The organism is Flagellimonas lutimaris, from assembly GCF_051494225.1.
In the GTDB taxonomy this organism is placed as follows: Bacteria; Bacteroidota; Bacteroidia; order Flavobacteriales; family Flavobacteriaceae; genus Flagellimonas; species Flagellimonas lutimaris_A.
This window is the reverse complement of the sequence record NZ_JBNPYE010000010.1, coordinates 57,672-115,342: the sequence shown is the minus strand read 5'-3', so window position 1 is coordinate 115,342 and position 57,671 is coordinate 57,672. Positions and strand designations below refer to the sequence as shown.

Genomic DNA, 57,671 nt, shown 5'->3' with positions numbered 1-57,671 from the left:
GAACGAACCCGAAAAGGCAAAGAGCCATTACGAGAAAATCATTTACAATTATCAGGATAGTTACTATTTCCCCCAAGCCCGCAAGAATTTTAGGAGGCTACGTGGGGATGCGATTAACTAATTTTACCCTCAAAAAAAACAGACGAAGCAAATGCTCATATACAACGTAACCATCAATATAGATGAAAGTGTGCACGACCAATGGTTGGATTGGATGAAGGACAAACACCTGCCCGATATGCTCGCTACAGGAAAATTTTCGCACGCCAAAATGGTAAAGGTTTTGGTGGAAGAGGACATGGGAGGCATCACCTACTCCGTACAATACACTACTCAAAGCAGAGATACTTTGGAAGCTTATTACAAAGAGGACGCCGACCGCTTACGTGCCGATGCACAACAAATGTTTCCTAATAAATTTGTGGCCTTTAGAACCGAGTTGGAGGTCGTTAGTCAACAAATCCCATAAAATTTTGGAATATCTGTTTTCCTACGGAACACTTCAAGACCTTCAGGTGCAGGAATATATTTTTGGTCGCCTGCTCAAAGGAAAAGAAGATGCTGCATTGGGTTTCAAAAAAATGGAGAATGCAGTTTATGGTCGTTACCCTCTGGTTGTCAATACAAACAATGCTGAAGATAAAGTAACGGGAATGGCTTATGAGGTAAATGATGCTGACCTTAAAAAAGCAGATATTTACGAAACCAGTGCTTACAAACGGAAAAAGTTCCCTTTGGAATCTGGGGACGAAGCTTGGATCTATATCGAAAATTCCAACTAACTTGCAAAAAAACCATCCGTGTCCAAAAAGAAAAAGAAGAAGTACTCCAACGGTGCCTCGCACAAAAATAAATATGCGCAAGAAGATAGTGCGGTAAAGGCAAAAAAGCACCTAGGCCAGCATTTCCTCAAAGATGAATCCGTTGCCAAAAAAATAGCTCAGACCCTTTCTTTGGACGGATACTCCAATGTTATAGAAATTGGCCCTGGAATGGGGGTGCTCACCAAACATTTGCTTCAACGGAATCTGGATTTGGTGGCCATGGATTTGGACGAAGAATCCATTGTTTACCTCAACCACAGCTTTCCTTTGGAACATGCTGAAATTTTAAAAAGTAACAATCGACTTAACATCATCGAGGCAGACTTCCTCAAGTTTGACCTGACCCAACTTTATGGTGACGAACAGTTTGCCATAACCGGAAACTTCCCTTACAACATCTCTAGCCAAATTGTTTTTAAAATGTTGGAAATGCGAAAACAGGTTCCCGAATTCTCTGGAATGTTCCAAAAAGAAGTGGCCAAACGCATCTGTGAAGGACCTGGAAGCAAAACTTACGGAATACTTTCTGTTTTTGTTCAGGCCTATTACGATGCTGAATATTTATTTACCGTACCTCCAGGAGTTTTTGACCCGCCACCAAAAGTGGATTCCGGAGTCTTACGCCTCACCCGAAAAAAAGAGCTGAGCCTGCCGTGCGATGAACGTCTTTTCTTTAAAGTGGTAAAAACAGCATTTAACCAAAGACGTAAAACCTTACGTAACAGTCTTAAAGTCTTCAACCTTTCCGATAATCTAAAAGAAGATACTATCTTTGACCAACGCCCTGAACAGCTAAGTGTAGCTGATTTTATAACGTTGACACAGAAGATAGCCAATGACCCCATTTAAACTCACAGACGAACTTTTAGAAGAAATCAGGCAACTGATTGCGGAAAAAAAGAACGCCGAACTTCAGGCCATGATGAAGGAGTTCCACTATGCCGATATTGCGGAGATAGCGGACGAACTTGAGGTGGAAGAGGCCACCTATCTAATTAAGCTTCTGGACAGCGAAAAAACTTCGGACATCCTTGCGGAAATGCACGAAGATATCCGTGAAGCTGTACTTAAAAACCTTACGGCCAAGGAAATTGCAGGAGAGCTATCGGAATTGGATACGGATGATGCCGCAGATATCATCAACGAACTTCCAAAGGAAATTGTTCAGGAAGTTATCTCCGAGATAGAAGACCGTGACCATGCCAAGGACATTGTGGATCTTTTGCGTTATGAGGATGATTCCGCTGGTGGACTAATGGCCAAAGAGCTTGTAAAAGTGAATGAAAATTGGACCGTTACTACCTGTATCAAGGAAATGCGCGCCCAAGCAGAAAATGTAACCCGAGTACACTCCATTTACGTTGTGGATGATGAAGGTAAACTTAAAGGTAGACTTTCCTTAAAAGATTTACTAACCACCTCTTCCAAAACACATATCAAGAATGTTTACATTCCCAAAGTAGATTCGGTAAACGTTAACGAAAAAGGTGAGGAAGTCGCCAAGATCATGTCCAAATATGATTTGGAAGCCATTCCCGTTGTGGACGAGATTGGACGTTTGGTTGGTCGAATTACCATTGACGATATTGTGGATGTTATTCGAGAAGAAGCCGATAAAGATTACCAAATGGCTGCTGGTATCTCACAAGATGTAGAGGTAAGCGATAGTATTTGGATACTTACACGTGCCCGCCTACCTTGGTTGATATTGGGCCTTTTAGGAGGACTTGGGGCTGCCGCAATCATGGGAACTTTTGAGGATATGATATCCAAGCACGCCGTGTTGTTCTTCTTTACCCCCTTGATTGCAGCTATGGCAGGTAATGTTGGAGTACAATCAAGTGCCATTGTGGTACAAGGTCTGGCCAACGATGATTTAAAGGGAAGTGTACGAAACCATCTTCTAAAAGAGATGCTATTGGCACTCTTAAATGGATTTATCCTTGCTATATTACTTTTGACCTTCACTTGGATTTGGAAAGGCGCCTTTGCTACCGCTTTGGCCATATCGCTTTCGTTGATTGTGGTAATCGTTGTAGCAGGGTTCATTGGCACTTTTATTCCTTTGTTTCTCCATAAAAGGAATATTGACCCCGCAATTGCCACGGGTCCGTTTATCACTACAAGCAACGATATTTTTGGTATCCTGATCTATTTTTGGATCGCCAAAGTAATTTTAGGGATTTAAATCCAAAGTATGAAACCCATCAACCTAAAAGAAAAACACGCCGAGTTCACCAAACAATGGCATCCACATCAAATTGCGGTAGTGGACGATATGCAAGTGCTTTTAGCCAAATTGCAAGGAGAATTTGTTTGGCATGCCCACGAGAACGAAGACGAATTGTTCCAAGTAATAAAAGGCACACTATACATGCAATATCGTGATGGAACGGAGGTTGTGAACGAAGGAGAGATTATTGTAGTGCCCAAAGGCGTTGAACATAACCCCATGACCAAAAACGGTGAAGAAGTTCATGTACTTCTGTTCGAAAAAATCAGCACAGCACACACCGGCAATGTCCAACACAAAAAAACACAGACACACTACCCAAAAATCTAGGAGTTGTATATTTGCCCTCATGAAAGTTCTCCACCTAGACACCAATCACCCCTTGCTTATAGAACAATTTGCAGAGCTTGGGTTCGAAAATGATGAAGACTACACATCCAGCAAAGAACAAATAGAGAAAAAAATCCATTTGTACGATGGAATCATTATTCGAAGTAGGTTCACTATTGATCAACAATTTTTGGACAAGGCCACCAATCTTAAATTTATTGGAAGAGTCGGTGCCGGATTGGAAAATATTGATGTTGAGCATGCCAAATTCAAAGAGGTTTTTCTCGCATCGGCCCCGGAAGGCAACCGAAATGCTGTAGGCGAACATTCTTTAGGTATGTTACTTTCCCTAATGAACCAAATGTGCAAGGCCAATCGGCAAGTAAAGAAAGGAAAATGGAAACGTGAGAACAATCGTGGTGTAGAACTGGATGGCAAAACCGTAGGGATTATTGGCTACGGGAATATGGGCAAGGCCTTTGCCAAAAAACTCCGTGGTTTCGATACAGAGGTCATCTGCTACGACATTGTGGGAGGTGTAGGTGATGACAATGCGAGACAGGTTGGGATTATGGAATTTCAACAACGGTCGGATGTCGTCAGTTTGCATGTTCCCGAAACCGAGGAAACCGTTGGAATGATAAATTCAGAGTTTATTGAAGCATTCCATAAACCATTTTGGTTACTGAATACCGCTCGCGGCAAATGCGTGGTGACCAAGGATTTGGTTGAAGGTTTAAAATCAGGAAAAGTTCTAGGGGCAGGGCTGGACGTATTGGAATATGAGAAAAAGTCTTTTGAGAATATGTTCGTACAAAAACCAAAAGCTTTTAAATATCTACGCAAAGCCAAAAATGTACTACTCACTCCACATGTTGCCGGTTGGACGGTGGAAAGCAAGGAAAAGTTGGCCCAGACCATTGTTGACAAAGTCAAGGAGAAATTTTGTTAACTTTATAAACCTTATCTCCCCTACTTTTGGCTCTGGCAATTCAATATTGATTGAACATACATGACCATAGATGCCAAAACACCCAACGAGTATATCGAAAAGCTCCCTGTTGAGCGAAAAGAAGCTGTTGCCAAAATTCGGGATACAATTAAAAACAATTTACCAAAAGGTTTCGAGGAGTGCATCAACTATAAAATGATAGGTTTTGTAGTGCCCCATTCCATGTATCCAAATGGGTATCATTGCGACCCTAAACTTCCACTTCCCTTTATCAATATTGCATCACAGAAAAACTTTGTTGCATTATACCATATGGGAATTTATGCCAATAAAGCTTTGCTCGATTGGTTTGTGGACGAGTACCCCGAACACGTGAGCACAAAACTGGATATGGGCAAAAGCTGTATCCGATTTAAGAACATGAACAAAATACCATATGCATTGATAGCGGAGCTCTGCCAAAAAATGACTCCAAAGCAATGGATTGCGTTGTACGAAAAAAACACTAATAAATCATGAAAAACAGGGTAACAGGACTGGGCGGCTTTTTCTTTAAGAGCAAGGACCCGGACAAAATCAAGGATTGGTACAAAAGCCATTTAGGATTGAACACCGACCAATATGGCTGCACGTTTTGGTGGAAGGACAAGGAGGGCAAGGATTGCTCTACCCAATGGAGTCCTATGGATGAAAAAACCGAATATTTTAAGCCAAGTGAAAAGCAGTTTATGATGAATTTTAGGGTAGAAAACTTGGTAGAACTGCTCGAGGTCCTAAAAAAAGAAGGTGTTACCGTAGTGGGTGAAATGGAAGAATACGAATACGGTAAATTTGGTTGGATCTTGGATCCCGAAGGCAACAAATTGGAACTATGGGAACCAGTTGACAAAGCCTTTCTTTAAGTATTGATTTATTTGCTACATTTAACATACATTAACCAACACATCTACAAACATGTCAGAAGAAGAGAAAAAAGACTTTGGCGATAAAGCAGAAGAAGCTGCCAAAGATTTTAAAGAAGAAGCCAAAAAAACTGCGAAAGAATTTAAGGAGGGTCTTAAAGACGCAGGAGGTGATAATAAAAAAATCCTTGCTGGTATCTTAGCTATTTTACTAGGAGGATTTGGTGTTCACAAATTTATTTTGGGCTATAATAAGGAAGGTATCATCTTACTTGCCGTGACTATTATATTGGGTGCCATAACATGCGGAATTGGTGCTTCGGCAGCATGGATCATTGGTTTGATAGAAGGTATCATCTACCTCACCAAATCTGATGAAGAGTTTTATAACACGTATCAGGTTGGCAAAAAGCCTTGGTTCTAAAAAAAATTAAAAGCCGGATAAATTTAACTGGCTTTTTTTAATTTTAAATTCATCGTAATATTACAATCATTAAACATAAACACCCATGACCGTCAGAAGCATGAAACCATCCGATTGGGAAAACGTTTCCAGAATATATTCAGAAGGAATAGCCACGGGCATTGCCACTTTTGAAACACAACCCCCTGATTACGACCAATGGGATAAAGCGCATACGGGGCACTGTAGGTTGATAGCCGAACAAGATGGTGAAATTATGGGATGGGCAGCACTATCACCTGTGTCCAGCCGTTGCGTATATGGAGGTGTAGGCGAGGTTAGTGTTTATATTTCAAACAAAAGTCGTGGCAAAGGGGTTGGCAAATTACTCATGGAACAATTAATTCGAGAAAGTGAAAAGGCTGGTTATTGGACCATACAATCCGGAATATTCCCAGAGAATACCGCAAGCATTAAACTACATGAAAAAGTAGGTTTCCGTTACATTGGCAAACGGGAACGCGTTGGCAAGATCCATGGTGTTTGGAAGGATAATTTATTGTTCGAAAAACGCAGCGACAAAGTTGGAATAGACTAGTCAATATTAGAGTTACCGTTCCCTTCGGCCACTTTACGCTCCAATTCTGCCTGAAATTCTTCCATAACTGGTTTTACGGTACTTTCCGGAAGGTCTGCAATTCGGATATACATTAACCCATCCACCGAATTGTTGAACAATGGATCTACGTTAAAGGCGACCACCTTGGCATTTTGTTTAATGTATTTTTTGATTAAAACCGGTAGTCTTAAACTTCCGGGTTCCACTTCACCGATTAGCTTATCGAACTTGTTCAGGTCGGCCTGGGTTTCATCAAATACAAACTCCTTGTCGCCATCTTTCAACTTCACCTTGAACTCCTTTTTGGGTCGAATATATTGTGCCACGTAGGGATCCCAGTAATTGGATTTCATGAACTCAATCATCAACGACTTGGAAAAGTTGGAGAACTGATTGCTGATACTCACCCCACCAATCAAGTACTTGTGTTCTGGATGCCTTAAAGTTGTATGCACGATTCCTTTCCAAAGCAAAAACAAAGGCATTGGCTTTTGCTGATATTCTTTTACGATATAGGCACGTCCCATCTCAATAGATTTCTCCATCATACCGTACAATTCGGGCTCAAATCGGAAAAGATCTTGAAGATAAAAGCCATCGATGCCATAATCTTTAAAGATTTGTGAGCCCAATCCCATCCTGTAAGCCCCAACTATGGTTTTATTGTCATTGTCCCACAAGAATAAATGATGGTAGTAGGAATCAAACTTATCCAAGTCAATCGCATTATTGGTGCCCTCTCCTACTTCCCTAAAAGTTACTTCGCGCTGGCGTCCGATTTCGTTTAAACAGAAAGGCATATCCTTGGCCTGCGCTAAAAAAACTTCATAATTTTTACTTTCCAACATCCGGCAATCTTTCTCCCGTAGTTTGTCAATTTCGCCCTCCAACACCTTGGCACTTATGGCTGTAGCTATTTTTTTTGGAGGTTTAGGAATTTTAAGCGAGGTGGGCACTTTGTCTATAAATCGCTCCTTTTCAAAAGCATTGGCCAATAGGTAGGTTTTTTTACGAAGCAATTCTGCAAAATCTTCCAAAGTCTCTTCTTCTTTCTGGGTATTTACCGATATAGGCTGACCAATACGCACTTTTATAGGACGTCTGCTCTGTGATGTTAACTCCGAAGGTAGCTTTGCCGTTCGGAATACATCATCCATCTTGGACAATCGGTAAAACAATCGACTGTTTCGTGCATGAAAATAAATGGGAACCACAGGGACTTCGGCTTTTCTTATCAATTTTATGGCCGCTTCCTCCCAGGGTCGGTCCACCACCAACCTTCCATCGCGGTAAGTGGATACTTCTCCCGCAGGGAAAATACCCAATGGGTGTCCGTCCCTTAAATGTTGAAGTGCACTTTTAAAACCGGCAACACTACTCTTGGCATCCTTATGGTTTTCAAAAGGATTTACTGGCATTATATAGGGCTTCAACGGTTCTATTCTATGGAGTAAAAAGTTTGCGATTATTTTATAATCGGGTCTTTCATTCAGTAATAATTTGAGTAACAACACCCCGTCGATACCACCTAATGGATGATTGCTAATGGTAATGTACGGGCCTGACTTGGGAAGTCGTTTTAAATCCTCTTCTGGAATTTCAAAATCAATTTCGTAATGGTCCAATATGGTATCCAAGAATTCGGGACCGGGAAGGTCTTTGTTCTTATCGTAAAATCTGTTTATGGTGCTAATCCTAGTGGCTACCATTAAAAGCCATCCTACAAAAGTGCCCAAAAAGCCATATTTGTCAAGATGGATGACTTTCGCCACCTCTTTAGCAGAAACCAAGCCCATAGAAAAAGTATTTAGGTACGTGTAAAGATAGAAAATAAAGGTTACTGACCCTTTTACCTAAATAATATATGGAAACCTCTATTTTACAACAAGTTGAACAGTTTCCTTACCTCTTTGCTCTACCAATACGGACTTTCCATTTTGAAGGGATTTAACCGAATCATCATTAAAATGACGAACGGTATAAAGTGAAACATCTTCGTGGCACACTACTTTAAACTTTCGCTTAAGTTCTTCCAATAAAGGTGGAAGTCCTCGAAATTTATTGTCCAAACAAACAGAAAAACTAATCGCAGAATTCTGAATAAGGTCCACCTTTAATCTGTGGTCATGAAACAGCTTGAAGATTTCACTTATGTTATCTTCTACGATAAAAGAAAAGTCAAGGGACGAAAGTTTAAGGAGCACCTGATTCTTTTTCACTATAAAACAGGGAATCTTAGGTTCAATCCCATTTCCTTTACCCACTGTGGTTCCTTTACCTTTTGGATTTACAAACGACTTTACTTTCAAAGGAATTTCCTTCCTCTGCAAGGGCTGCAGTGTTTTAGGGTGAATTACCGAGGCTCCATAAAACGCCAGTTCAATAGCTTCCCGGTACGAGATTTTATCCAACAACTGGGCATGTTCAAAGTTCCTGGGGTCGGCGTTGAGTACTCCGGGAACATCCTTCCAAATGGTTACCGACTCTGCATTTAGGCAGTAAGCTAAAATAGCAGCAGAGTAATCGGAGCCCTCCCTGCCCAATGTGGTGGTAAAATTATTATCGTCGCTACCTAAGAAACCTTGGGTAATATTTAATTTAGATACGTCTACTTTGGCCACTTCCTGTTGGGTGCGTTCCCAATTGACTTGGGCATCCCTATAATTGGTATCTGTTTTGATAAGGGTACGTACATCCAGCCACGTATTGGATATGCCGACTTCGTTTAAATAGGCACTCACAATGGTTGTGGACAACAGTTCACCATAACAGACTACCTGATCGTACACAAATGCGTACTTGGGTGATTTGTTCCAAGCTAAAAAACCTTTTACCTCGTCAAAAAGGGTTTTTACTTTGGTATAAACCGGATGGTTCGGATTTTGGAATAAGTCCGACAATATTTCATTATGATAATCTATTACCTCTTGAATTGAACCAGGTACGGCATCCTTATCATTAAAATAGGATTCCACCACCTTTTCCATGGCGTTGGTAATTTTTCCCATAGCGGAAACCACCACTAAAGTGTCGCTAAAACCAACCTCCTGTAAAACGTTGACTACATTTTTAACTCCATCTGCATCTTTAACAGAGGCTCCACCAAACTTAAATACTCTCATGTATTTTTAAAATCTTAAATTTTGTCGGCCTAGTTGAGGCTTTCCATATAATTTTTTATTCCTTTTTCATCCAATTGGACCACATCCCAATCCCGTAGCACATTGGCTCCTTTCTTCTCATAAAACTCGATGGCGGACTCGTTCCAATCCAATACTTCCCAGCAAATTCGTTTTACCCCCAGACTATTACCATACTTTACTACTTCATCTAACAAGGCCGTGCCCAGACCGCTCCCCCTCATCTTTTCGGAAACAATTAAATCTTCCAAGTGAATGGCAGGTCCTTTCCACGTAGAGTATCTTGGGTACACCAAAGCTATGCCCGCAATTCCATTTTGTGTATCTGCCACAAAACAATGAAACAACTTGTGATCACCGAAACCATGTTCCACTAAATCCTGCTCAGTGACTTCCACAGCATCAGATTCCTTTTCAAAATCAGCCAATTCTTGGATCAAGTTCAAAACCTGTTCCATATCCGTTGGTCGCGCTTCTCTAATTGTATACTTCATAATTGTTACAAATAAAACTCAAAGTTATAAAAATACATAATTAAACCCCTCCGAAAACGTTGTAGTTTCACAAAATGCCCGATATTTGTCGAAAAATAAAACAGTATTTTCCAATGTCTGACAAACAGCGACTTACCATGGGCGAGTTCATCATCGCCAACCAAGAATCATTTCAATACACCTCTGGGGAACTTTCAAGACTACTTAACGGTATTCGTCTAGCGGCAAAAGTAGTGAACCATGAGGTAAATAAAGCAGGTCTGGTCGATATTACTGGAGCCGCAGGTGATACCAATATCCAAGGAGAAGACCAACAGAAACTGGATGTATTGGCCAATGAGAAGTTTATTGAAACACTAAAGAACCGTGAAATTGTTTGTGGCATAGCTTCGGAAGAAGAAGACGATTTTATAACAATAAACAGTTTTGACAAAAAACACCAGAACAAGTACGTGGTTTTGATAGACCCCCTGGATGGCTCATCCAACATTGACGTAAATGTATCCGTGGGAACCATTTTTTCCATCTATAGAAGGGTTACTCCTGTTGGAACCCCGGTTACTTTAGAGGATTTTTTACAGCCAGGAAAAAACCAAATAGCCGCCGGTTACATCATTTATGGAACCTCCACCATGTATGTTTATACTACTGGACATGGCGTAAATGGTTTTACCCTAAATCCTGCTTTGGGAACTTTTTACCTTTCCCATCCAAACATGCAGTTTCCAGAAACGGGACAAATCTACTCCGTAAACGAAGGAAATTATATCCATTTTCCGCAAGGTGTCAAAAATTACATAAAATATTGCCAAATGGAAGAAGGCGACCGCCCCTATACCTCTCGATATATTGGCTCCTTGGTTTCTGATTTTCATCGAAATATGATCAAAGGTGGAATTTACATGTACCCAAAAAGCAGCAAGGCCCAAAACGGGAAGCTTCGTTTATTGTACGAATGCAATCCCATGGCATTTTTAGCCGAGCAGGCCAATGGAAAGGCCAGTGATGGTTATCAGCGCATCATGGATATAGAGCCCACAGAGCTACATGAACGGGTACCCTTTTTCTGTGGAAGCAAAAAAATGGTGGAAAAAGCCGAGGAGTTTATGGCAAATTCCTAGTTACATTCTCGCTTGATCAACTGATGGTAATCTTCAAAAGCAATTTGTCCAGAGAATATAGCGATGGACTTATCGATAATTTCTGATGCTTTTTTAGGATCAAAACCTAAACCAATAGCATACTTTTCGACAATTTTGCGTTCATCATCGTCAATGTAGTGATCGGAAAAAATAATCTGGAAAAATTCGAACAATCTTTTAAATCTTTTCTCGCCACTGTGAGGAGTTTCAATAGGATATTTGTTTTCCTTCTTCATTACTTCTTTGATTTCCTCATCAGTAATGTTGAGCTTAAAAGCGAATTTATCCAAAACCGCTTTTTCTTTCGGATTGATATCCCCATCAACCGAGGCCAAACTAGCCAATGTGGCAAAATGGGCCAGGTTTTTCCTGTGGTCTCCGTGCTCGTATAAATCTAAAATTGGCATATCGAAAATTTTATACTACAAATATAATTCTTATCGCAAAAAGCACGCGTATAGGCATTAAAGAATTTCGTATTTTTCAATTCAAAGTACAACGACACTGCACGATTCAAAACTCCTTCATATTGCAGAAAATTGGTTTCAAGATCAGGGTTGGAAACCATTCCCATTTCAAAAGCAGACTTGGAACGCTTTTTTGGAAGGCAAACACGGTCTTTTGAACGCTCCAACAGGCAGCGGCAAAACCTATGCCCTATGGTTTCCGATTGTGCTCAACTACATCAAAAACCATCCAGATTATAAAACCAAGCACAAAAAAGGACTAAAAGCCATTTGGATTACTCCTCTACGTGCCCTTTCACAAGAAATAAAACAATCTGCAGAACGCATTACCCAAGATTTGGAAACCCAAATGACAGTGGGCATTCGCACAGGGGATACTTCAGCAAAAGAACGGGCAAAAATGCGTACCAATATGCCCGACCTATTGATTACTACGCCGGAGAGTTTACATCTGTTATTATCTTCCAAAGGTTATGAAAAGACCTTCAAGGACTGCTCTGCTATTGTGGTTGATGAGTGGCACGAGCTTTTGGGTACCAAGCGGGGCGTTCAAATGGAACTGGGGCTATCCCGGTTAAAAACCATCTGTAAACAATTACGGATTTGGGGCATATCGGCCACCATTGGCAATTTAGAACAAGCTCGCGAAGTCTTGTTGGGACCCACATCACCAGAATTGGAAAATTCAATATTGGTCAAGGCCAATCTCAACAAAAAAATCACGGTCAAAAGTATTATTCCAAAGGAAATGGAAACCTTTCCTTGGCGTGGGCATTTGGGTTTGCATCTTTTGGACCAAGTGGTGCCGATTATCAACAACAGTAAAACCACTTTGCTCTTTACCAATACCCGAAGCCAATGTGAGATATGGTTTCAGAAAATATTGGAAAAATATCCTGAGTTTGCCGGCGAAATGGCGATGCACCACGGCAGCATCAACAAAGAAACCAGACTTTGGGTGGAGCAGGCTATCCGCAACGAAAGTCTAAAAGCCGTGGTCTGCACATCGAGCCTTGATCTTGGAGTTGATTTTGCCCCAGTAGAAACCGTGGTACAGATTGGCGGACCAAAGGGTGTCGCTCGATTTTTACAACGTGCGGGACGTAGCGGCCACCGACCGGGCAAAGAAAGTGTCATCCATTTCTTGCCCACCCACGCCATTGAGCTGGTGGAAGCATCCGCTATGCAAAAAGCGGTGTTGAACAGTGCTGTGGAAGACCGAATACCATACCTCAACAGCTTTGATGTCCTTATTCAATATTTGACCACTTTGGCAGTTTCAGATGGGTTTTATCCTGATGAAATCTATCCTGAAATAAAACAGACCTTTTGTTATCAGACCTTGACCGAAGAACAGTGGCAATGGCTGTTGAATTTTCTGGTGATGGGTAGCCAAAGCCTAAAAAGCTACGACGAGTATAAAAAGGTGGAAGTTGAAGAAGATGGCAAATTCAAAGTGAACAGTAGGGCGGTTGCTATGCGACACCGGTTTCAAATCGGGACCATTGTGGGGGATGCCACCATTTCGGTGCGCTATCAAAAAGGTGGGTACATTGGTAGTATCGAAGAATATTTTATTTCCAAATTAAGCCCCGGCGATGTTTTCACCTTTGCAGGACGTAATCTGGAATTTATTCGAATAAAAGGGATGGCGGCACACGTTCGAAATTCCAAAAAAAGAACCAACAAAGTGCCCAGCTGGATGGGCGGACGCTTGAGTTTTTCCGCTAAGATGTCCGAACTGTTGCGACAGGAATTGTACACCGCCGAGTTGGAGTTTTCGGAACAGTCAGAAGAAATACAAGCATTGCAGCCGATGTTTGCCAAACAGCGGGAAGAAAGCCTTGTGCCACAGCCGCATCAATTTTTGATTGAAACCTTTAAGACCCGCGATGGCTACCACCATATGTTTTACCCTTTTGAAGGTAGGGCCATTCACGAAGGGATGAGCAGTCTCTTGGCCTATCGCATCAGTTTGTTAATGCCGATAACCTGCTCACTCGCATTTAACGATTATGGTTTTGAGTTGCTATCGGACAGGGAAATCAACATTCAGGAAATTTTGGACAACAACCTTTTTACTCCAGAATATATGCTATCCGACCTTCAAAAAAGTTTGAACTCCAACGAAATGGCGCGCAGAAAGTTCCGTGACATTGCCGTCATCAGCGGAATGGTTTTTACAGGCTATCCCGAGAAAGGAGTCAAAATGAAGCATTTGCAAAGCAGTTCGGAATTGCTGTTTGATGTTTTTCGTGATTTTGAAGATGATAACTTGCTCTATCAGCAAGCTTACACCGAAACTTTTGAGCATCAATTGGAAGAAGGTCGACTGCGATTGGCCTTGGAACGAATCGCGGAACAAGAGATTGTTTGGAAAAAATGTTCACAGCCCACACCCCTATCTTTCCCGATAATTACCGACAGGCTGCGCGAAAAACTTTCCAACGAAAAATTGGCGGACCGTATCCAACGAATGATAAATAAATTGTCCAAATGAAGTTGACCATTCACAATCAAAAATTTCAACTGCACCCATTGGGTGGACTGTTTTGGGAGGAAAAATCACTCTTACTTATTAGTGATGTGCATTTGGGCAAGGTATCTCATTTCAGAAAATTTGGTGCCGCTGTTCCTAGAAAGGCCATTCACAAAAACTTCTTGCTTTTGGATAAAATCGTTTCCGAATTTCAGCCTTTTCAAATCTGCTTTTTGGGCGACCTGTTCCATTCTTCACTTAACAAAGAATGGGAATTGTTTGAGAATTGGGTAGCCAAAACCCCTGCCGAAATCCTGTTGGTGGCAGGTAACCACGATATTATTGCCCCTGAAAAGTTCGAAAAACTTAAGATTTCAATATTTCCAGAGTTGGTCATTGACTCTTTTCTGTTGACCCATTATCCCGAAAATCGTGAGGGTTATTTTACATTTTGTGGACATATTCATCCGTCCATTAAACTCAAAGGTTTTGGCAGGGAGCGTATCAAATTGCCATGCTTTTTTAAGTCCAACAATCAAATGATCCTCCCTGCTTTTGGTCAATTCACAGGCACCCATTCCCTTGACCCCAAAAAGGGCGATGAAGTTTTTGCCATTGTTGAGGATAGTATTATTAAAGTTTAGAACCCACAATGTCCCTTCGACTCCGCTCAGGGACCTGTAGCCAATTGTCATTCCTACGAAAACAGGAATCCACTTAAAAGCTGAAGGATTCCGCATCAGGTTCGCAATGACATACCATTTAATTGCAATAATTCGTGCGATTCGTGTCAAGTTCTTAGCAAATAGATTCTTCGCTTTGCTCAGAATGACATAACAAGGACAGTTATTCCGTGCGGATGCTGAGCGCTGGTCATTGAGCGAAGTCGAAATGAGTCGAAGCATAACACGGAATCGCATCTGAGTAAGACGCTGAAACAAGTTCAGCGTGACGATAAGAAACACAAAAAAAGATTTTCACTAAAAGCTTCTGGGGTATATCTTTGCCGCAAAGTTTTTTGGATTGACCAAAACCCTAATTCCCAAATTATTTGAACAGTCTCCCCAACTCGGGAAACTGAGGGAGATTATTGCTCAACCTCTTGACTCCGCTCGAGGTGACAGTCAAAAAATAAGCATAAAAGGGCTTGTTGGTTCTTCACTTTCTTTTGTGGTTTCCGAAGTATTTAAGTCGGCAGAATCACCGTTTTTATTGATTTTGAACGACAAGGAGGAAGCCGCCTATCACCTTAATGATTTGGAGCAATTGATTGGAGAGAAGGATGTTCTCTTTTATCCAGGCAGTTACCGAAGACCTTATCAAATTGAGGAAACGGACAATGCCAATGTACTGTTACGCGCAGAGGTTTTGAACCGCATCAACTCAAGAAAAAAACCTGCGGTGATTGTCACCTATCCTGATGCCCTTTTTGAAAAAGTAGTAACCCGAAAGGAACTTGACAGGAACACTCAAAAAATAAAATTGGGTGATGAAATCTCGTTGGATTTTTTGAACGAAGTCCTTTTTGAATATCAGTTCAAACGAGTAGATTTTGTGACTGAACCCGGGGAATTTTCAGTTCGAGGCGGTATCGTGGATGTATTTTCCTTTTCGCATGACGAACCTTATCGTATCGAGTTTTTCGGGGATGAAGTGGACAGCATTCGAACTTTTGATGTGGAAACCCAACTTTCCACGGACAGGGTGAAGAAAATTACCATTATTCCCAATGTCGAGAACAAGTTCACAGAGGAGGTACGGGAAAGTTTCCTAAAATATATATCCGCCAACACGGTAGTCTTTGCGAAAAATCCTGCGCTGATCTATGACCGCATTGATTCTTTTTTTGAAAAAGCAGAGGAGAGTTTTGCCAAGTTGAGCGAAGAAATCAAACATGCGAAACCCAAGGAACTCTTTTTGGATTCAACTTTGTTGAAAAACCAATTGCAAGATTATTTATGTTTCGAGATTGGAAATCCATCTGTCACTTCGAGCGAAGTCGAGAAGCAGACAGAAGCATCTCCCTCGACTGCGCTCGGGATGGCAGCTTCCACGGTCCAATTCAACACCAAACCCCAGCCAGCTTTCAACAAAAAGTTTGACTTGCTCATTGAAAATCTCAATGACAATCGGGATGCTGGTTACAGCAATTATATTTTCTGTTCCACCGAGCAACAGGCCAAACGTTTTCACGATATTTTTGATGAAGTGGACGAAACGGTGCACTATCAGACCATCATTTTCCCATTGTACCAAGGTTTTATTGATGATGACCTCAAATTGGTCTGCTATACCGACCATCAAATTTTTGAGCGGTACCACAAGTTCCATTTAAAGAATGGCTATGCGAAAAAGCAGTCCATCACCCTAAAGGAACTCAACAAACTGGAAATTGGGGACTATGTCACCCACATTGACCACGGTATCGGTAAGTTTGGCGGGTTGCAAAAAATTGATGTGGAGGGCAAAAAGCAAGAAGCCATCAAACTGATTTATGGCGACCGTGACATTCTTTACGTGAGCATCCATTCGCTTCATAAAATTTCCAAATACAACGGCAAGGACGGAGCACCTCCCAAAATATTCAAACTAGGTTCCGCTGCTTGGAAAAAACTAAAGCAAAAGACCAAGGCAAGGGTTAAAAAGATTGCTTTCGACCTCATAAAAGTCTACGCCAAACGTCGATTGGAAAAAGGGTTTCAATATGCGCCCGACAGCTATTTACAGTACGAATTGGAAGCATCTTTCTTGTACGAGGACACTCCCGATCAGGAAAAAAGTACCCAAGATGTAAAAAAGGATATGGAAAGTGAACGCCCTATGGACCGATTGATTTGTGGGGATGTTGGCTTTGGAAAAACTGAGGTGGCCGTTCGAGCAGCGTTTAAAGCTGTGGACAATGGCAAACAGGTAGCCATTTTGGTTCCAACTACCATTTTGGCCTTTCAGCATCATAGAACTTTTTCGGAACGATTGAAAGAAATGCCCGTTACGGTGGACTACCTCAACCGTTTTAGAACAGCTAAAGAGAAAAGAGAGACCCTCGAGAATTTAGAAAATGGAAAAGTTGACATCATTATAGGAACGCACCAGTTGGTCAACAAAAATGTGAGATTTAAGGATTTGGGATTGCTCATTGTGGACGAGGAACAGAAATTCGGGGTTTCCGTAAAAGAAAAACTGCGTTCCATCAAAGAAAATGTGGATGTGCTTACACTGACCGCCACACCGATTCCAAGGACGCTACAGTTCAGTTTGATGGCCGCTCGTGACCTTTCCGTGATCAACACGCCACCACCCAACCGCTACCCCATCGAAAGTCATGTGATTCAACTGAACGAAGAAATTATCCGTGATGCGGTATCCTATGAAATCCAACGGGGCGGACAGGTCTTCTTTATCCATAATCGCATTGAGAACATCAAAGAGGTGGCTGGAATGCTGCAACGCTTGGTGCCCGATGCCAAAATTGGGATTGGACACGGACAAATGGAGGGTAAAAAACTGGAAACCTTGATGCTTTCCTTTATGAACGGTGAGTTTGATGTTTTGGTTTCGACCACCATCATTGAAAGTGGTTTGGATGTGACCAACGCCAACACCATTTTCATTCACAACGCCAACAATTTTGGTTTGAGCGACCTTCACCAGATGCGCGGACGTGTTGGCCGAAGCAACAAAAAGGCATTCTGCTATTTTATAACACCACCTTATGAAGTGATGACCACCGAGGCCCGAAAACGTATCGAAGCCCTTGAACAATTTACAGAGTTAGGAAGTGGTTTCAACATTGCGATGAAGGATTTGGAAATTCGAGGTGCCGGTGACCTATTGGGAGGAGAGCAGAGTGGATTTATCAACGAGATTGGATTTGAGACCTATCAAAAAATACTGTCCGAAGCCATAGAGGAGCTCAAGGAAAACGAGTTCAAGGAATTGTATGATGAAGTTGAGGGCGACAAGGAAAAAGTGTATGTAAAAGAGATGCAGTTGGACACGGATTTTGAACTGCTCTTCCCCGATGATTACATCAACAATATTACCGAGCGCCTGAACCTATATACCCAATTGAACGATGTAGAGGACGAGGAAGGCCTACAGAAATTTGAAGCGCAATTGGTGGACCGTTTTGGCGAGTTGCCCGAGCCTGTAGTGGATTTGATGAATTCCGTCCGTGTTAAATGGATCGCCACTCACATTGGTTTGGAAAAGGTGATCATGAAGAAGGGCAAATTTATCGGTTACTTTATTGCGGACCAGCAATCCAGTTTTTATCAAAGTGCCGTGTTTACCCAAATACTGCAATATGCGCAGACGCATCCCCAACTTGTAAAACTCAAGGAAAAACAAACCCGAAATGGCCTCCGATTGTTGTTGGTCTTTGATAAGATCACGAGTGTGGATAAAGCACTAAAGGTTTTGGAGCCTTTTACGCCACAAGAGCAAAATGTTTCAGCATAGGATTAGATTTCTCACATCCGTTCGAAATGACAATTAAGCACTAGTAGTCATTTCGACAGAGCATAGCGACGAGAAATCTTAGGATTATCCTTTTATAAATACTTAACAAGTATTTTGTATATAGTATATATAAAAAAAGGAAAAGGAGCAAAAGCAGATAAAAAACAGTTACGATGATCAATGAAATATTAAGATTCCTTTTAGGATTGGTTTTAATAGGATGTGGAACATACTTTTTGATTAAGTCAATTAAAAGCAAGCCTTTCACCTTCAATAATATTACCATGCTTACGGGTTCTTCAGCATTGATTATTGTAGGCTTCTTTCTTATCATCGAGACTCTGTTTGAATTTCTAGCCTAGAGTTTTAAACTCGAAAATTATTTAGATTTCTCTCGTTTGTTCGAAATGACAATTAAGCACTCGTGGTCATTTCGACAGAGAGAAGCGACAAGAAATATCAAGTAGCCAAGATTCTGTGTCATACTTCGACTCATTTCGACTTCGCTCAATGACCAGCGCTCAGCATCCGCACAGAATGAATTTAAAAAGCCTCATACACCTGCTTCACGAACTCCCCAATTTTTGAAGGTTCCAGCCAGCGCGTCACAATGACCAATCCACTTTTTTGGTCCACCACAATAAAGTTGCCTCCAAAACCTGCAGCGTAGAACACATGTTCGGGAACACCATCCCAGTGGCGTCCTCCTTGTTGGTTCAGCCACCACATATAGCCATAATTCACATTGGGCACAGAAGGCGTAGTGGCTTTTTTGATCCAATCTTCGCTGATGATTTGCTCATCTTCCCATGTACCTTTATTCAAAAAGAGCGTTCCAAATCGGGCCATATCTTCTGTGGAGATAAAAAGTCCAGCTCCAGAGTGCCCACCACCGGTCACTGATTTCATCTGTATCCCATCGACTACGGTCCAAGCATCTTCGTAGCCAAACCAACGCCAAGTTGTGGTCGCCCCAATCTTATCCATCACCTCTTCTTTGAGGACCATGGGCAGCGGTTTTCTCCACACATGGGTCAACGAATAGGCCAATACGTTTACGCGAACATCGTTGTACTCCATTACCGTACCGGGTTCGTTGAGCTTTCGGAATTTCCAATCGTCCAGACCACCTTCACTTGGTGGGCGATCTGCCCAATCCTTGCCACCCCAAAGTTCGCCCGACCAATCGGAATTCTGCTGTAGCAAATGCTCCCAAGTTATTTTGGAATTATGCTCACCATCAAAGGTGCCATCCCAAATGTAGTCCCCTACTTTATCTTTGGTATCATTAATTAGTCCTTGGTCCTCTGCCAGTCCAGCAACAGTGGATAAAAAGCTTTTGGTAACACTGAAAGTCATATCCACACGTTTGGTGTCTCCCCAAGAAGCCAGCACATAGCCATTTTTCATAATCATACCTGCAGGACCACCTCGTTTTTTGGTAGGACCTAAAATTTGATGAAAAGGTTCGCGTTTGAAACCTTCCAATATGGCAATCCGCAAATCCCTGGAACCAGAATATTCATTGGCATTGGCATATTCTACTGCTTTATTCAAAGCTTCTTGATCCCACTTAAATTGTCCTTTTTCTGCTGCTTTCCAGGTTTCGTAACGCTGTGGGAAATTGATTTTTTGGGCATTGACTGTAAAGGTTGTGGTGAATGCAACAAGAAGTGCTGTTGCAACTAGGGTATTTTTCATTTTTGCAGGTTTGGTTTGGACAAGAAAGGTAGTAATTGTTGGGGAATTTATCCTCTGTACATTCAATGGATATTTTTGTAGATTCTTCGCTACCCTCAGAATGATAAATCAGATTTCTCACTTTCGTTCGAAATGACAATTACCCGTGGAAGTTATTTCGACAGAGCGCAGCGACGAGAAATCTAAAACCGCTTTTTATGGACTTGGTTTCCTTCGGCATTATAGTAACGCCAAGTGCCTACTTGTTCATCCTCTCGGAAGCGGCCACGGATTTTTCGGGTGCCATCAGAATAGAATTCTTCATAGCGCCCATGCTTTAATCCATCTTTCAGGTCAACTTCGAACCGAATGTTTCCATTAGCATATTTTTTACTGAAGGAGTCAGCATTTAAATCAGTTGGGTAAATGGGCCTCAGGTTAAAAACCGCATCGGTAATCTCTGCCGTAGCTGAACTTTGTGTTTTTGGTATTGTTTTAGTGGTATTTTTTTGAGTATTGACAATTTTCTTTACTTCTTCCACATCCTGATAGTTCAACACCAATCGGCTTTCGAACAAATCATCTTCTGGGGACAATTGCAAGCCCACTTGTGGAAAGCATATGATAAAATCCTTGTTCTTCCGCATTTTTTGTTTGGTAGATGCATCGGCCAGAGCGTACATATTATCGAACAACAAAGGCACATTGCTGTACACGAAAACAGTGGATTCAGAATCGAATTTTTGGTTGAACTTCATAAATTCTTCAGTAGTTGCCAGCGTTTCATCTTCCGCTACCTTATCAATTATACCTTTTAGGGTATTGGGGTTGTCACTGAAAACAACATAATCATCAATCTGGGTAAAGTAGGGTTTATCAAACTCATTAAACCTACCGCCCAACAACATTTTAAAAAAACCTTTAATGGACAAGAAATTGATTTCATAATCCTTATAGTTGACCGCTTTAAATTTGACAGGTGTTTTTTTACGAATCTGCTCCACTACAAAATCCAGATTGGTCTTGGCATCTTCCGCATCATTCGCTTTGAGTACCAAGGCAACATCATTTTTACCTTTGGTAATGTGGGATTGAATCTGTAGTACGGTAATTTCGTCACCGATCCAACTCACAAAATTCTCCTTTACATCGATTTTGAGAAATTTCTCCACCTTGGCAATTCCTGCTTGATAGCTTTCGAACTGCTCTGGGTCGTTTTGCTGGACCATTTCGAAATTGTCGTAGAACTTGGAAAAGTTATCAAACCCATAGCTGATGTAAAGTGCGGTGCTATTTGGGGCAATTTTAGGAATGGAGCGCTCCGCTGTACCTGATTTTTGAAGCGCCTCCAAATAGTACTCGTTAACTGCACTAATATTGGTGTACCCATTGGCAGTCAGCGTACTATGCTCGTCCAAATCAAAATAAAAACCTGAGAACAAAAAGTTTTCGCTCACTCTTTTTACCCAATCGGAAGGCCGGTCCGAGTATTGTTTTATGTAATCATCAAAATAGTGGTACTGTACATACAATCGGAACAAATCCTCGTGCCCTACCTTTTGATTGATCTCCAAAAAATTAAGATTTCTCCCTAGCACCGGCTCATTGTATTGATCAATAGAAGCTTCTACCAAGGTGTGGGTGTACGAGGCTACAAATTGGTTTTTGATAAAAGCCAAATACATGGTTTCCTTGCTTTCCCTGTCGTGCACTTCCAAAATTTCGTGTTCGTGATAGGTTCGTTTACTCAGCACATAACCATCATCCAGAAGCGTATTCAAATAGGTCTTGAGCAGTTGCAGTTTGGCGATACGTTTGAGGTCCAGTACATAAAATATCCCATAATCCTTGGGAGAAATCATATGGATGGAAATGAACAGGGAACGATTGTCAAAAAACTCGAACAGTTTATGATTATCGTTGAAAACCGTATCTACCCGTTGGATGTTTTCGGTAAGCTCTGAAAAGTAATTATTCTTTTTTAGGTGATGCCAAGCTTCACTTTCGCTGACTTTTTCCCAACTTTCCACGGGCTGTTCCGACTCAATAATAAAGACTGCATCCTTCGGAATAAGGTAAATGGACTGTAGATTGGTCTTGGGAGAGAGTATAAAAACGTAGGCCAAATAGCATAAATACAATACCATTAGGCCTAAAAAACCGTAAAGAATCCTTTTTTTGGTCATTTTTCCAAAAAGTGTCTTTTTCTAGAACGAAGAAGAATTCGTTTTAGTTTAGACCAAGAAAATGAATCTCAAATTATAGTGATTTTAAATCTTTGATGGTCTTGAAAGCGACATCCACCTGCTCATCATTTACTAAAATGGTAAACTCATTAGTAGTGGAAATCACCTCATAAAGTACAATGCCTTCCCAAGCCAATCGCTGAAAGATGAAGTAGTAGATTCCAGGCACAGAAACGTTCTCTGCAGGTAATTTTACGGTAATGGAAGAAAGTCCCTCAGCCTTTTGGGTGCAACGTTCCATTTTAAAGTATTTTTCCACAACACCATCCATCACATTACTGATTACGATATTGATTTCGTTCACGCCCCGAGAAGAGGTATAAAAAACATCTTGGTTTGCATTCACCTCTTCTAACAATCTAGCTTGTTGCTGCAATATAGTGTCTGAAGCCAAAAAGGTGTAATCGGTAAGGTTAGAGCGTACGGTGATTTCACCAATATTTTTCAGCACCTTGACAATTTTGTGTGTAGCTCGAAACTCCAAATCGTCTGAAAGACGTTTTAGTGCCATAACAATGGCCCCATCTTTTACATCCTTTCCAAGCTCCTCAGCGATTTCCGGTTTTATCTGTCTCGACAACGAAGTCAAGTTGATAATTCCCTGTGCCAAGGCCGTTTGCAAAAAGGGCTTTTTCTTGATGTAATGCTCAACTACGGCTGATATTGTTTTCATTATTGTGATTGTTTTGAACAAAAATAACATATTGTTACAAAACAAACAAATGGTTAAAAATGATAGAACGCATTTTCAAAGTGTTCAATTTCATAATTATCTGCATTTTTTATGACCGTAATTACATCAAAACGTACTTCCAAATCCAAGTCGGACGCTTCAACAAAATGGTTGGCCGCCATGGTCAGCAATTTTATTTTTTTAGGTGTGATCACATCAGAAACACCTTCCAAAAACCCTTTGTTTCTTGACTTTACCTCAACGATGACCAAGAAGCCATCTCTCTCTGCAATGATGTCCACTTCCGCATTGAGGTACCGATAGTTAAGTGCTTTTATTATATAACCTGAAGCCTTTAAAAAGTCAACCGCTTTTTGCTCCCCTTGCTTTCCAAATGTGTTGTGACTGGCCATACGATTAGTAAAAATCTAAAAAAAATACGCATTTCATCGAAAAATTTGGTCGTTCATGGACATTAGATCGTTAAGATTGTAATTTGTTGGCTCAATTGAACCACACCCAACACTAGCATAAGCATATAGTTACCCCCAAAACTATGTACCTAATTAACGCCAGACATTGCTATGGAGTACTTTATCAATTGTAATTCCTCAACCTTGGCACCGTACACTACTCCATTAGATGAGATACGTGCGGCCCATCTGTACCGGAGGCTTGGTTTTAGCGCCTCGGTACAAACCATTAATGCCGCTGTTGGTCAAACAGCAGGAACTCTTGTCGACAACTTAGTAAACCAAGCATTGGCGGCACCAACCATACCTGCACCAGAATGGGCCGATTGGAATGAGGCCAATTACCCTGCCGATGATGATTTGGCCAGACAATTGCGAAGAGCTCAAATAGAAGATTTTACTACAGCTTACGGTAATGCAATAGTAGACAACGAACTGCTCGATAGAATGAGCTTTTTCTGGAGCAATCACTTTGTAACCCAATTGGAGACCTACGATTGTCCTGGATTCCTATACTATTATATCAATTGCTTGCAACGGAATGCCTTGGGCAATTTTAAAACCTTTACTAGCGAGATTGGTCTTACCAGCGCCATGCTCTATTACTTGGATGGTGTTCGTAACCGTGGAGACAATCCCAATGAAAATTACGCACGCGAACTTTATGAGCTTTTCACTTTGGGAGAGGGCAACAATTATACGGAAGAAGATATTATTGAAACTGCCAAAGCAATATCAGGGTATACCGAACGAGGTGAGGAAGGATGTACGCAAGTTACCTTTGACCCATCAGAGTTCAACACGGAAAACAAAACCATATTTGGACAAACTGGAAATTGGGACTACGATGATGTTATCGATATCCTCTTCAACCAAAGAGCTAATGAAATAGGATGGTTTATCTGCAAAAAATTATACGAGTTTTTTGTCCACCCCGATTCAACGAGTGATGATGGAGGAATTGCTCCCCAGATAATCGATGGTTTGGCCCAAACATTTATCAATAGTGGATTTGAGATTGCTTCCGTACTGCGTCAACTGTTCAAAAGCCAACACTTTTTTGATGAAACCGCCATTGGGGTAATCATTAAAAGTCCTGCAGACCTATATTTCAACTTTTTAAAAGAATCCGGTTTCTCTTATGATGATGGAACTGTCATTAATATGATTGATGCCTGCTCCCTGATTGGGCAGCGATTTTTTCAACCACCCGAAGTGGAAGGTTGGCAACGGGACCGAACATGGATCAACACCAATTTTATTATTGGTCGTTGGCTCACCATGGAAGTATTCATTGATCGTTTTTTCCAAAATGACCCGGAACAATTCAGAACTTTGGCCATGGATGCTGTTGGACCAGCCAATAGCAATACTAGTAACCCAGAAATCGTGGTTAGAGCCTTGGTGAACAAATTTACACCGAAAGGCCTTTTAACGGATGCCGATTTTGAAAAGGCCATGGATGCCTTTAAGATTGACGACGTACCCGAGGAATATTACTCCTCTGATTATATTCCAGGAGGTAATGGCTGGTGGGTCCTTTCATCAAGTATGGAAGTTCCAACACAAGTCCATGTATTATTACGTCATTTATCCAGAGAGCCCGAATTTCAACTAAAATAACCCCATCACCATGTGCGATAATCACCACACCCACGATAATTCTCCTCACAAAGGCCTTGAACACGATGGCCACGATATGGAACACAAAAAATGGAGCCGACGTTCCTTTGTCCAAGCCTTGGGCATTGCAGGTTCGGGTTCTATGTTTTTGGGAAGCCACTTTATTTCGGCTTCTTCACCATCTCCACTTACGGCAGCAGTTGCCGCAGCGGAGACCGACAATATTTTAATCTTGATTCGATTATCGGGAGGAAACGATGGGCTTAGTACCGTAATTCCGATACAACAATATGATACTTATGCGAATGCAAGGCCCAACATCTATATCCCAGAAAGCAAGGTCTTAAAACTTACCGATGACTTTGGGGTACCTACTTATATGAGCGCCTTGGAACCTCTTTGGGGAGATGGGCAATTTAAGGCCGTACATGGTGTGGGGTACGAAAACCAAAGTCTTTCCCATTTTACAGGGTCGGATATTTTTGCCAATACCGATTTGACTACAACTGGGTTTTCAGGAGAAAATACAGGTTGGATGGGCAGACATTTTGAAGAGCTTTACCCCGATTATTTGATTAATCCACCAGCAGCTCCGGCAGCTATTCAAATTGGAAACTTGGCGAACTTAGTTTTCCAAGGTGAGGAAACCAATTATGCTTTTGTGACCAACAATGTCGATCAGTTGGAACAAATCGCAGAGACCGGAACCTTCTACGATATTGAGAATGCACCATTCGATGACTGTATGTACGGAGACCAACTTCGATTTCTTCGCGGAGTGGCCAACACCACTTATGAATACGCCGGCATTATTCACAATGCCTATATGGCAGGTCAGAACCAAGTAGAGTACCAAGACAATGGCTTTGCCAGACAATTGGCACTTTTGGCACGATTGATCAAAGGGAACTTGGGCACCAAAGTTTATATGATTTCCTTGGGAGGGTTTGACACTCACGGTAATCAGCCCATAGTTCATGAGCGTTTGATGTCCAACCTATCTGTCGCTATCAACAATTTCTACGAAGATTTGGCTTTCACAGAGCAAGACGATAACGTACTGAGCATGACTTTCTCCGAGTTTGGCCGTAGAATTTATGAAAATGGTTCCAACGGTACCGACCATGGAAAGGCCGCTCCTACCCTGTTCTTTGGTTCAGGATTGAGCGGAAGCGCATTTGTGGGCGAGCACCCATCCTTGGACGAACCCAACAACCGTGGCAACCTGGAATATACCATGGACTTCCGAAATCTCTATGGAACCGTGTTGGCCGAATGGCTTTGTGTTCCAAGAGAATCTGTGGAGCAGCATTTATTAGGCCATCCTTATCAGGCCATTGACCTTGGCTTTAATTGTAGCGGTGAAACCTTTGATGATATCGCCATGGACAACGACCCGCCAATATTGCCAGAGACACCACCAAGTCAAGACCCCAATGACCCTAATATTGATGTGTTGGATGGCATAACTCACACGGCAATATACCCCCCAACATCACCACGGAATCCTTATATCCATTTAGAACTGCCCGTATCGGCCCATGTGGACATTGAACTCTTCAATATTTTGGGACAGCGTGTAGGAACTTTGTTCAACGAAATGATGTTGGAAGGTCAAGTGGACATCAATATACGTGAGCGGATGAGAGACAGTTTATCCACAGGAAAATATATTTATCGTATTTCTGTGGGTGATAAAAAAATGAGTAAATCGGTCATGATTGCTTAAAAAAACAAGACAGTTTTTATCCATTTTTCGGAACCCTTCGATAATGCCCCCCTCACCCCAAATAGGGTCGCATTTTCGGAGGCTTCCTTTTTTATGTCTATCCCGTTAAAATCAGTATTTTTGAGGCCTAATTAGAATTTTACATGGCTCAAGATACATCCCCTTCTAGGTACACCATTACTGCAGCATTGCCTTATACAAACGGTCCCATCCATATTGGACACCTGGCCGGCGTTTACGTTCCTGCGGACATTTATTCCCGTTATTTACGCTTAAAAGGAAACGACGTAGCCTTTGTCTGCGGTAGCGACGAGCACGGCGTGGCCATCTCCATGAAGGCCAAAAAAGAAGGTGTTACCCCAAAGGAAATAATAGACAAGTACCATAATATCATTAAAAAATCCTTTGTTGATTTTGGTATTTCGTTTGATAATTACTCAAGAACATCCGCAAAAGTCCATCACGACACCGCTTCGGAGTTCTTCAAAAAAATGTACCAGCAAGGTGATTTTATTGAGGAAGAAACCGAGCAACTATACGATGACGAAGCCGCACAATTTTTAGCGGACAGATTTGTTATTGGAACCTGCCCCAGATGCGGTCACGAGGAAGCTTATGGCGATCAATGTGAAAATTGCGGGTCATCGCTCAATGCTACGGATCTGATCAACCCTAAATCAACCATAACAGGAACGGTTCCATCTTTAAAAAAGACCAAACATTGGTTTTTACCTTTGGACCGTTACGAAGAATTTTTGAAAAAATGGATTCTCGAAGAGCACAAATCCGATTGGAAACCCAATGTGTACGGACAATGTAAATCTTGGATTGATGAAGGTTTAAAACCACGTGCCGTTACCCGCGACTTGGACTGGGGAATTCCCGTACCTGTTGCAGGTGGGGAAGGCAAAGTACTTTATGTATGGTTCGATGCGCCTATCGGTTACATATCCTCTACCAAAGAGTGGGCCGAACGTGAAGGTAAAGATTGGGAACCCTATTGGAAAGATGAAAGCACCAAATTGGTACATTTTATAGGCAAGGATAATATTGTGTTCCACTGTATTATCTTCCCAAGTATGTTAAAGGCCAATGGTGATTTTATTTTGCCTGACAATGTGCCTGCCAATGAGTTTCTGAATCTAGAGGGAAACAAACTTTCCACTTCTAAAAACTGGGCAGTTTGGCTGCACGAATACTTGGAAGAGTTCCCGGATATGCAGGATGTACTGCGATACACCTTGACCGCCAATGCTCCCGAGACCAAGGACAACGATTTTACTTGGAAAGATTTTCAGGCAAGAAACAATAACGAACTAGTGGCCATTTTCGGAAACTTCGTGAATCGAGTTGCCGTTTTGACCCATAAATATTACGATGGAGTTGTTCCCACTCCTGCTGAATTTTCCAAGACGGATTTGGATACTTTGAAATCCTTAAAGGGTTATCCTGAAATATTGGCCAGCTCTTTAGAAAGGTATCGCTTCCGTGAAGGAAGTCAAGAGTTGATGAACTTGGCCCGATTGGGCAATAAATATTTGGCCGACCAAGAACCTTGGAAACTCATTAAAACCGATGAAGAGCGCGTAAAGATCATTATGTACGTGGCACTTCAAATTGCAACTGGATTGGCAGTGCTTAGCGAACCATTTTTGCCATTCACTTCAGAAAAATTAAAAGGAATTCTAAATCTCAATTCAAAAGAAAGTGAGAAATCTATCGAATGGGATGATGTTAGTTTAAAAGAGACTTTACTTCCCGCAGGACACACCATTAACAAGAGCGAATTGCTCTTCAGAAAAATAGAGGACAAGGAAATTCAACAACAACTGGACAAATTGGAAGCCACCAAAAAAGTTAATGCGCAAATGGACAAAGAAGTAGCCCCACAAAAAGACACCATCACATTTGATGATTTTTCCAAATTGGATATGCGTGTGGGAACCATCATCGAAGCTGAAAAAATGCCAAAGGCCAACAAGCTTTTGGTATTGAAAGTGGATACAGGATTGGATACACGAACCATTGTTTCAGGTATTGCCAATAGCTTTAAACCCGAAGATATTGTAGGTAAAAAAGTGACTGTTTTAGTAAATCTTGCTCCACGAAAACTACGTGGTGTAGAAAGTGAAGGGATGATTTTGATGACTGAGGACAAGGATGGCAAACTTGTATTTGTCAACCCTGATGAGGAAAATGTAAGCAACGGGGAAACCATAAATTAATTCATATCCCAAGAAACTGTCAGGTCGAGCGTAGTCGAAACCCACATTAGAAACTTGGAGCAAAGCCTTCTCGACTGCGCTCGAAGTGACAAATACTAAACAAACATCATGCAACTTGTCCCCTATATCGTTCACCATACCAATCTTTCGGAGAAAAGTGTTGAAAACACCGTGGCCCTTTTAAATGAAGATTGCACCGTTCCCTTTATTTCTCGATATCGGAAGGAACGCACGGGCAATTTGGACGAGGTGCAAATCGGTTCCATTGTGGAGTACAAAGCGCAGTTCGAAGCACTGGAAAAAAGAAAAGCAGCCATCATCAAAGCGGTAAAGGAACAAGATGCGCTAACTTCCGAACTGGAAGCGAAATTTTTGAACTGTACCGACCTTACCAGTTTGGAAGACCTTTATCTTCCCTTCAAAAAGAGCAAGAAGACCAAAGCTGAAACCGCACGAAAAAATGGTTTGGAGCCATTGGCCAAAATTATTATGGCACAACGTAGCGATGAAATCGAGTTTATCGCTTCCAAATATTTGAGCAAGGAAGTCATCAATGAAGATGATGCCCTCGAAGGTGCTCGACACATCATTTCGGAATGGATCAATGAGCGTACCGATATTCGAAATCAACTGCGCGGTCAGTTGGAGCGCCATGCGTTGATCACTACCAAAGTCATCAAAACCAAAAAAGAGGATGAGAAAGCACAAAAGTTCCGCGACTATTTCGATTGGAGCGAACCCTTGAGCCGCTGTCCATCACACCGTTTTTTAGCCATTATGCGAGCTGAAAAGGAAGGTTTTATCCGAGTAAAAACCGAAATAGATGACGAAAGAGCTATTCAAAATATGGAACGGCGCTTGATCAAAACCAACAATGCGTGTGCGGAACACATTGAATTGGCCATAGCCGATGCCTATAAAAGGCTTCTGTTTCCTTCGCTCTCCAATGAACTTTTAAAAACTGCCAAAGAAAAAGCAGACACTTCGGCCATTCAGGTTTTCTCCAAAAATTTGAAGCAACTGTTGCTCGGTGCACCGTTAGGCGAAAAACGCATCTTGGCCATTGACCCCGGTTTTAGAACGGGCTGCAAAGTGGTCTGTTTGGACGAACAAGGCGATTTAAAGCACAACGAAACCATTTACCCCCATCCACCGCAGCGCGATAGTTCCGGAGCCATCAAAAAAATAAGTTCGTTGGTAGATGCCTATAAAATTGAGGCCATTGCCATAGGCAACGGAACGGCATCCCGAGAAACCGAGCAGTTGGTAAAGCGGGTTCCGTTCAAAAAACCGATTGAAGTGTTTATTGTGAGTGAAGCTGGAGCATCCATTTACTCTGCATCAAAAATCGCACGGGATGAATTCCCAAATTATGATGTAACGGTACGGGGAGCTGTATCCATCGGTCGTCGTTTGGCCGATCCTTTGGCCGAATTGGTAAAAATTGATGCCAAATCAATAGGGGTTGGACAATACCAGCACGATGTGGACCAAACCCAATTAAAAACCTCTTTGGATACCGTGGTGGAAAGCTGTGTGAACTCCGTTGGGGTCAATATTAATACGGCGAGTGTCCCCCTTTTGAGTTATGTATCGGGGATTGGGCCTAAACTGGCCGAAAATATTGTTGCCCACCGAAACGAGAATGGGAAGTTCGAAAACAGGGAACAGATTAAAAAAGTACCTCGATTGGGAGGCAAGGCCTTTGAGCAAAGTGCAGGATTCTTGCGCATTAAAAATGGTGACAACCCTTTGGATGATTCCGCCGTACATCCGGAAAGTTACGGACTAGTATCCAAAATGGCCAAAGACCAAGGCATTTCCACCAAAAAGATTGTAGGAAATAAAGCTGCCTTGCAAGGCATCGATCTCAAATCCTATTGTACGGAAACCATTGGCATGCCCACCTTGGAAGATATTCTGAAAGAATTGGAAAAACCAGGATTGGACCTTCGTGAGAAAGCGAAAGTGTTCACCTTTAATCAGAACATCAAGGAAATTACCGATTTGCGTCAAGGGCAATTGTTGCCAGGGATAGTAAACAATATTACCAATTTCGGTTGCTTTGTAGATATTGGAATCAAAGAAAGCGGGCTAGTGCACATTTCCAACCTTTCCGATACTTTTGTAAAAGATGTCAACGAACACGTAAGTCTTCATCAACAGGTAGTGGTAAAAGTCTTGGATGTTGATGTACCACGAAAACGAATACAGTTGGCATTACATAAACAAGGTGCCTAAATGCTCAAAATAGCCTACCATCCCATTTACAAGCATCCGTTGCCAGATGGACACCGGTTCCCCATGATCAAATACGAGTTATTGCCCCAGCAATTGCTCTATGAAGGCACTTGTTCGGAGGAGAACTTCTTTGAACCCTCGCTACCCGAAGACCATCATATTTTGGCAGCACATGATGGGGAATATTACAAAAATTTGGTAAGCCTGGATCTTTCCAAAAGTGCAGCTCGCAAGATTGGTTTTCCACTTAGTGATGAACTTGTGAAACGCGAACGTATTATTGCAGATGGCACCATAAAAGGATGCGAATTTGCACTCGAAAAAGGTATCGCCATGAACATTGCAGGCGGAACACATCATGCTTATTCCGATAGAGGCGAAGCTTTTTGCATCTTGAACGATCAAGCCATTGGCGCACGTTATCTTTTGAACAACAAGTTGGCCAACAAGATATTAATAGTAGATTTAGATGTGCACCAAGGCAATGGAACGGCAGAAATTTTTCAGACAGACCATTCTGTTTTTACATTCTCGATGCATGGTAAAGGCAATTATCCCTTTAAAAAGGAAACATCAGACTTGGATATCCCATTAGAAAAAGATACCAAGGATGAGGAGTATCTTTCTATTTTAAAAAAGACCCTGCCCAAGTTGTTGAAGCAAGTACAACCAGATTTTATTTTCTACCTCTGTGGTGTGGACGTTTTGGAATCCGATAAATTGGGTACGCTGTCCCTGACTTTAGATGGATGCAAGGAACGGGACCGATTTGTACTTGAAACCTGTTACAATGCCAAAATCCCACTGCAATGTAGCATGGGGGGCGGATACTCTCCCGATATTAAAGTAATTGTGGAAGCACACGCCAATACTTTTAGGACTGCTCATGAAATGTATGAATAATTTTGCCGACTAGTTTGGTAATTCAACATCATGAGATTTATAAAATACTTCATCCTAGTTTTATTGACCACTACTATGACCGGTCAAGAGCTTCACATCAAAAAGGAGAAAAACCTTTGGAACAATTTTACCTACGATGTAGGAAACATATTTGGGGGTGTAGGTTATTCCTATTCCCGACCATTCCATTGGAAAGGGAACGACTGGGCCAATTTTGGATATTTAACGGGGGGCACATTACTTCTATTTACCGTAGATGATGAACTCCATGATTGGAAGAATGGGTTTGAAGAAGATATTCCTGATTTTGTTATAGACTATGGCAATGAATATGGAAGTCCAGAGAACAATTATATGCTTACAGGTGGAGTATATCTTGCAGGACTCTTTACCAAAAATGAAAAATTGAGACGCACAGGTGTGCTTTTGATTTCTTCCGCTACGGCTGGGGGTTTTTTACAACAGGTTAGCAAACGAATCATTGGTAGGGCACGGCCAAAAAGCGGAGCAACTTCCGCTACCTTTGAGCCACTCCGCTTGGACAGGGTATATGATTATGATTCTTTCCCTTCGGGTCATGCCATGCTTGCATTCAGTAACGCATATGCCATTGCCAAACAATTTAAAAGTCCTTGGGTTAAAGGTGGACTCTACACCATTGGGATGATTCCTGGCCTTGTACGTATTATAGATGATTTTCATTGGGTATCCGATGTGGCTTTTAGTACAGTGTTGAGCATCTTTATTGTGGAGTCCATTGATAGATACTTGGATTCCAAGTACGACCAAAAGTACAACGACACAAATCCTAAGAACGTTAGCTGGAATCTTTCTTTTGGTCCAAACACTTTGGGTGTCTCCCTTCATTTTTAATGAATTGGAAATACAATTATGTTAAATTTTATTTAGATTGATTTAAAATAGTTATTTTCGTCCCCTATTTCGGTTCTATCTATGGGAAAGAAAAAGGACAAAAAAAAACTCAAAAAAGCAAAACTTAGGGAGTTGCCTCCAACTGGCAAAGTAAAGTCCAAGTGTTGCAAAAAATATAAAAAAAGTGAAAGCAAGCGCTGTAAAAAGTGTCCCTGCTTTGATCTTCTCAAAAAAGTTGCGTAATAGTACTTTTACATTTTATATCCCCTATCCCAATCCAATGGTTCCTTTATTTGTTTTATTTTTAAAGCAAACTAGAAACCATGATCAAAAAAACCTCTCTTTTATTTACCATGCTCCTTTTATCCAGCATTTCTATGTTGGCGCAGGACAAGGATGCGGTGATTGAAGCAATCATTCAAGAAGCCAACGAAAACTCTCAACTGGAAACCCTTGGTCATCAACTTATGGATGGCATTGGGCCAAGATTGGTAGGTACACCACAAATGAAAAATGCCCACGATTGGGCCGTTACCAAATACGAAAGCTGGGGAATTCCGGCCCGCAACGAACAATGGGGCGAGTGGAAAGGATGGGAACGAGGCATTAGCCATATTGATATGGTGCACCCGCGAGTTCAAAGCTTAAGAGGGACCCAATTGGCTTGGAGCCCAAGCACTCCCAAAAAAGGAGTTACTGCCGAGTTAGTTATTTTACCCATGGTTTCCGACTCTCTAGAATTTGTGAATTGGCTGCCCAACGTAAAGGGTAAATTGGTAATGATTTCCATGCCTCAACCCACGGGAAGACCCGACTATAATTGGGAAGAGTTTGCTACCGAAAAATCCTTTGAAAAAATGAAAAAAGAACGTGACGAGCAAACTGAAGCTTGGAGAGAAAATATAGAGAACACTGGACTCAGCAGACGCACCCTTCCTGTTACCCTAGAAAAAGCAGGAGCTGTGGGCATTGTTGCTTCATATTGGTCCCGTGGTTTTGGAGTAAACAAAATATTTGGAGCTTATACCAAGGAAATCCCAACCGTGGATCTTGAACTAGAAGACTACGGAATGTTGTATCGATTGGTTGAATCGGGGCAAAAACCGCAGCTTCATATTGTGGCAGAATCCAAAGAATTGGGTAAGGTGCCCACATTCAACACCATCGCTGAAATAAAAGGTTCTGAAAAGCCTGATGAATATGTGATCCTATCCGCTCATTTTGATTCTTGGGATGGTGGTACAGGAGCTACAGATAACGGAACGGGAACCTTGGTGATGATGGAGGCTATGCGTATTTTGAAAAAAGCGTATCCCAACCCAAAGCGTACCATTTTGGTAGGGCATTGGGGCAGTGAGGAACAAGGCCTCAATGGTTCCAGGGCCTTTGTTGAAGACAACCCGGAAATTGTTGAGGGTGTACAAGCTGTTTTCAATCAAGATAACGGAACTGGTAGAGTGGTTCGAATTTCCGGTGGCGGATTTTTGGATTCCTATGATTATCTCGGGAAATGGTTGCACGAAGTGCCAAAGGAAATCACTGATGAAATCGAAACCACTTTTCCTGGAACTCCTGCCCGTGGGGGATCGGATTATGCTTCTTTCCAAGCAGCGGGAGCACCAGCGTTCAGTCTGAGTTCATTGAGTTGGTCCTACTGGAACTATACTTGGCACACCAACAGGGATACCTACGATAAAATTATTTTTGATGATGTCAGAAACAATGCCATCCTAACGGCTATTTTAGCTTATATGGCTAGTGAACATCCTGAGAAGACATCCAGAGAAAAAGCAGTGCTGCCGATAAGCAACAGAACGGGAGAACAACTGGAATGGCCCACGCCTCGTTCACCAGAACGCAATGGCGGACAGAATTAAATAAACGCACAACTAATAATAAAAAAACGCCCCAAAATGGGGCGTTTTTTTATATAACTAACTAAGTGTACATTCAAAATATACGTGGAGAAGCTATTTGTACAAATGATTCAATAGCTTCTTTGGATAAGTATTGATCATCAGTATAAGCAAAATATAATGTTGCATGCTGGTAATAATTTTTACCGTGCCTGCATTGTTCTCCACATGATTTAGCATGCTCAGCGTAAACTGTTTTCTTTTCATTCATGTAGACATTATACGCATTACCATCATGCTTTTTCAAATCCCTTTCAAAACGCGCTTGGTCTTTCCAATAATCTTCCACATCCTCGTTGCTTACCAACACTAGGGATTGTTCGTAATGAAAATCTTTTCTGGCCTGTACCTCATAAAAAGAATATTCTCCTTCTTGCGCAGATGCCATAGCCGCCAAGCCCAATGCAAATAATATTGTAATTAGTGTGTTCAACCTCATCTTTATGGGTTTTAATAAATACGTTGTTCATTTACTAAAGTTCTGGCGTCTGGTTATGTAACAACTCAAAATGCATTTACCCTACAGGAAAACAAAAAAAGGGGAGTTACCCCCTTTTAGTCGTAATTAAGTTACAACAATTACTTTCCGAGCATCAATAGCTCATTACATTTAATTTCGGTGATGTATCTTTTTTCACCTTCGTTGGTTTCATAGGAACGATTCATAAGCTTACCCTCTATCATGACCTCTTTTCCTTTAGATAAAAAATCTTCCGTTATTTCGGCCAATTTTCCCCACGCCACAATATTGTGCCATTGCGTATCCGTTACCTTTTCACCCTTTGCATTTTTGTAGGATTCATTTGTAGCGATTGAAAACTTAGCCAACTTATTGCCATTTTCAAGCACGATAACTTCTGGATCATTTCCTAAGTTGCCAATCAATTGTACTTTGTTTCTGAGTGAATTCATAATAGTAAGATTTAAGTTTTAAACATTTATCCATCGAACTCTCATTGTCCGACGAGGCAAACTTAGAAGCACTTAAAAATCATATTCGGTTTGTAACTATTTGTTTTCGTTTGTAAACGTATGTAATTAATTGTGCATAATTACAAGTGACTTATTTGATATTCATGTGTCTTATCAAGTAACCAAAAACCCTCAACCTAATGCATATTAGAAGCATCAATAAGTACAAGGTGATTAAAAGATTCAGTCTTTGTAAAAAGATGTGCGACCTATCGGAAACCATCTATATTCAAGAACCAGATCCAACCTGTGAAGAAACCCAAAAAGTATTTAGCGACGGGAAAGAATATTTGACCGATATTTCTTCTGATGTATATGAATGTCTTTGCAAAGGTTTCCTTATCAGTGACGATAAAAAACCATCCCTCCAAAACAATTCCCAATAAACGTTAAATTAAGTTAAATACTTGATTTACTGTATTTTATGTTTACTTTAATAGAGAGAGGTCATGGTTGGAATTTCTACCAATAATCATGACAATTGGGGTATAAATTCGACTTATTTACCTTAAAAGGTATTCATAAACCTTTTGCATCAAGAATTACATCGTTACAATCAATGCGCTCGGGTATTGACTTGTAATTTTATAGTAAACAAATCAAAAACATTATACATGGAAGCTATTAAAGCAAAAAATAGAACTTTTAAAAAATTAGGATTTACTTATTTAGAAACCGCAGAAATTGTTGTCAGCCTAAACACATTATTGGCCAGCTATCAGGTATTCTATAATAAGCTTAGAAACTTTCACTGGAACATTGAAGGACCAGATTTTTTTGAACTCCACGAAGAGTTTGAAAACGAATACAACACGGTTAAAGAAAATATTGATATTGTAGCGGAAAGAATACGAGTGTTTGGTGTACAAAGCAATTTCACTTTAAAAAGAACACTGGAACTTTCTAAAATTGAGGAGCAGGACAAAAATATTTCCGCTCTGGAAATGGTAAGAGAAGTGCTGCGAGACTACGAGATTTTGCACGACAGCATGTTGGATGCCATAAATGCATCCCTTGAAACCGGCGATGTTGTCACAGAAAACATGTTGACCGAGTTTATGACCGAATTGGAGAAAAGACACTGGATGTTCACTTCTTATTTAAAGTAAGAGATAGGCAATCCATCCAGGTGACAGAGTTATTAACCACAAAAATAATACTATGAAAAATTTACTCACTATACTATCATTCGCAACCCTAACAGCTTTTGCCGGATATGGGCAAAACCAAAATTCCGGGGTCATGAAAGCCACTAAACAACTTAAAACTTTTACCCTATCCGAAAATGGAAAAGAAAAAGAGTATAGCGTAAAAGTGATGGAGCGCAGAAAATACGGCATGGAACTGGATAACAAGGACAGAGGCATGGTAAACCAAGATAGAAAAGCATCCTCTCCTTTTGTGACCAAGTTGGTAGCCATTGATACTGATGCCGATAAAAACTACGACGATTATATGGTACTGAAATACAAAGGTACTGCGAACAATGATTTTGAAGTAGTACAGACCGACAAAGGGTTTGATATTAATGTTGCCGACAAAACCATGCATTACGATGTTTTGGAAAACAATTATATCGTAGAAAAGAAGAGTAAAAACTTCTTTATTGTCGAAGAATTTGAATCGGAATAGATTATTTAATTTCGTTTTTTGATTGATGATGAAGCCAAGGATTTTCCTTGGCTTTTTTCTTTATTTAAATCGAAAGATTAAAAGTTATATTTGAACTTTAAATTCAACCTATGGAGTCTTGGTTACGTCCCATACAGCTGGAAGGCGAATTGGTAAAGCTCGTCCCCCTACAGAAATCGCAAAAAGTGGATTTGGCATTTGCCGCATCTGATGGAAATTTGTGGGAGCTTTGGTACACCAGCGTTCCTTCCCCAAAAACCATAGATTCCTATTTGGATATTGCCCTATCGAAGCAAGAAAAAGGAAGCGCATTGCCCTTTGCCATTATCGACAAAAAAACCAATACCATTGTGGGGAGCACCCGCTACTTGAATGTGGATGCAAAAAACAAAAGAGTGGAAATCGGGGCCACATGGTACGCCAAAAAAGTACAACGCACAGGCATCAATACGGAATGCAAATACCTTTTGCTAAAGTATGCTTTTGAAAATTTGAACTGTATCGCTGTGGAATTCCGCACCCATTTTCACAATCATCCCTCCAGAAATGCGATACTCCGTTTAGGGGCCAAACAAGATGGTATTTTAAGAAACCACCGTATTGATGAATTCGGAAACCTTCGGGACACCGTTGTGTTTTCTATTTTGGACGGTGAATGGAAGACTGTGAAAACCTCTTTGGAGTATAAAATGAAGAAAAGTTATTTGAGCTAGCCCTTGCTCAGCTTTACCAAGTGCGCAAAATTGTAACTGGCCAATTCTAGATTTTCTGCAGTCTTAGCCTTGGCATCCTCAAGGTTTCCTATTTGATTGAGAATGGAAACGGCATAATCCAATCCCATTTGTTGCATTTCATCAATGGAAACATCGATGGAACCACAGAAGGCCGCAATCGGCACTTCCTTTTTTTTCGCAGACTGCACTACCCCATTAATGGTTTTTCCCGAAAAAGTCTGACCATCCAACTGCCCCTCTCCGGTTATAACCCAGTCGGCGCCTTCCAAAACCTCATCAAAATTGGCAAGTTCCATCACCAGGTCAACACCAGAAGCCAGTTCCGCATTCAAAAAAACTACAGCACCACCTCCTACGCCACCGGCAGCTCCAGCCCCGGCGATATTTTGCACATCAATACCAAAGGTAGATTGCAGCACCTTGGCAAAACTTTCCAATCCTTTGTCCAAAAACAAAATCTCATCCTCAGAAGCACCTTTTTGTGCCCCATAAATTTTGGCCGCCCCATTTTCTCCATAAAAGGGGTTGTTGACATCACAAGCCACTTGGATTCTAGCATTGGACAACTTCGGGTTTACATTATCTTGTTTGATTTCCTTCACCTTCCCCAAGTTCTTCCCTATAGGTTCCAATGCATTGCCATCTTCACCCAAAAAAGAATAGCCCAATGCCTGGGCCATACCCATTCCCCCATCGTTAGTAGCACTACCACCTATTCCCAGCACAATGTTTTTCGCTCCTTTTTCAAGAGCGCCTGCAATCATTTCCCCAGTACCTAAGGAAGTGGTGTTCATGCAGTTCATCTCGGATTTTTTAAGCAATTTATATCCGGATGCTTCGGACATTTCGATGAAAGCGGTTTGTTTGTCTTCAGAAAGTAGATACTGTGTAGCGATTTCTCTAAATAAAGGGTCCTTTACTTTTACAGAAACCTTTGAAGCATTTAGATAATCCGCGACAACATCAATGGTGCCATCGCCTCCATCAGCCAAAGGTCTACTGACTATTTTCGCATTCGGAAAAACTTTTTTGATGCCAAGGGCAACGGTTTCACAAAATTCGCGTCCTGTTAACGAGCCTTTATATTTATCGGGTGCCAAAATAAATTTCATACCCACAATGTACTCAAGTTAATTGAGTTAATCCATACATTTAGGTAAATCCATCAACCTTGAAGATTGCGGCACAGGTTTTGAATGTAAGGTCGAAGTATTTAACTTTAATAAAATTACATCATGAAAAAAACAATAATTTTTATAGCAGCAGTTTTATTCTCCTCGGCAATTTTTGCCCAATCAAAAAACTTTTTGGACACCCCATATTTAGAAACTCAGGCACAAGTGGACACCATGGTAACTCCTGATAAAATCTACCTGAACATCATCATCCAAGAAAAAGATACCAAAGGACGTGTTTCCGTTGAGGAACAAGAAAATCAAATGGCAAAACGCTTTAAAACCATGGGTATTGATCTTGATGAGCAATTAGTCATCAAGGATATGGGTAGCAACTTCAAGAAATATTTTCTGCGCCAAAAAGAAGTCCTAAAAAGCAAACAGTTTTCCCTATTGGTCTACTCCGGAAAAGAATTGGGCGATGTTATGATGGCACTGGAACAGTTGGATATAGCCAACACCAATATCGAGAAAACCGAGTATTCCAAAATGGATGAACTGGAGCTGGAGTTAAAAACAAGAGCTGTAAAAAAAGCCATGCAAAAAGCTGATGCCCTTACAAAACCACTCGGTCAAAAAGTGGGCATGGCCATCCATATCGCCGACAACTCTCAATATTACCCAAGGTACAATCAAGCCCCCATGATGGAGATGAAAGCCGTTTCCGCCGATATGGGCAATGCACAGCCCTTGGATATCGATTTTGAAAAAATAAAGGTGGAAACCACCGTAAATGTAAAATTTGCCCTGTCCAATTAATGGCAAGGCATTCATCAATCAAAAACCTAATCATGAAATCAATCGTACTTATTTTTATGTTCAGCGCAGGACTTGTTTCCGCACAGCACACTATGCAACTGCCCGAAGGTCAATCATCGCCAAAGGCAAATTTGGAAGATGTTTCTTGGATTGAGGGCCATTGGACCGGAGAAGCATTTGGAGGCGTTGCCGAAGAAATTTGGAGTGCTCCCATGGGCAATTCCATGATGTTCGTATTCCGAATGGTGAACGATAATAAAGTCTCCTTCTACGAATCGGGCCACATTCAACAATTGGACGATTCCATCATACTTCAACTCAAACATTTTGATGGAAACATGAAAGGTTGGGAAGAAAAGAATGAAACTATCGATTTTAAACTAGTGAAGCTTGAAAAAAACAAAGTGTATTTTGAAGGACTCACTATGGAAAAGATAAATGGCGATCAAATGAATGTTTGGGTCCTCATTGAAGAAGACGGAAACCAAGAGGAAATTCTATTTGCGTATAAAAGAGTGAAGTGATTTAGTTTCATAGGAATAAGTTGAATTAGTATCTTTAACAGACTAACTAATTCAAACACTCGTGAAATTAAGACCTCTACTTTTATGTGCCATGTTATTGGCATTGCATCCGATGGATGCCCAACGACGAAACAAAAAATCTGACCAACCTTCCATTGTCGTTAACGATTCCCTTTTTCCGGGATTAAAATGGCGCAATATTGGCCCGTTCCGTGGTGGGCGAAGCGTTACCTCTACTGGTGTTGTGGGCCAGCCCCACACCTTCTACATGGGAACTACGGGTGGTGGTATATGGAAAACCACTGATGACGGTATCACTTGGAAAAACGTTTCCGATGGATTCCTGAAAACAGGAACCGTAGGTGATATTGCCGTTTCTGAAAGCAACCCCAATTTGGTTGTTGCGGGAATGGGTGAACATGCTGCCCGTGGGGTAATGACCTCTATGGGCGATGGTGTTTACAAATCCACAGACGCTGGAAAGACTTGGAAACATATCGGTTTGGACCATACTCGTCATATTTCCGACGTGATTATCCATCCTACCAATCCCGACATTATTTTTATTGCCGCACAAGGTGCTCAATATGGCCCTTCCGAAGATAGAGGTATTTACCGCTCCACTAACGGAGGGGAAACTTGGGAAAAAGTGCTTTATGTCGACAATATTACGGGAGCTTCATCCCTAAGTATGGACATGAACAACCCGCTTATTTTATATGCGGCCATGTGGCAACATGAAAGAACTCCGTGGACCATTACTTCCGGAGGAGCCTCTTCTGGATTTTATAAATCCACCGATGGTGGAACTACTTGGGATAAAATGGAAAAGGGACTTCCAAAGGAATTTGGAAAATCCGGTATCTCTGTTTCCAGGGCAAATTCAGATGTGGTCTATGCCGTACTTGAGGCCGAAGGTGAAAAAGGCGGTGTTTACAAAAGTGTGGATGCTGGAAAGACTTGGAAACAGACCAATAAGAACCGAATTAATATTGCACGGTCTTGGTACTACATGGAGATTTTTGCCGATACCCAAGACGAGAACATCGTTTACGTGCTAAACGCTCCCGTGACCAAATCCATAGATGGAGGAAAAACCTTTTCTCCTGTTTCTACGCCCCATGGCGATAATCATGACTTGTGGATTCATCCCAAAAACAACCAGATCATGATCAACTCCAACGACGGTGGCGCCAATGTCTCCAACAACGGAGGCATTAGCTGGAGTTCGCAACAATACCAACCAACCTCACAGTTTTACCGAGTTATCACGGATAATTTAGTGCCCTATAATGTATACGGAGGACAACAGGACAACTCATCCGTGGCCATAGCCAGCCGCACACGGGATGGTGGTATCGATTGGAAAGACTGGTATGCCGTTGCTGGTTGTGAAAGTGCTTATTTGGCTTTTGACCCTGATAATCCAGAGGTTGTATACGGTGGTTGTTATCAAGGAATTATTGAAAAGTGGGTAAAGGCTTCCCGTGAAGCAAAACCTATTAAAGAATACCCTGAATTGGGTCTAGGTAATATTCCAAAGGATTTTAAGTTCCGCTACAATTGGAACGCTCCCATTATTAGCTCACCACACGACCGTAACACGATTTACCATGCAGGGAATGTGGTCTTCAGAACAAAAGATGGCGGGTATAGCTGGGATGTGGTAAGCCCCGATTTAACAAGAAACGAAATTGAAAAACAAGGCCCAGGAAGTGGCCCATACACTAACGAAGCGGCAGGTGGAGAAAATTATAACACTATCATGTACTTGGTAGAATCTCCCCACGAGGAAGGCGTACTTTATGCCGGTTCTGATGACGGATTGGTTCACATTACCAAAAATGGTGGTGAAAGCTGGGAAAATATCACCCCTCCCAATATCAAAGAAGGTATCATCAACAGCATTGAAGTATCACCTCATGACCCTGCCACGGCATACATCACTTTGATGCGTTATAAGTTCATGGATTTGGACACCTACATCTTCAAAACCACGGATTATGGGCAAACTTGGACCAAAATCACCAAAGGAATTGATGGTGAACACACTTTTGCCCGCGTGGTCCGTGAGGATAAAAAGCAAAAAGGATTACTTTATGCAGGTACCGAAACAGGCCTATATGTGTCTTTGGATGATGGCCAACATTGGCAACCTTTACAACTGAATTTACCAGTAGTTCCTATCAATGATTTGATTATTCAGGATAATGATTTGGTAGCTGCTACGGCAGGAAGGGCTTTTTGGATATTGGATGATTTGGGGGCGATTCAGAATAGTTTAAAGCCGGCAAGCTCGCTTCAAATTGTGACACCAAAACCATCATACCGAATTTTTAACGGCAGTACGGACCAACCTGTTCCAGGATTGGGGCAAAACCCAAAATCTGGAGTCACTTTCGACTATTACTTGCCCAAAAAGCTGGATTCTACTGAATTGAAACTGGAAGTACTTTCAGGTGGAAAGGTCATCAGAACGTATACCAACCAAGCTCCAAAAGATTTCAAGAGCTGGCCAGGTGGGCCATCAAAGCCAAAAGTTTTACCTGCAGCAAAAGGATATAATCGATTTACTTGGGATTTTTACCGTGAGCCTTCACCTGCCATTGAGAATGTTTTTGGTTTTGATGGCTACGGAAGTTCCCGAGTGGCCCCTGGAACATATGCGCTTCGCCTTTCCATGGGGGAAGAGATGGTGGAAACAAATGTGGTAGTATTACCTGACCCACTTATTGAAGGCTCACCTGCCGATTATGCAGAGCAGCAATCCTATCTAACTAGAATCGATGAAACTTTAGTGAACATGCACAAAGCGGTCAACCAAATGCGTACGGCCAAAAGTCAACTAAAAACATATAAGAAGTTGCTAAAGGACAACGAAAGTGCAAAAGAGTTGCTTGAAAAGGGAGATACCCTTTTGGAACGAATTAATACTTGGGAAGAGAACTTGATTCAACCCAAGCAAAAAACCTTCCAAGATGTGGTTAATTTCAGCAGTAAACTCAATGCAGATTTTATGCATTTGAGAGGATTCATTGATGTACCGGAACCAAAAGTAACCGAAGGTGCCAAAGAGTTATTTAGGGACAACATGGCCAAATGGAAAACTTTTGAAGATGAAAAAAATGCCATCGTTGGTAGTGGCATGGCAGCATATAATGATATGTTCAAAGCATTGGAAATACCCGCCATTATTTTAACAGGAGAGTAATGACAGGATCCTTTTGGTCAGATCAGGAGTTCACAAAACAGGATTATACGCAAAATAAATTGCCCAAGGGCGATTACGAAAATTGCTGTTTTGTGGACTGCCTTTTCTCCAAGGGATTTTTGGACAATCAAAATTTTGTGGAATGCACTTTTAAAGGATGTGATTTCACGAATGCCAATATCGCGCACACCATTTTTAACGACGTAACCTTTGAGGATTGCAAAATGGTAGGGCTTCAGTTTGAGACCTGTAACCAGTTATTGTTATCCCTAAAATTCATTGGATGCAATCTATCCGTAGCATCCTTTATTGGTATGAACTTGCCCAATATCCAGTTTCAAGATTGCAGGCTCCATCAAACCGACTTTGCCGACGCACACTTAAAACAGGCTAAGTTCCCGAATTGTGATTTTGAAAACGCGATATTTGAGAACACGAATCTTGAACAAGCTGATTTTTCCTCAGCCATAAATTTCAATATAGATCCATCCATCAACAAGATGAAGAAAACCCATTTTAGTAAGGATGGATTAATAGGTTTATTAAAAAAGTTTGATATTGTGGTGACCTAATCTTATCCTATGTCCGAAAGAAAATGCCTGGTATGTGGCGAAAAGCTACTTGGCCGCATCGACCAAAAATACTGTTCCGACCATTGCAGGAATGCATATAACAATCTGCTGAACCGAGATAGTAAAAACCTGGTACGCAACATCAACAACAAACTGCGCAAAAACTATAGGATACTTGATAGTTTTCCACTCAAAGATGGAAAAACAAAAACAACAAAAATGAGGTTGTTGGATAAGGGGTTCGATTTTGAATACATCACCAACCTGTACACCACAAAAAAAGGCAGCACATACTACTTTGTCTACGATTTAGGATACTTACCGCTCGACAATGATTATTACATGATCGTAAAAAGGGAATAACTTATTTCCAGCTATGGGATGTTAGTTTTAGGGCAGCTATTACCACATCTTTTCTACTTATCTGTCCAACCAAAACATCATTCTTCATTACAGGCAATCTTCGCCTATTATGCCTATCAAAAACACCGGCAACATCGAAAATGGACATATCGTGCGGAACCGTTTCCACGTTTTTGGTCATGAATCTTTCAACACTTTTATCCAATATCGGTTGGTTAAAGTATCGACTCTCGGAAATCTGCTTCATACAATCTGCCTCGGAAACGATTCCCACCAGAAAACCATTGTTGTCCAAAACAGGACCTCCGGAGATATGGTGTTTGGCAAAAGTCTCCATTACTTCCAAAATGGATTGGTCTGGAGAAAAGGTAATCAGCTTTTTGGTCATATAATCCTCCACCAAAATAGGGGCGTCGTATTTCTTCTTGTTCTCCTCCTTGCTTCGTACGCCTTGAAAACTCTTGATTGCCATAAGGTTAGATTTTAAAGTTGAATAATAAATATAGCTTTTTTTAGCGAATAACCTAATTTTAGCTGTCAAAATATGAGAACCTTTCATAATTTCATACATTTAAGTTTCAACAACGCTGAACCATGAAATTTTCCCGAACGCTTGCCCTTATCCTTCTCTTTACCGCGGTTTATTGGAGTTTTACATCTCTAATGCCATCCTACAATCCCGATGAGGAGGTTTCCATGGAATCCTTTTCTACGGACAGGGCTTTAGAACATGTTAAACAATTATCCAAAGAACCCCATGCCGTTGGTTTTCCAGGTCATGAACAAGCCAAAAGTTATATCATTTCTGAACTCAAAAAAATGGGTTTGGAAACTACCACGCAAGAAGGGTATACTGCTGGGGACTGGGGCAACTTAAGTAAAGCCACAAATATATTGGCTAGAATAAAGGGTAGCACCAAAGGAAAGGGCCTTCTTTTGCTTTCCCATTACGATAGTGGTCCTCATTCATCTTACGGCGCAAGTGATGCGGCTAGTGGGGTTGCAACCATTTTGGAAGGGGTTAGAGCTTTTTTAAGCGAAAACAAAACTCCAAAAAACGATATTATCATCCTTATTACTGATGCCGAGGAGCTTGGGCTTAATGGAGCTGACCTTTTCGTGAACAAGCACCCGTGGGCCAAAGAAGTCGGTCTTGCCCTAAATTTTGAGGCACGAGGAAGTGGTGGCCCCAGCTATATGCTTATTGAAACCAATAGAGGTAATGGAAATTTGATCAAGGCTTTTAAAGAAGCTAATCCAAAATACCCTGTAGCCAATTCGTTGGCCTACAGTATTTATAAAATGTTGCCCAACGATACCGATCTTACCGTTTTTAGGGAAGATGGTGATGTCGAAGGTTTCAACTTTGCGTTTATTGATGATCATTTTGATTATCACACGGCCTTGGATACCTACGAAAGGTTAGATCGAAACACATTGGCCCATCAAGGCAGTTATTTAATGCCCTTGCTCAACTATTTTAGCACTGCCGACTTGGACAACCTGAAAAGTTTAAACGACGAAGTATATTATAATCTTCCTCTTTACAAAATGGTATCCTACCCTTTTGAATGGATTTGGCCCATATTCGGTTTCGCTGTTCTGGCGTTTGTCCTGTTACTTTTTTCAGGTTTCAAAAAGAAAAAATTGCATGTAGCCGATATTTTTAGAGGGTTTGTTCCAGTGCTGATTACCCTTATTGTGAATGGACTTGCTGGATATTTTTGTTGGAATATCATTACTTGGTGGTATCCGGGATTTAAAGATATGTTACATGGTTTTACGTATAATGGCCACACTTATATTGCCGTATATGTAATGTTCTCTTTGTTCGTATGTTTTTATACCTATAATAAATTCCGAAAAACAAGTACACCGAATTTGCTGGTGGCCCCCATTTTTATTTGGTTGATCATTTGCGGATTGGTAGCTCAATATTTAAAAGGGGCAAGTTTTTTTGTTGTTCCGCTTCTTGGTATGTTGGCGGCCTTTTTAGTGACAATCAACCAAGAGAAACCCAATCCATACCTAATGGTGTTTTTGGCATTACCGGCCGTTCTCATTTATTCACCGTTTATAAAGATGTTCCCCGTTGGCCTTGGTTTAAAAATGATGGTAGGCGCAACAGTTCTAACAACCTTGCTATTTTTCTTGGTACTTCCATTTTTTAGTCAACTTAAAAGTAAGGGGCGATTGGCCTACTTGTTTTTGTTTCTATTTTTCGCATTCGGAATCACGAGTCATATCCAATCCAATTTTAATGAAGAAAGGCCAAAACCAAGCAGCTTGCTCTATGTGTATAATGCAGATACAGATTCTACTCTTTGGGCCACTTATGATAACGTATTGATTGATTGGAACGGTCAGTTTTTGGGGGATGATAAAAGAAAACCCAAGGCAGAAACAATTTCCAGCAAGTATCGTACAAATCTCAATTATATAGCGGATGCACCAAAGAAAGATATTCAACTGCCTTATATAGATACTGTAATGGATACCATAATTGGAGAAAATAGACTGATTGAACTTTGCATTACCCCAAAAAGAAACGTAAATCGATTGGAGGTATTTACCAATCCAATGGATATTACAGCCGCCAAAGTGAATCGAATTGCATTACCCGCCCACTTCTTGGAAAATCGAGGTAGCAGATTGATTACTCACTACATCACCAATAATGATTTCACAGAATTGCAACTGGAGTTTCCAAAAGATTCCGTTTTAGAACTTACTTTATACGAAGCTTCCAATGATTTGTTAACCCATCCAGATTTTAGCGTACCAAAAAGACCAAGAACCAGCATTCCCATGCCTTTTGTTTTAAATGACGCCATATTGACCATAAAAACCCTACGATTTGAATAAAAATATCGGTGTATTGGGCTGCGGATGGCTTGGATTTTCCTTGGCCAAAAAATTGGTTGAACAAGGATATAAGGTAAAAGGTACCACCACATCTTCCAGTAAGCTGGAAGTATTGCAAAAGGAAGGCATAGCCCCTTTTAAAATAAATTTATCGGAAAGCGGAATCCAAGGTGATATTGAAGAGTTTCTTTCCAATATTGACACATTGGTTATCAATGTTCCGCCCAAACTTAGAGGAAAGCACGCCGAGAGCCTTGTTGAAAAATTAAAATTCCTCCATTCAGAAATCAAAAAAAGTACGGTTTCCCAAGTTTTGTTTGTAAGCAGTACGGCCGTTTATGGTGATGTGGAGGGAGAGGTTACCGAGGAATCTTCACCACAACCTATAACCGAATCGGGCAAACAATTGGTGGAGTGCGAGAAAATGTTACAAAGTGAAGAAAGTTTCAAAACTACCATCATAAGGTTTGGCGGGTTGATTGGTCCCGATAGACATCCTGTGACAACACTATCAGGAAAACAAAGTCTAAGCAATGGGAATCATCCCATCAACCTGATTCACCTCAACGACTGTATCCATATGATTCTAACCATTTTGGAGCAAGAGCATTGGGGAGAGGTTTTCAATGGTGTATATCCACATCATCCTAAAAAACAGGTATATTATTTTGAAGAAGCCCAAAAAAGAGGGTTACCGACGCCATCATATAAAACACAATCATCCGAAAAGGAAGGTAAATTGGTTTTGAGCAAGACCTTCTTAGAAAAAGGACACATTTTTACTACCCCAATCATTTCCTGAGAACCTTGTAATTACTTATCTAATTCTTAACAGCTAGGTTAGGATTATTTTGTTAGATTTGGCGCACTAAATTGAAGATCAATGAAAAAGACTGTACTCTTATTGCTGTTATTGGTGGGCTTTAGTGGTATTTCCCAAACCAGCAATGCACTTATGGAACATTACCAAGCTTATTACAAAGAAATGCGTTTGCAAGGTGATGTAAATGGCGTAATAAATGCATTGACGCACCTGAACGTGATTTCTCCATCCAAAGAGAGAAGAGACACCCTAGCCTTTGTTTATATGAACAACGGTAAGCACATGCAAGCCCTTAATACAATAGGCATAGAAAAAAATGCCGATGATTCTGACCTCGCGGTACAAATCAAGGCCTTTTCATTAAAAGCATTGAACCAACCCAAAAGAGCCTTGGAGCATTTTGAAGAACTAAATACTAGAAATCCTTCACCGTACTTGGCCTATGAAATGGCCGACCTTAAAATTCAAACAGGTGATATGGCTGGAGCTGCCGCCAACATCGAATTTGGTATAGCCAATGCCACGGATGAAATGAAATATGCTTTTTACGAGAGACAACAGCCTTATGAAGTTTCCTTAAAAGCAGCTTTTTACCATTTGAAAGGTTTGGCCGACTTTAACCAGAATAAAAATATTGATGAGGCAATCGCCTCTATTGACGAAGCACTTAAAATTGCTCCCAACTTCAACTTGGCTAGTTTGAGCAAGCAGGCTCTGGAATCCAGAAAAAAAGAGGCTGCCGATGGGGAAAATTAGATTATTGCTTCTTTTTTAGCTCTAGAAGTAGTGCATCATCCTTTTCTTCCTTGATCTGGATGAGTTCATCCACATTTTCGTTGGGCACTGCAATTGAAAGTACATAATGGGCAATTTTCCATTGTCCATTTATTTTTTTGAGTACTCCCGAACCTCTGCAAATCTTCATTTGGGTATCCAGAAGTTCATCAAACCAAGCAAATTCAGCATCATCACTTAAATAGACGTTGCGTTGGACCGAGGTAAAACTCCATGCTTTTCCTTTGTCAAAATACGGTTTGGAGAAAGATTTAAACTCATCATTCTGCCAATTCTCCATGGCATCGGTTCCCAAAAACACACCATCCTTGGTCATTTTGTCAAAATAAGCTTCAAAATCCGCATTGGCCGCGGCCATGTGCCAGCTATCCAATACTTCATTTATTTTTTGTTTTTCCGCATTCTGGGCACAGATGGTCGCAGACACGAACAATAACCCTACTATTAAAATATTACGCATCATCTAAAATCAATTTTTTATCCAATTGGCTGTTTGCTATTACGTTCAACTGTGCACGCATATTATTGTAGGCCAATAACATATCCACAGTTGGCTCTGTAGTTGGTTGGTTTTCGAGAATACTTGCTTTCACTTTGTACAAAAAAGTGCGTATCACCGTTTGCCTACTCTTTACCTGGAAGGTATTGAACAGTTCCGGGTATTCTCCTTCGGTCATTTTTTTCTCTTTCTCTATAAGGTCGTCAATGGCCAAGGCCAAGTCTTCGTTGTTAGTAGCTTTATAAAGCACCTCTATACTGGTATTAAACGCCTTGAACTCTTCCCAACCTTCTACAATGGGGGTTGCCTTTGGATTAATAGCCGTTTTCTCGGGCATTTTCTGATAATTGAACTCCAAATCTTGACTTTCGACTTCAGCCGTAGTTTTTTCTACTTTTTTACATGCCCCAAAAATGGAGAATAAAATAAGAATGCCTAACAATTTTCGCATAGGCGAATGTACAAATTTTAATAAAGGGTATCTTTGCCATCAAACTAAATTAACTTCGATTTTAATGCATAAACCTATTTTAATAATCGGCGCATGTGGGCAGATAGGAACCGAACTCACTTTTGAGCTCAGAAACAAATACGGCGCCGAAAACGTAATTGCGAGTGATATTAGGGAAGGTAGCCAAGCACTGATGCAATCCGGCCCATTTGAACTTTTGGATGCCACTGAATATGCCGCTATTGAGGATGTGGTAATGCATTATGAAGTTGATGAAGTTTATTTAATGGCTGCCATGTTGAGTGCTACCGCCGAGAAATTCCCGATGCGTGCTTGGAATCTTAACATGAACTCACTTTTCAATGTGCTCAATTTGGCCAAGGAAAAGAAAATAACCAAGGTGTTTTGGCCATCCAGTATTGCAGTTTTCGGCCCCAATACGCCAAAGGAAGATACCCCACAGAGCACGATAATGGAACCAAGCACGGTTTATGGCATTAGTAAACAATCCGGAGAACGATGGTGCGAGTATTACCATAAAAAATATGGGGTCGATGTTAGAAGTGTAAGATACCCTGGATTAATCAGCTGGAAGACCATGCCAGGAGGCGGTACTACGGACTACGCGGTGGAGATTTACCATGATGCCCTAAAAAAAGGTTCCTATGAATGTTTTTTAAGCAGCGACACCGAACTCCCGATGATGTATATGGATGATGCCATTAGAGCTACTATTAGCTTAATGGACAGCCCTTCGGAAAAAATAAAGGTTAGATCTTCCTACAATTTGGCGGGAATGAATTTTACCCCGAAACAAATGGCCAAAAGTATTGCCAAGCACATTCCCGACTTTGAAATAAGCTATGCCCCTGATTTTAGGCAAGAAATTGCCGATTCTTGGCCCAGTAGTATTGATGATTCTGCAGCTAGAGAGCAATGGGGATGGGAGCCCAGATTTGATTTAGATCAAACCACTGCCGATATGCTTAAGAATTTAAAAGGATAGGTAATCAGTCCTCGTCTTCCTCTTCGGATTCCGAAAAGTCTTTATCATCCTCTGGAATTTTTTCATAATCTTCCGGGTCAAAATCTTCGTTGTCATCCTCATCAAAGTCTGCCATGGTACGTTCGAGCTTAGAACTGATTTTAACAAGATATTTTGTGTCCTCGGTGGACACTTCCACTGCTTCTATGGATTCACCCCTTAGGTTCTTGAATTTGATTACATCATCATCTCCATATCCGTCAGGATATTTATCCACCAAAAGCTTGAGCACTTCCGAGGTCAATTTCTGGTAGTCTACAATTACGCGTTTGAGGTTGTTCATGGTGTTGTGGTTAACTCCTTGCTCTAATTAGAGCAACTATGATTGTATTGAAAAATTATAAAAAAAATCTTGGGTTGTCAAAACTGGGACGATTTTATCGACCAAAAATGATATAAATCTGAAGTTAGTATAAAAAAAGGGATAAAGGTGATACACATAGGAAACAAGATTGAACAAAACCGTTTCTCTGTGCTAAATACCCGTTAATTATGTATCTTCAGCATGTAAACCGGCCTACGAGCCAACAAATACAGGACTGTGAGCATACTCAAGGACCTGCCGGAACTTATAAAAGCTGGGGTAATCTCAAAAGATGTCGCAGCAAGTATTGAAACTTATTATAAAAATAAGAACGTTCCAACTACCAACAGGTTATTTGTGGTTTTTGGCATTCTTGGTGCCATTTTAGTGGGAATGGGCATTATATTGATTATTGCCCACAATTGGGATGAGCTTTCTCGTAGTTTAAAAACATTCTTTGCCTTTTTACCTTTGCTTATTGGTCAGTTCTTTTGTGGCTTTGCTTTGCTTAAAAAGGCAGACAGTACAGCTTGGAGGGAAAGTGCTTCCGCATTTTTGTTCTTTGCCGTGGGAGCAAGTATTTCATTGGTAAGCCAGATATACCATATCCCCGAAAATTTAAGCACCTATCTGCTCACTTGGATGCTTTTATGTCTTCCGATTATTTATGTAATGAAATCTTCCATGGTTTCTTTGCTCTATTTGGTAGGAATCACCTATTACGCATGTGAAACCAGTTATTGGACCTATCCTACCTCAACCTCCTATCCGTACTGGATATTGTTCCTGCTCGCTCTACCTTTTTACTATGGATTACTCAAGAAAAAACCTAAAAGCAACTTTACGTATTTACATAATTGGGTGATTCCGGTATCACTGATCATAACGCTCGGAACTTTGGGGGATCATTTCGATGAACTTATGTTTATTGCTTACATAAGTTTATTCGGTCTGATTTATTTGATTGGGGAAAGCAAATCTTTCTCCAACCAATTTAGTTTTAGCAATGGCTATAGGTTTTTGGGTTCATTGGGTACCATTATATCACTACTTATCTTAAGTTTTGATGATTTTTGGGACCATTTGAGAAATAAAACTGATCTATTCGATGAAGTATACACATCGCCTGAATTTATTACATGCATTATCATTTCACTTCTAGCCTTGGTACTACTATATCTTCAAATAAAAAATAAAAGCATTAAAAACTTAAAACCCATTGCCCCGGTATTTTTGATCTTTGTACCAATTTTCATCATTGGCAATTATGTCCCATTTTCCTCCCTTTTGATTAATATCCTGATATTCTTGATTGCCATACAGACCATTCGTGTCGGTGCAAAACAGAACCATTTGGGCATACTCAATTATGGATTGCTAATAATAACCGTATTGGTGATTTGTAGATTTTTTGATACCGACCTCAGCTTTGTTTTACGCGGAATAATATTCGTTACAGTAGGTGTAGGTTTCTTTCTTGCCAACTATTGGATGTTAAAAAAACGGAAGGCCAATGATTAACAAGAAAACACAAATCGTATTGTTTCTTCTGGTTGCTCTTGCACAACTATATGTTCCTGCTAAAATGATATGGGACCAAGAGGATGTACTAAAAAATGGGTCCGAGTATAAGTTCAAGACTGCTCCTGTTGATCCAAACGATCCTTTTCGTGGAAAATATATCACCCTAAATTTTGATAACAACACTTTTGAAGTCGAGAACAACAAGGACTGGCAGCAAGGCGATGAAATCTATGTATCCATTACAAACGGAAGCGATGGTTTTGCGAAAATTGCATCCATTTCCGAAGAAAAGCCGGAACACCATCAAGATTATGTAAAAGCCAAGGTAGGTTTTGCCATAGGCAAGGGTTCCAGAATATCCATAGATTATCCATTTGACACATATTATATGGAAGAGTCCAAAGCCTATGGTGCTGAATTAACATATCAGCGATCACAATTGGACTCAACTCAGACCACTTTTGCACTGGTACACATAAAAAATGGTAAAGCCGTACTTAAAGATGTATTGATTGATGGAGTTCCAATTAGGGAGATTGTAAAAAAAGAGCACCTAAAGAATGAAAGTAAGAAGTAGCCCCGGAACAATACAAAGCAATCAATAATACTTCTTACATTGTTTTCAGAAATAAGCTCAAAGGGAGGTAGTGGAAACATACTGAAATCCTCCCGAAAAGAAACAAATAGCCTAAGAAAATTTAAACTGAATCGAACATATATTAATAAGCTAATCAATCCCCTAGCAGAATTTTTTTCAAGTTATAGACTATCGACTAGAGATAGCTCTACCTTTACAAAGGTCACAAAATTGATATCTTTAAAACTTGTATCCTATTTTTATCTAATGATAAAACCTCCTTACTTGAGTATATGTCTTATGTTTTTTTTGACTGCTTTTCAACTGTGGTCGCAAAACGCATTACCTAGTAGTGAGAAGGCATTTGCAGAATTTCAAAAGATAAGCGACTCCATATCCATTGATTTTCCCGAGGATGACATTAAAACGTATAGGCGCTCATCTTTTTCTGAATCTCAATTACAGAATTACTTGTCCCTTCATTATAAACGTTTGGATTTATTAAAGTACATTGATGGGCATCATAGCTTTGTTTTAGACAGTTATTTGCATTCAGGTAATTGGTTTATGGAGGTTGGATTTCCGAAGGAGTCTATAAAATCATATCTTGATTTTTTTAAATATTACCGAGCACATGAGGACGACTTAACTGAAAAGGAACGTGATGCTTATATAGAAATGCTAACCTATGCACGCAGTATGCTTGCTCAAAGTTATGCTGAACTAAACGAATTAGACCTTGCAGAAATTCAACATAAAAAGAATTTAGAATATACAAAGTCACTAGATTACATTTATTATCCTTCGGCCTTAAATAACTATGGCCTCTTTTTTTATTGGCACAAGAAAGATTTGAATTCAGCCATGCGCTATTTTCAGAAAGCCTATACTATTACAAAAGCAACATATCCTAATCATACTTTAATAGGAAGCATTCGCGATAATATTGCAGATATTCATATAGAATATGGCGATTACCTAAAAGCACAACCTTTGTATGCCACAAATTTTGAGTTTTTTAAAACCGCCATTAATGAAAAAACTCACGCTAAAGACATACCAAGGTTAATAAGTGCAGGTGCTCAACTGACCACTGCGAACGCATATTTAAATCGGTTTGCAGAAGCACAACGCACTTTTAAGCAACTAGAAGCAATCGTTGTTTCAAATGAGGCAAGGAATAGTTTAGGTTCAAATTCCAAATTAGAGTTTTTAGAGGCGAAGGAGTTTTTACTGAAACAACAGAATAAGATTTCTGAAGCATATGCCACATCGCAAAAGATTAAGGCGTTTGCGGATAGCCTTCAATTTATCTCAAAAATTGCGGATGAAAAATGGCAGGCCAAGCTTAATGATGCTATTGTTGATAGAATAGCAATTAATTTTAAAATAGACCGTATTCAAAAAGAAAACATGATAAAAAGTCAGCGTACAAAACTCTGGTTTTCGGGGATATTGTCTTCCGTTTTTATCATATTGTTAATCGTACTTTACTTAAACCGGCGTCAACATTTGGTCAACGCCAAGAACAAGCAACTATTAGCTGAACAAAAATTTGAAAATACAACCTTAAAGGTAGAACAGCTCAATACTGAAATTAAATGCAAGGAACGGGATCTTTCGGATTTTGCCATTAGATTGACGCAAGATCAGGATTGGGCCAAAGCATTGGCTGATCAATTAAGTGTTATTAAGCAAGCAGATGCCAAGGAACGTGAAGCTTTGATAGAAGAACTAGATCATAAGATATCCAATAAAATTAGTGTTGATACCAACACTCGGGAGTTTTTTGAGCGCTTAGACAAACTGAGTAATACATTTTACAGCAAGCTCACACAAAACTATCCCGATTTGAGTAAAAATGAGATACGTCTTTGCTCATTAATTCGTTTAAAAATTGAGAGTCGAAGCATTGCTACGCTTCAAAACATTACTCTAGCTTCCTTAAATACAAGTCGTTATCGCTTAAGAAAAAAGTTGAACCTCTCCGAAAGCACTGATTTAGATCTTTTTATTCAAAATTTATAAAAATCTGATTTTCAATTTTTTACACTTAAAACTGCCTTTTTGTCTATTAATTGTCTATACCCTGTTGATTGGTAGTCTATACTAAATTGACGGTTGTACTATTCTTATCCGATACCTTAGAAGTGTCCTACTTTATTATGCTTGACCTGTCAAAAAGATTTAGTCAATTTAGTTTCACATCGAGTATTAAAAACCTCTCAAAAATGAAAAACCTGATTATAATTATTTGTATAGTAGGCTTGACCAACCTTACAATTGCACAGAACAACCTAGCGATGAATACAGCATATGACTTTAATGTCCGTACATCCAGGTCCTCTGAAATTAAGAATGAGCAGTATGTAAATTTAAGGTACGGCGTTGCACCAACTTTAGCTTTAAGCATTAAGCGTTTACAAGATGTTGTAGCAAATTATGATATTACCGAAAATCGCATTTATAGCAGAAATCAACAGATTACGTACACCGTTGTTTTTGAATCGGATGCCAATTACGTAAAGGCCATTTACGCCCATGACGGTACTATTCTTGAATCTGAAGAGTATTATGAAGATGTACGGATTCCATATAGTCTTGGTAGCGAAATCGCTAAAACTTATCCAGACTGGTCATTTGATAACAGTGCTTGTACAATCGAATATACCAAGAATGAAGTTACTCGTTTTACCTACAGTTTTGTTTTGAGAAAAGGAACTAAATCAAAGACGATAAAACGCACGCTGCACAATCCGGCAAAAATAGACACTCGTCCCGCCGGAATGTAAATACCCCAAAATTTAGTTAAGTAGATTTTATCAAAAACTGGAAATCCACCATTGTGGGCTTTTTAGAAAGTTCAATTCCATAGCGCATTTTTAATTTAGTTATTTCATGGTCTGAAATCCTATCCGAATTTCCATTCCAACTATATTTTATTTGACGTTTATAATCTATTTTGAGGGCTATTCCACAACTAGAACAATTAAATCCATAATGATAATTTTATGAATTTAGTGATGTCCTAAAAGGGGGAAGGATATACATTATAGTTGTTTTTCTTTCCGTGGATACAAGGATAAATATGTTTGTTACCTTATCTGATTTCTATTGCATCTTATGAAGTCTGGAAGCCTCTTCCTCTAAAAACGGTCCAAGAACCTCTACCTTTCTTCCTCCTTTTGCCAATACATCCCTAACAGGGATTTCAAAAACCCAATTGGGATCGTTCTTGCCTACAATTTGATAATAGGTTACTTTGCTCAATCCATAAACAATTTTACCAATCCCGCTCCAGTAAATGGCCGATGTGCACATTGGGCAGGGCTCATCACTGGTATAGATTGTGCAATTATTTAAAAAGGAATGATCATATTTTTTACTTGCTTCCCTGATCAAATTAATTTCAGCATGGGCCAAACAATCCTTGTCGGTAGCAATGGTGTTTTCACCTTTTAAGAGTACTTGGCCATCCTCGGTGACCAGAATACAACCAAAAGGTAGATTACCTTTTCTTTTTGATTCACGGGCGGTTTCAATCGCCATTTTGATAAATCTTTTATGTGTCTCCAAAGATTGATTTTGTTTTTGGTGTGTCAGCTCTTTTTACAGCATTTATTGATGTGATATTAAATCTCTCTGTTTATTCGTTTTTTTCCAATTCTGATAATTTCACCCTTACATGTTCGTTCTTAGGATTCAGGTCAAGGGATTTTGTATAGTTGTCAATTGCCTTTTTCTTATCTCCAAGCGCTTCATAGGCTTCTCCCAGACTATCAAAAGCATTGTATGAATTTGGGAAGTTCTCCGTATTA

56 protein-coding genes (2 of these 56 cut by a window edge) are annotated in these 57,671 nt (G+C 40.6%); 39 read left to right on the top strand and 17 right to left on the bottom strand.

Features of this window, described 5'->3' with window-relative positions; genetic code table 11:
* The 11 genes from ACQQ5U_RS16650 to ACQQ5U_RS16600 form a co-directional block, all read left to right on the top strand.
* Positions 1-121, top strand: the 3' portion of a protein-coding gene (locus ACQQ5U_RS16650) for a tetratricopeptide repeat protein (RefSeq protein WP_437399265.1). 1,637 nt of this gene lie to the left of the window's left edge; the window shows 121 of its 1,758 coding nt (coding positions 1,638-1,758); its start codon lies off the left edge, out of view; its stop codon occupies positions 119-121.
* A 30-nt stretch (positions 122-151) separates the two neighbouring features.
* Positions 152-469 (top strand): DUF4286 family protein, encoded by a 318-nt coding sequence (locus ACQQ5U_RS16645; RefSeq protein ID WP_437399263.1) that lies wholly within the window; start codon positions 152-154, stop codon positions 467-469.
* Between the two features lie 4 nt (positions 470-473).
* Complete coding sequence (locus tag ACQQ5U_RS16640) at positions 474-782, top strand: gamma-glutamylcyclotransferase family protein (protein ID WP_437399261.1); 309 nt, start codon at positions 474-476, stop codon at positions 780-782.
* Between the two features lie 18 nt (positions 783-800).
* A complete protein-coding gene (gene rsmA / locus ACQQ5U_RS16635; RefSeq protein WP_437399259.1) occupies positions 801-1,673 on the top strand; it encodes a 16S rRNA (adenine(1518)-N(6)/adenine(1519)-N(6))-dimethyltransferase RsmA in 873 nt (290 codons plus the stop codon).
* The gene (mgtE, locus tag ACQQ5U_RS16630; RefSeq protein ID WP_437399257.1) at positions 1,660-3,012 is read left to right on the top strand and encodes a magnesium transporter; all 1,353 of its coding nucleotides are present in this window, start codon (positions 1,660-1,662) and stop codon (positions 3,010-3,012) included. Before rsmA ends, mgtE begins: the two co-directional genes overlap by 14 nt.
* Positions 3,013-3,021: 9 nt before the next feature.
* The gene (locus ACQQ5U_RS16625; RefSeq protein ID WP_437399256.1) at positions 3,022-3,387 is read left to right on the top strand and encodes a cupin domain-containing protein; all 366 of its coding nucleotides are present in this window, start codon (positions 3,022-3,024) and stop codon (positions 3,385-3,387) included.
* Positions 3,388-3,406: 19 nt separating this feature from the next.
* A complete protein-coding gene (locus tag ACQQ5U_RS16620; RefSeq protein WP_437399255.1) occupies positions 3,407-4,339 on the top strand; it encodes a 2-hydroxyacid dehydrogenase in 933 nt (310 codons plus the stop codon).
* Between the two features lie 60 nt (positions 4,340-4,399).
* On the top strand, positions 4,400-4,858 hold the full coding sequence (locus ACQQ5U_RS16615) for a DUF1801 domain-containing protein (RefSeq protein ID WP_437399254.1): 459 nt from the start codon (positions 4,400-4,402) through the stop codon (positions 4,856-4,858).
* A complete protein-coding gene (locus tag ACQQ5U_RS16610) occupies positions 4,855-5,241 on the top strand; it encodes a VOC family protein (protein ID WP_437399252.1) in 387 nt (128 codons plus the stop codon). The genes ACQQ5U_RS16615 and ACQQ5U_RS16610 overlap by 4 nt, the downstream gene beginning before the upstream one ends.
* Before the next feature lie 52 nt (positions 5,242-5,293).
* Positions 5,294-5,665: an NINE protein gene (locus ACQQ5U_RS16605; RefSeq protein ID WP_437399250.1), complete on the top strand. Its 372-nt coding sequence runs from the start codon at positions 5,294-5,296 to the stop codon at positions 5,663-5,665.
* A gap of 85 nt (positions 5,666-5,750) precedes the next feature.
* Complete coding sequence (locus ACQQ5U_RS16600) at positions 5,751-6,242, top strand: N-acetyltransferase family protein (protein ID WP_437399249.1); 492 nt, start codon at positions 5,751-5,753, stop codon at positions 6,240-6,242.
* Here ACQQ5U_RS16600 and ACQQ5U_RS16595 read toward each other — a convergent pair.
* From ACQQ5U_RS16595 to ACQQ5U_RS16585, 3 genes are all read right to left on the bottom strand, one after another.
* Entirely contained in the window at positions 6,239-8,059 is a 1,821-nt protein-coding gene (locus ACQQ5U_RS16595; protein ID WP_437399248.1) for a GNAT family N-acyltransferase, read from the bottom strand. The two genes, ACQQ5U_RS16600 and ACQQ5U_RS16595, sit on opposite strands and share 4 nt — an antisense overlap.
* Before the next feature lie 78 nt (positions 8,060-8,137).
* Positions 8,138-9,385, bottom strand: coding sequence for an aspartate kinase (locus ACQQ5U_RS16590; RefSeq protein ID WP_437399247.1), 1,248 nt, complete (start codon positions 9,383-9,385; stop codon positions 8,138-8,140).
* A 29-nt stretch (positions 9,386-9,414) separates the two neighbouring features.
* The gene (locus ACQQ5U_RS16585) at positions 9,415-9,897 is read right to left on the bottom strand and encodes an N-acetyltransferase family protein (RefSeq protein WP_437399246.1); all 483 of its coding nucleotides are present in this window, start codon (positions 9,895-9,897) and stop codon (positions 9,415-9,417) included.
* Positions 9,898-10,010: 113 nt separating this feature from the next.
* Between ACQQ5U_RS16585 and fbp the strand changes: the two genes are divergently transcribed.
* A complete protein-coding gene (gene fbp / locus ACQQ5U_RS16580) occupies positions 10,011-11,018 on the top strand; it encodes a class 1 fructose-bisphosphatase (protein WP_437399244.1) in 1,008 nt (335 codons plus the stop codon).
* Here fbp and ACQQ5U_RS16575 read toward each other — a convergent pair.
* On the bottom strand, positions 11,015-11,446 hold the full coding sequence (locus ACQQ5U_RS16575; RefSeq protein ID WP_437399243.1) for a TerB family tellurite resistance protein: 432 nt from the start codon (positions 11,444-11,446) through the stop codon (positions 11,015-11,017). The two genes, fbp and ACQQ5U_RS16575, sit on opposite strands and share 4 nt — an antisense overlap.
* A 97-nt stretch (positions 11,447-11,543) precedes the next feature.
* On the opposite strand from ACQQ5U_RS16575, the gene ACQQ5U_RS16570 reads away from it, so the two are divergent.
* The 3 genes from ACQQ5U_RS16570 (at position 11,544) to mfd (ending at position 18,446) form a co-directional block, all read left to right on the top strand.
* On the top strand, positions 11,544-14,006 hold the full coding sequence (locus tag ACQQ5U_RS16570; protein WP_437399318.1) for a ligase-associated DNA damage response DEXH box helicase: 2,463 nt from the start codon (positions 11,544-11,546) through the stop codon (positions 14,004-14,006).
* Positions 14,003-14,629, top strand: a complete 627-nt coding sequence (gene pdeM, locus ACQQ5U_RS16565; protein WP_437399241.1) for a ligase-associated DNA damage response endonuclease PdeM — start codon at positions 14,003-14,005, stop codon at positions 14,627-14,629. The genes ACQQ5U_RS16570 and pdeM overlap by 4 nt, the downstream gene beginning before the upstream one ends.
* A 379-nt stretch (positions 14,630-15,008) precedes the next feature.
* Positions 15,009-18,446, top strand: coding sequence for a transcription-repair coupling factor (gene mfd, locus ACQQ5U_RS16560; protein ID WP_437399239.1), 3,438 nt, complete (start codon positions 15,009-15,011; stop codon positions 18,444-18,446).
* A gap of 543 nt (positions 18,447-18,989) precedes the next feature.
* On the opposite strand, the gene ACQQ5U_RS16555 is transcribed toward mfd, so the two are convergent.
* The 4 genes from ACQQ5U_RS16555 to ACQQ5U_RS16540 form a co-directional block, all read right to left on the bottom strand.
* Positions 18,990-20,147 (bottom strand): serine hydrolase domain-containing protein, encoded by a 1,158-nt coding sequence (locus ACQQ5U_RS16555; protein WP_437399237.1) that lies wholly within the window; start codon positions 20,145-20,147, stop codon positions 18,990-18,992.
* A gap of 182 nt (positions 20,148-20,329) precedes the next feature.
* Positions 20,330-22,312 (bottom strand): DUF3352 domain-containing protein, encoded by a 1,983-nt coding sequence (locus tag ACQQ5U_RS16550; protein ID WP_437399235.1) that lies wholly within the window; start codon positions 22,310-22,312, stop codon positions 20,330-20,332.
* 73 nt (positions 22,313-22,385) lie between these two features.
* The gene (locus tag ACQQ5U_RS16545) at positions 22,386-23,045 is read right to left on the bottom strand and encodes an aspartate kinase (protein WP_119607470.1); all 660 of its coding nucleotides are present in this window, start codon (positions 23,043-23,045) and stop codon (positions 22,386-22,388) included.
* 53 nt (positions 23,046-23,098) lie between these two features.
* Complete coding sequence (locus tag ACQQ5U_RS16540) at positions 23,099-23,458, bottom strand: YraN family protein (protein WP_437399233.1); 360 nt, start codon at positions 23,456-23,458, stop codon at positions 23,099-23,101.
* A gap of 171 nt (positions 23,459-23,629) precedes the next feature.
* Here ACQQ5U_RS16540 and ACQQ5U_RS16535 point away from each other — a divergent pair, with 171 nt between their 5' ends.
* The 7 genes from ACQQ5U_RS16535 to ACQQ5U_RS16505 all read left to right on the top strand — a co-directional run bounded on the left by ACQQ5U_RS16535 (position 23,630) and on the right by ACQQ5U_RS16505 (position 34,989).
* Positions 23,630-25,141 carry a DUF1800 domain-containing protein gene (locus ACQQ5U_RS16535; protein WP_437399231.1) on the top strand — a complete coding sequence of 504 codons (1,512 nt, stop codon included), beginning with the start codon at positions 23,630-23,632 and terminating at the stop codon, positions 25,139-25,141.
* 10 nt (positions 25,142-25,151) lie between these two features.
* Positions 25,152-26,870, top strand: coding sequence for a DUF1501 domain-containing protein (locus tag ACQQ5U_RS16530; RefSeq protein ID WP_437399229.1), 1,719 nt, complete (start codon positions 25,152-25,154; stop codon positions 26,868-26,870).
* A gap of 143 nt (positions 26,871-27,013) precedes the next feature.
* On the top strand, positions 27,014-29,095 hold the full coding sequence (gene metG, locus ACQQ5U_RS16525; RefSeq protein WP_437399227.1) for a methionine--tRNA ligase: 2,082 nt from the start codon (positions 27,014-27,016) through the stop codon (positions 29,093-29,095).
* A 108-nt stretch (positions 29,096-29,203) separates the two neighbouring features.
* Complete coding sequence (locus ACQQ5U_RS16520) at positions 29,204-31,336, top strand: Tex family protein (protein ID WP_437399225.1); 2,133 nt, start codon at positions 29,204-29,206, stop codon at positions 31,334-31,336.
* A complete protein-coding gene (locus ACQQ5U_RS16515) occupies positions 31,337-32,239 on the top strand; it encodes a histone deacetylase family protein (protein WP_437399223.1) in 903 nt (300 codons plus the stop codon).
* 30 nt (positions 32,240-32,269) lie between these two features.
* Positions 32,270-33,112: a phosphatase PAP2 family protein gene (locus tag ACQQ5U_RS16510; RefSeq protein WP_437399221.1), complete on the top strand. Its 843-nt coding sequence runs from the start codon at positions 32,270-32,272 to the stop codon at positions 33,110-33,112.
* 323 nt (positions 33,113-33,435) lie between these two features.
* Positions 33,436-34,989 carry a M20/M25/M40 family metallo-hydrolase gene (locus tag ACQQ5U_RS16505; RefSeq protein ID WP_437399219.1) on the top strand — a complete coding sequence of 518 codons (1,554 nt, stop codon included), beginning with the start codon at positions 33,436-33,438 and terminating at the stop codon, positions 34,987-34,989.
* Positions 34,990-35,062: 73 nt separating this feature from the next.
* Here the strand turns inward: ACQQ5U_RS16505 and ACQQ5U_RS16500 are convergent, their stop codons facing one another.
* Both ACQQ5U_RS16500 and ACQQ5U_RS16495 read right to left on the bottom strand, forming a co-directional pair.
* Complete coding sequence (locus ACQQ5U_RS16500) at positions 35,063-35,467, bottom strand: hypothetical protein (protein WP_437399218.1); 405 nt, start codon at positions 35,465-35,467, stop codon at positions 35,063-35,065.
* 140 nt (positions 35,468-35,607) lie between these two features.
* Positions 35,608-35,940 (bottom strand): single-stranded DNA-binding protein, encoded by a 333-nt coding sequence (locus ACQQ5U_RS16495; protein WP_437399216.1) that lies wholly within the window; start codon positions 35,938-35,940, stop codon positions 35,608-35,610.
* A 200-nt stretch (positions 35,941-36,140) separates the two neighbouring features.
* Here ACQQ5U_RS16495 and ACQQ5U_RS16490 point away from each other — a divergent pair, with 200 nt between their 5' ends.
* From ACQQ5U_RS16490 to ACQQ5U_RS16475, 4 genes are all read left to right on the top strand, one after another.
* Complete coding sequence (locus ACQQ5U_RS16490; RefSeq protein ID WP_437399214.1) at positions 36,141-36,386, top strand: hypothetical protein; 246 nt, start codon at positions 36,141-36,143, stop codon at positions 36,384-36,386.
* Positions 36,387-36,614: 228 nt separating this feature from the next.
* Positions 36,615-37,109, top strand: a complete 495-nt coding sequence (locus tag ACQQ5U_RS16485) for a Dps family protein (protein ID WP_437399212.1) — start codon at positions 36,615-36,617, stop codon at positions 37,107-37,109.
* A 52-nt stretch (positions 37,110-37,161) separates the two neighbouring features.
* Positions 37,162-37,632, top strand: coding sequence for a hypothetical protein (locus tag ACQQ5U_RS16480; RefSeq protein WP_437399210.1), 471 nt, complete (start codon positions 37,162-37,164; stop codon positions 37,630-37,632).
* A gap of 110 nt (positions 37,633-37,742) precedes the next feature.
* A complete protein-coding gene (locus tag ACQQ5U_RS16475) occupies positions 37,743-38,345 on the top strand; it encodes a GNAT family N-acetyltransferase (protein ID WP_437399209.1) in 603 nt (200 codons plus the stop codon).
* Here the strand turns inward: ACQQ5U_RS16475 and ACQQ5U_RS16470 are convergent.
* Positions 38,342-39,478: a glycerate kinase gene (locus ACQQ5U_RS16470; RefSeq protein ID WP_437399207.1), complete on the bottom strand. Its 1,137-nt coding sequence runs from the start codon at positions 39,476-39,478 to the stop codon at positions 38,342-38,344. The genes ACQQ5U_RS16475 and ACQQ5U_RS16470 overlap by 4 nt on opposite strands.
* 123 nt (positions 39,479-39,601) lie before the next feature.
* On the opposite strand from ACQQ5U_RS16470, the gene ACQQ5U_RS16465 reads away from it, so the two are divergent.
* The 5 genes from ACQQ5U_RS16465 to ACQQ5U_RS16445 all read left to right on the top strand — a co-directional run bounded on the left by ACQQ5U_RS16465 (position 39,602) and on the right by ACQQ5U_RS16445 (position 44,970).
* Positions 39,602-40,300 (top strand): SIMPL domain-containing protein, encoded by a 699-nt coding sequence (locus tag ACQQ5U_RS16465; RefSeq protein ID WP_437399205.1) that lies wholly within the window; start codon positions 39,602-39,604, stop codon positions 40,298-40,300.
* Between the two features lie 32 nt (positions 40,301-40,332).
* Positions 40,333-40,824 carry a DUF6265 family protein gene (locus ACQQ5U_RS16460; protein ID WP_437399203.1) on the top strand — a complete coding sequence of 164 codons (492 nt, stop codon included), beginning with the start codon at positions 40,333-40,335 and terminating at the stop codon, positions 40,822-40,824.
* Positions 40,825-40,885: 61 nt separating this feature from the next.
* On the top strand, positions 40,886-44,035 hold the full coding sequence (locus ACQQ5U_RS16455; RefSeq protein ID WP_437399201.1) for a VPS10 domain-containing protein: 3,150 nt from the start codon (positions 40,886-40,888) through the stop codon (positions 44,033-44,035).
* Positions 44,035-44,607 (top strand): pentapeptide repeat-containing protein, encoded by a 573-nt coding sequence (locus tag ACQQ5U_RS16450; protein ID WP_437399199.1) that lies wholly within the window; start codon positions 44,035-44,037, stop codon positions 44,605-44,607. The genes ACQQ5U_RS16455 and ACQQ5U_RS16450 overlap by 1 nt, the downstream gene beginning before the upstream one ends.
* A 9-nt stretch (positions 44,608-44,616) precedes the next feature.
* Positions 44,617-44,970: a hypothetical protein gene (locus tag ACQQ5U_RS16445; RefSeq protein ID WP_127140881.1), complete on the top strand. Its 354-nt coding sequence runs from the start codon at positions 44,617-44,619 to the stop codon at positions 44,968-44,970.
* 1 nt (position 44,971) lies between these two features.
* Here the strand turns inward: ACQQ5U_RS16445 and ACQQ5U_RS16440 are convergent, their stop codons facing one another.
* Positions 44,972-45,442, bottom strand: a complete 471-nt coding sequence (locus tag ACQQ5U_RS16440; protein WP_437399197.1) for a CBS domain-containing protein — start codon at positions 45,440-45,442, stop codon at positions 44,972-44,974.
* 122 nt (positions 45,443-45,564) lie between these two features.
* On the opposite strand from ACQQ5U_RS16440, the gene ACQQ5U_RS16435 reads away from it, so the two are divergent.
* The 3 genes from ACQQ5U_RS16435 (at position 45,565) to ACQQ5U_RS16425 (ending at position 49,414) form a co-directional block, all read left to right on the top strand.
* On the top strand, positions 45,565-47,835 hold the full coding sequence (locus tag ACQQ5U_RS16435; protein WP_437399195.1) for a M28 family peptidase: 2,271 nt from the start codon (positions 45,565-45,567) through the stop codon (positions 47,833-47,835).
* Positions 47,828-48,637 (top strand): SDR family oxidoreductase, encoded by an 810-nt coding sequence (locus ACQQ5U_RS16430; protein WP_437399193.1) that lies wholly within the window; start codon positions 47,828-47,830, stop codon positions 48,635-48,637. Before ACQQ5U_RS16435 ends, ACQQ5U_RS16430 begins: the two co-directional genes overlap by 8 nt.
* Before the next feature lie 81 nt (positions 48,638-48,718).
* Positions 48,719-49,414 carry a hypothetical protein gene (locus ACQQ5U_RS16425; protein ID WP_437399192.1) on the top strand — a complete coding sequence of 232 codons (696 nt, stop codon included), beginning with the start codon at positions 48,719-48,721 and terminating at the stop codon, positions 49,412-49,414.
* 1 nt (position 49,415) lies between these two features.
* Here the strand turns inward: ACQQ5U_RS16425 and ACQQ5U_RS16420 are convergent, their stop codons facing one another.
* On the bottom strand, positions 49,416-49,916 hold the full coding sequence (locus tag ACQQ5U_RS16420; RefSeq protein WP_437399191.1) for a nuclear transport factor 2 family protein: 501 nt from the start codon (positions 49,914-49,916) through the stop codon (positions 49,416-49,418).
* Positions 49,906-50,403 carry a hypothetical protein gene (locus ACQQ5U_RS16415; protein WP_437399190.1) on the bottom strand — a complete coding sequence of 166 codons (498 nt, stop codon included), beginning with the start codon at positions 50,401-50,403 and terminating at the stop codon, positions 49,906-49,908. Before ACQQ5U_RS16415 ends, ACQQ5U_RS16420 begins: the two co-directional genes overlap by 11 nt.
* Before the next feature lie 64 nt (positions 50,404-50,467).
* Here ACQQ5U_RS16415 and ACQQ5U_RS16410 point away from each other — a divergent pair, with 64 nt between their 5' ends.
* The gene (locus ACQQ5U_RS16410) at positions 50,468-51,409 is read left to right on the top strand and encodes an NAD-dependent epimerase/dehydratase family protein (RefSeq protein WP_437399189.1); all 942 of its coding nucleotides are present in this window, start codon (positions 50,468-50,470) and stop codon (positions 51,407-51,409) included.
* Between the two features lie 4 nt (positions 51,410-51,413).
* On the opposite strand, the gene ACQQ5U_RS16405 is transcribed toward ACQQ5U_RS16410, so the two are convergent.
* On the bottom strand, positions 51,414-51,731 hold the full coding sequence (locus ACQQ5U_RS16405; RefSeq protein WP_437399187.1) for a hypothetical protein: 318 nt from the start codon (positions 51,729-51,731) through the stop codon (positions 51,414-51,416).
* A 258-nt stretch (positions 51,732-51,989) separates the two neighbouring features.
* Here ACQQ5U_RS16405 and ACQQ5U_RS16400 point away from each other — a divergent pair, with 258 nt between their 5' ends.
* The 4 genes from ACQQ5U_RS16400 (at position 51,990) to ACQQ5U_RS16385 (ending at position 56,645) form a co-directional block, all read left to right on the top strand.
* Positions 51,990-53,273, top strand: a complete 1,284-nt coding sequence (locus ACQQ5U_RS16400; protein WP_437399185.1) for a DUF2157 domain-containing protein — start codon at positions 51,990-51,992, stop codon at positions 53,271-53,273.
* Positions 53,266-53,853, top strand: a complete 588-nt coding sequence (locus ACQQ5U_RS16395; RefSeq protein ID WP_437399183.1) for a GDYXXLXY domain-containing protein — start codon at positions 53,266-53,268, stop codon at positions 53,851-53,853. The genes ACQQ5U_RS16400 and ACQQ5U_RS16395 overlap by 8 nt, the downstream gene beginning before the upstream one ends.
* Before the next feature lie 285 nt (positions 53,854-54,138).
* Positions 54,139-55,881 carry a transcriptional regulator gene (locus ACQQ5U_RS16390; RefSeq protein WP_437399181.1) on the top strand — a complete coding sequence of 581 codons (1,743 nt, stop codon included), beginning with the start codon at positions 54,139-54,141 and terminating at the stop codon, positions 55,879-55,881.
* 275 nt (positions 55,882-56,156) lie between these two features.
* Entirely contained in the window at positions 56,157-56,645 is a 489-nt protein-coding gene (locus tag ACQQ5U_RS16385; protein WP_437399180.1) for a hypothetical protein, read from the top strand.
* Between the two features lie 319 nt (positions 56,646-56,964).
* Here ACQQ5U_RS16385 and ACQQ5U_RS16380 read toward each other — a convergent pair whose 3' ends face one another.
* Together ACQQ5U_RS16380 and ACQQ5U_RS16375 are read right to left on the bottom strand one after the other, a co-directional pair.
* Positions 56,965-57,429, bottom strand: coding sequence for a nucleoside deaminase (locus ACQQ5U_RS16380; RefSeq protein WP_437399179.1), 465 nt, complete (start codon positions 57,427-57,429; stop codon positions 56,965-56,967).
* A gap of 70 nt (positions 57,430-57,499) precedes the next feature.
* Positions 57,500-57,671: the final stretch of an alpha/beta hydrolase-fold protein gene (locus ACQQ5U_RS16375; protein WP_437399177.1), read on the bottom strand. 1,001 nt of this gene lie beyond the right edge of the window; 172 of the gene's 1,173 nt are visible here — the last part of the coding sequence; its start codon lies beyond the right edge, outside the window; the stop codon is at positions 57,500-57,502.

Coding starts and splice junctions, on each gene's coding strand:
- mgtE (WP_437399257.1), top strand. CDS start 1,660: ATGACCCCATTTAAACTCACAGACGAACTTTTAGAAGAAATCAGGCAA.
- ACQQ5U_RS16555 (WP_437399237.1), bottom strand. CDS start 20,147: ATGAAAAATACCCTAGTTGCAACAGCACTTCTTGTTGCATTCACCACA.
- ACQQ5U_RS16385 (WP_437399180.1), top strand. CDS start 56,157: ATGAATACAGCATATGACTTTAATGTCCGTACATCCAGGTCCTCTGAA.
- ACQQ5U_RS16585 (WP_437399246.1), bottom strand. CDS start 9,897: ATGAAGTATACAATTAGAGAAGCGCGACCAACGGATATGGAACAGGTT.
- ACQQ5U_RS16495 (WP_437399216.1), bottom strand. CDS start 35,940: ATGAATTCACTCAGAAACAAAGTACAATTGATTGGCAACTTAGGAAAT.
- ACQQ5U_RS16625 (WP_437399256.1), top strand. CDS start 3,022: ATGAAACCCATCAACCTAAAAGAAAAACACGCCGAGTTCACCAAACAA.
- ACQQ5U_RS16485 (WP_437399212.1), top strand. CDS start 36,615: ATGGAAGCTATTAAAGCAAAAAATAGAACTTTTAAAAAATTAGGATTT.
- ACQQ5U_RS16420 (WP_437399191.1), bottom strand. CDS start 49,916: ATGATGCGTAATATTTTAATAGTAGGGTTATTGTTCGTGTCTGCGACC.
- ACQQ5U_RS16595 (WP_437399248.1), bottom strand. CDS start 8,059: ATGGGCTTGGTTTCTGCTAAAGAGGTGGCGAAAGTCATCCATCTTGAC.
- fbp (WP_437399244.1), top strand. CDS start 10,011: ATGTCTGACAAACAGCGACTTACCATGGGCGAGTTCATCATCGCCAAC.
- ACQQ5U_RS16590 (WP_437399247.1), bottom strand. CDS start 9,385: ATGAGAGTATTTAAGTTTGGTGGAGCCTCTGTTAAAGATGCAGATGGA.
- ACQQ5U_RS16535 (WP_437399231.1), top strand. CDS start 23,630: ATGGAGTACTTTATCAATTGTAATTCCTCAACCTTGGCACCGTACACT.
- ACQQ5U_RS16445 (WP_127140881.1), top strand. CDS start 44,617: ATGTCCGAAAGAAAATGCCTGGTATGTGGCGAAAAGCTACTTGGCCGC.
- ACQQ5U_RS16620 (WP_437399255.1), top strand. CDS start 3,407: ATGAAAGTTCTCCACCTAGACACCAATCACCCCTTGCTTATAGAACAA.
- ACQQ5U_RS16520 (WP_437399225.1), top strand. CDS start 29,204: ATGCAACTTGTCCCCTATATCGTTCACCATACCAATCTTTCGGAGAAA.
- ACQQ5U_RS16470 (WP_437399207.1), bottom strand. CDS start 39,478: ATGAAATTTATTTTGGCACCCGATAAATATAAAGGCTCGTTAACAGGA.
- ACQQ5U_RS16490 (WP_437399214.1), top strand. CDS start 36,141: ATGCATATTAGAAGCATCAATAAGTACAAGGTGATTAAAAGATTCAGT.
- ACQQ5U_RS16405 (WP_437399187.1), bottom strand. CDS start 51,731: ATGAACAACCTCAAACGCGTAATTGTAGACTACCAGAAATTGACCTCG.
- ACQQ5U_RS16415 (WP_437399190.1), bottom strand. CDS start 50,403: ATGCGAAAATTGTTAGGCATTCTTATTTTATTCTCCATTTTTGGGGCA.
- ACQQ5U_RS16605 (WP_437399250.1), top strand. CDS start 5,294: ATGTCAGAAGAAGAGAAAAAAGACTTTGGCGATAAAGCAGAAGAAGCT.
- ACQQ5U_RS16545 (WP_119607470.1), bottom strand. CDS start 23,045: ATGAAAACAATATCAGCCGTAGTTGAGCATTACATCAAGAAAAAGCCC.
- ACQQ5U_RS16515 (WP_437399223.1), top strand. CDS start 31,337: ATGCTCAAAATAGCCTACCATCCCATTTACAAGCATCCGTTGCCAGAT.
- ACQQ5U_RS16615 (WP_437399254.1), top strand. CDS start 4,400: ATGACCATAGATGCCAAAACACCCAACGAGTATATCGAAAAGCTCCCT.
- ACQQ5U_RS16610 (WP_437399252.1), top strand. CDS start 4,855: ATGAAAAACAGGGTAACAGGACTGGGCGGCTTTTTCTTTAAGAGCAAG.
- ACQQ5U_RS16500 (WP_437399218.1), bottom strand. CDS start 35,467: ATGAGGTTGAACACACTAATTACAATATTATTTGCATTGGGCTTGGCG.
- ACQQ5U_RS16410 (WP_437399189.1), top strand. CDS start 50,468: ATGCATAAACCTATTTTAATAATCGGCGCATGTGGGCAGATAGGAACC.
- pdeM (WP_437399241.1), top strand. CDS start 14,003: ATGAAGTTGACCATTCACAATCAAAAATTTCAACTGCACCCATTGGGT.
- ACQQ5U_RS16510 (WP_437399221.1), top strand. CDS start 32,270: ATGAGATTTATAAAATACTTCATCCTAGTTTTATTGACCACTACTATG.
- ACQQ5U_RS16395 (WP_437399183.1), top strand. CDS start 53,266: ATGATTAACAAGAAAACACAAATCGTATTGTTTCTTCTGGTTGCTCTT.
- ACQQ5U_RS16645 (WP_437399263.1), top strand. CDS start 152: ATGCTCATATACAACGTAACCATCAATATAGATGAAAGTGTGCACGAC.
- metG (WP_437399227.1), top strand. CDS start 27,014: ATGGCTCAAGATACATCCCCTTCTAGGTACACCATTACTGCAGCATTG.
- ACQQ5U_RS16450 (WP_437399199.1), top strand. CDS start 44,035: ATGACAGGATCCTTTTGGTCAGATCAGGAGTTCACAAAACAGGATTAT.
- ACQQ5U_RS16600 (WP_437399249.1), top strand. CDS start 5,751: ATGACCGTCAGAAGCATGAAACCATCCGATTGGGAAAACGTTTCCAGA.
- ACQQ5U_RS16480 (WP_437399210.1), top strand. CDS start 37,162: ATGAAAAATTTACTCACTATACTATCATTCGCAACCCTAACAGCTTTT.
- ACQQ5U_RS16465 (WP_437399205.1), top strand. CDS start 39,602: ATGAAAAAAACAATAATTTTTATAGCAGCAGTTTTATTCTCCTCGGCA.
- ACQQ5U_RS16575 (WP_437399243.1), bottom strand. CDS start 11,446: ATGCCAATTTTAGATTTATACGAGCACGGAGACCACAGGAAAAACCTG.
- ACQQ5U_RS16460 (WP_437399203.1), top strand. CDS start 40,333: ATGAAATCAATCGTACTTATTTTTATGTTCAGCGCAGGACTTGTTTCC.
- ACQQ5U_RS16440 (WP_437399197.1), bottom strand. CDS start 45,442: ATGGCAATCAAGAGTTTTCAAGGCGTACGAAGCAAGGAGGAGAACAAG.
- ACQQ5U_RS16550 (WP_437399235.1), bottom strand. CDS start 22,312: ATGACCAAAAAAAGGATTCTTTACGGTTTTTTAGGCCTAATGGTATTG.
- ACQQ5U_RS16425 (WP_437399192.1), top strand. CDS start 48,719: ATGAAAAAGACTGTACTCTTATTGCTGTTATTGGTGGGCTTTAGTGGT.
- ACQQ5U_RS16475 (WP_437399209.1), top strand. CDS start 37,743: ATGGAGTCTTGGTTACGTCCCATACAGCTGGAAGGCGAATTGGTAAAG.
- ACQQ5U_RS16435 (WP_437399195.1), top strand. CDS start 45,565: ATGAAATTTTCCCGAACGCTTGCCCTTATCCTTCTCTTTACCGCGGTT.
- ACQQ5U_RS16540 (WP_437399233.1), bottom strand. CDS start 23,458: ATGGCCAGTCACAACACATTTGGAAAGCAAGGGGAGCAAAAAGCGGTT.
- ACQQ5U_RS16505 (WP_437399219.1), top strand. CDS start 33,436: ATGATCAAAAAAACCTCTCTTTTATTTACCATGCTCCTTTTATCCAGC.
- ACQQ5U_RS16530 (WP_437399229.1), top strand. CDS start 25,152: ATGTGCGATAATCACCACACCCACGATAATTCTCCTCACAAAGGCCTT.